Source organism: Paenibacillus sp. JNUCC 35 (assembly GCF_058269095.1).
On record NZ_CM177771.1, the window covers coordinates 4,307,710 to 4,365,380 of the forward strand.

Annotated in this window: 40 protein-coding genes and 3 rRNA genes (2 of these 43 only partly in view); 14 read left to right on the forward strand and 29 right to left on the reverse strand. The window is 52.2% G+C overall.

What is annotated here, in order from left to right; translation table 11 throughout:
* From AC2TF6_RS19440 to AC2TF6_RS19455, 4 genes are all read right to left on the reverse strand, one after another.
* On the reverse strand, positions 1-405 hold the start of the coding sequence (locus AC2TF6_RS19440; protein WP_491308113.1) for a BglG family transcription antiterminator. Its footprint begins 1,518 nt before the window's first position; 405 of the gene's 1,923 nt are visible here — the first part of the coding sequence; it begins with the start codon at positions 403-405; its stop codon lies beyond the left edge, outside the window.
* Positions 406-601: 196 nt separating this feature from the next.
* Positions 602-2,356 (reverse strand): phosphoenolpyruvate--protein phosphotransferase, encoded by a 1,755-nt coding sequence (ptsP, locus tag AC2TF6_RS19445; protein ID WP_491308114.1) that lies wholly within the window; start codon positions 2,354-2,356, stop codon positions 602-604.
* An 8-nt stretch (positions 2,357-2,364) separates the two neighbouring features.
* Positions 2,365-2,622 (reverse strand): HPr family phosphocarrier protein, encoded by a 258-nt coding sequence (locus tag AC2TF6_RS19450; RefSeq protein ID WP_009677256.1) that lies wholly within the window; start codon positions 2,620-2,622, stop codon positions 2,365-2,367.
* A 202-nt stretch (positions 2,623-2,824) separates the two neighbouring features.
* Positions 2,825-4,072, reverse strand: a complete 1,248-nt coding sequence (locus tag AC2TF6_RS19455; protein ID WP_491308115.1) for an MFS transporter — start codon at positions 4,070-4,072, stop codon at positions 2,825-2,827.
* A 216-nt stretch (positions 4,073-4,288) separates the two neighbouring features.
* Between AC2TF6_RS19455 and AC2TF6_RS19460 the strand changes: the two genes are divergently transcribed.
* The 5 genes from AC2TF6_RS19460 to AC2TF6_RS19480 all read left to right on the forward strand — a co-directional run bounded on the left by AC2TF6_RS19460 (position 4,289) and on the right by AC2TF6_RS19480 (position 10,875).
* Positions 4,289-4,576 (forward strand): S8 family serine peptidase, encoded by a 288-nt coding sequence (locus tag AC2TF6_RS19460; RefSeq protein ID WP_491308116.1) that lies wholly within the window; start codon positions 4,289-4,291, stop codon positions 4,574-4,576.
* Complete coding sequence (locus tag AC2TF6_RS19465; protein WP_491308117.1) at positions 4,555-4,806, forward strand: hypothetical protein; 252 nt, start codon at positions 4,555-4,557, stop codon at positions 4,804-4,806. The genes AC2TF6_RS19460 and AC2TF6_RS19465 overlap by 22 nt, the downstream gene beginning before the upstream one ends.
* A gap of 240 nt (positions 4,807-5,046) precedes the next feature.
* The gene (locus AC2TF6_RS19470; RefSeq protein WP_491308118.1) at positions 5,047-6,792 is read left to right on the forward strand and encodes an ABC transporter ATP-binding protein; all 1,746 of its coding nucleotides are present in this window, start codon (positions 5,047-5,049) and stop codon (positions 6,790-6,792) included.
* Positions 6,785-8,692 (forward strand): ABC transporter ATP-binding protein, encoded by a 1,908-nt coding sequence (locus tag AC2TF6_RS19475; RefSeq protein ID WP_491308119.1) that lies wholly within the window; start codon positions 6,785-6,787, stop codon positions 8,690-8,692. Before AC2TF6_RS19470 ends, AC2TF6_RS19475 begins: the two co-directional genes overlap by 8 nt.
* A 1,094-nt stretch (positions 8,693-9,786) precedes the next feature.
* Complete coding sequence (locus AC2TF6_RS19480) at positions 9,787-10,875, forward strand: lactonase family protein (protein WP_491308120.1); 1,089 nt, start codon at positions 9,787-9,789, stop codon at positions 10,873-10,875.
* A 357-nt stretch (positions 10,876-11,232) separates the two neighbouring features.
* Here AC2TF6_RS19480 and AC2TF6_RS19485 read toward each other — a convergent pair whose 3' ends face one another.
* The 7 genes from AC2TF6_RS19485 to AC2TF6_RS19515 form a co-directional block, all read right to left on the reverse strand.
* Complete coding sequence (locus AC2TF6_RS19485; RefSeq protein ID WP_491308121.1) at positions 11,233-13,437, reverse strand: MMPL family transporter; 2,205 nt, start codon at positions 13,435-13,437, stop codon at positions 11,233-11,235.
* Between the two features lie 108 nt (positions 13,438-13,545).
* Complete coding sequence (locus AC2TF6_RS19490; RefSeq protein ID WP_491308122.1) at positions 13,546-14,187, reverse strand: response regulator; 642 nt, start codon at positions 14,185-14,187, stop codon at positions 13,546-13,548.
* Entirely contained in the window at positions 14,177-15,409 is a 1,233-nt protein-coding gene (locus AC2TF6_RS19495; protein WP_491308123.1) for a sensor histidine kinase, read from the reverse strand. The genes AC2TF6_RS19490 and AC2TF6_RS19495 overlap by 11 nt, the downstream gene beginning before the upstream one ends.
* A 513-nt stretch (positions 15,410-15,922) precedes the next feature.
* Positions 15,923-17,125 (reverse strand): acyl-CoA dehydrogenase family protein, encoded by a 1,203-nt coding sequence (locus tag AC2TF6_RS19500; protein ID WP_491308124.1) that lies wholly within the window; start codon positions 17,123-17,125, stop codon positions 15,923-15,925.
* Positions 17,122-17,964, reverse strand: coding sequence for an ATP-binding cassette domain-containing protein (locus tag AC2TF6_RS19505; RefSeq protein WP_491308125.1), 843 nt, complete (start codon positions 17,962-17,964; stop codon positions 17,122-17,124). The genes AC2TF6_RS19500 and AC2TF6_RS19505 overlap by 4 nt, the downstream gene beginning before the upstream one ends.
* Before the next feature lie 25 nt (positions 17,965-17,989).
* Entirely contained in the window at positions 17,990-18,793 is an 804-nt protein-coding gene (locus tag AC2TF6_RS19510) for an ABC transporter permease subunit (protein ID WP_491308126.1), read from the reverse strand.
* Positions 18,794-18,824: 31 nt separating this feature from the next.
* Entirely contained in the window at positions 18,825-19,874 is a 1,050-nt protein-coding gene (locus tag AC2TF6_RS19515; protein WP_491308127.1) for a sulfonate ABC transporter substrate-binding protein, read from the reverse strand.
* Between the two features lie 282 nt (positions 19,875-20,156).
* Between AC2TF6_RS19515 and AC2TF6_RS19520 the strand changes: the two genes are divergently transcribed.
* From AC2TF6_RS19520 to AC2TF6_RS19530, 3 genes are all read left to right on the forward strand, one after another.
* Positions 20,157-20,789 carry a YhbD family protein gene (locus AC2TF6_RS19520; RefSeq protein ID WP_218229712.1) on the forward strand — a complete coding sequence of 211 codons (633 nt, stop codon included), beginning with the start codon at positions 20,157-20,159 and terminating at the stop codon, positions 20,787-20,789.
* Between the two features lie 2 nt (positions 20,790-20,791).
* Entirely contained in the window at positions 20,792-21,520 is a 729-nt protein-coding gene (locus AC2TF6_RS19525) for a polymer-forming cytoskeletal protein (RefSeq protein ID WP_491308128.1), read from the forward strand.
* A 73-nt stretch (positions 21,521-21,593) separates the two neighbouring features.
* On the forward strand, positions 21,594-22,523 hold the full coding sequence (locus tag AC2TF6_RS19530; RefSeq protein WP_491308129.1) for a helix-turn-helix domain-containing protein: 930 nt from the start codon (positions 21,594-21,596) through the stop codon (positions 22,521-22,523).
* Positions 22,524-22,644: 121 nt separating this feature from the next.
* Here the strand turns inward: AC2TF6_RS19530 and AC2TF6_RS19535 are convergent, their stop codons facing one another.
* From AC2TF6_RS19535 to AC2TF6_RS19555, 5 genes are all read right to left on the reverse strand, one after another.
* Entirely contained in the window at positions 22,645-23,331 is a 687-nt protein-coding gene (locus AC2TF6_RS19535) for a hypothetical protein (RefSeq protein ID WP_218229709.1), read from the reverse strand.
* Between the two features lie 89 nt (positions 23,332-23,420).
* A complete protein-coding gene (locus AC2TF6_RS19540; RefSeq protein WP_491308130.1) occupies positions 23,421-24,413 on the reverse strand; it encodes an aldose 1-epimerase in 993 nt (330 codons plus the stop codon).
* A 66-nt stretch (positions 24,414-24,479) separates the two neighbouring features.
* The gene (locus AC2TF6_RS19545) at positions 24,480-25,622 is read right to left on the reverse strand and encodes a metallophosphoesterase (protein ID WP_491308131.1); all 1,143 of its coding nucleotides are present in this window, start codon (positions 25,620-25,622) and stop codon (positions 24,480-24,482) included.
* A 360-nt stretch (positions 25,623-25,982) separates the two neighbouring features.
* A complete protein-coding gene (locus AC2TF6_RS19550) occupies positions 25,983-27,506 on the reverse strand; it encodes a glycosyl hydrolase family 18 protein (protein WP_491308132.1) in 1,524 nt (507 codons plus the stop codon).
* Between the two features lie 414 nt (positions 27,507-27,920).
* Entirely contained in the window at positions 27,921-28,520 is a 600-nt protein-coding gene (locus tag AC2TF6_RS19555; protein WP_016423967.1) for an NUDIX hydrolase, read from the reverse strand.
* Positions 28,521-28,709: 189 nt separating this feature from the next.
* Here AC2TF6_RS19555 and msrA point away from each other — a divergent pair, with 189 nt between their 5' ends.
* The 4 genes from msrA (at position 28,710) to AC2TF6_RS19575 (ending at position 32,814) form a co-directional block, all read left to right on the forward strand.
* Complete coding sequence (msrA, locus tag AC2TF6_RS19560) at positions 28,710-29,678, forward strand: peptide-methionine (S)-S-oxide reductase MsrA (RefSeq protein WP_009677273.1); 969 nt, start codon at positions 28,710-28,712, stop codon at positions 29,676-29,678.
* Between the two features lie 183 nt (positions 29,679-29,861).
* Positions 29,862-30,557, forward strand: coding sequence for a response regulator transcription factor (locus tag AC2TF6_RS19565; protein ID WP_326056772.1), 696 nt, complete (start codon positions 29,862-29,864; stop codon positions 30,555-30,557).
* On the forward strand, positions 30,547-31,683 hold the full coding sequence (locus tag AC2TF6_RS19570; RefSeq protein ID WP_491308133.1) for a sensor histidine kinase: 1,137 nt from the start codon (positions 30,547-30,549) through the stop codon (positions 31,681-31,683). Before AC2TF6_RS19565 ends, AC2TF6_RS19570 begins: the two co-directional genes overlap by 11 nt.
* Before the next feature lie 192 nt (positions 31,684-31,875).
* Positions 31,876-32,814 (forward strand): D-alanyl-D-alanine carboxypeptidase family protein, encoded by a 939-nt coding sequence (locus AC2TF6_RS19575; protein ID WP_491308134.1) that lies wholly within the window; start codon positions 31,876-31,878, stop codon positions 32,812-32,814.
* A gap of 164 nt (positions 32,815-32,978) precedes the next feature.
* On the opposite strand, the gene AC2TF6_RS19580 is transcribed toward AC2TF6_RS19575, so the two are convergent.
* From AC2TF6_RS19580 to AC2TF6_RS19610, 7 genes are all read right to left on the reverse strand, one after another.
* Positions 32,979-34,895, reverse strand: a complete 1,917-nt coding sequence (locus tag AC2TF6_RS19580; protein WP_491308135.1) for an arginine--tRNA ligase — start codon at positions 34,893-34,895, stop codon at positions 32,979-32,981.
* A gap of 1,185 nt (positions 34,896-36,080) precedes the next feature.
* Complete coding sequence (gene cyoD / locus AC2TF6_RS19585) at positions 36,081-36,425, reverse strand: cytochrome o ubiquinol oxidase subunit IV (RefSeq protein ID WP_009677253.1); 345 nt, start codon at positions 36,423-36,425, stop codon at positions 36,081-36,083.
* Position 36,426: 1 nt separating this feature from the next.
* Positions 36,427-37,026 carry a cytochrome o ubiquinol oxidase subunit III gene (cyoC, locus tag AC2TF6_RS19590; RefSeq protein ID WP_170318738.1) on the reverse strand — a complete coding sequence of 200 codons (600 nt, stop codon included), beginning with the start codon at positions 37,024-37,026 and terminating at the stop codon, positions 36,427-36,429.
* A gap of 30 nt (positions 37,027-37,056) precedes the next feature.
* On the reverse strand, positions 37,057-39,027 hold the full coding sequence (locus AC2TF6_RS19595; protein WP_491308136.1) for a cbb3-type cytochrome c oxidase subunit I: 1,971 nt from the start codon (positions 39,025-39,027) through the stop codon (positions 37,057-37,059).
* Between the two features lie 23 nt (positions 39,028-39,050).
* Complete coding sequence (gene cyoA / locus AC2TF6_RS19600) at positions 39,051-40,019, reverse strand: ubiquinol oxidase subunit II (RefSeq protein WP_491311689.1); 969 nt, start codon at positions 40,017-40,019, stop codon at positions 39,051-39,053.
* A gap of 495 nt (positions 40,020-40,514) precedes the next feature.
* A complete protein-coding gene (locus AC2TF6_RS19605) occupies positions 40,515-40,793 on the reverse strand; it encodes a hypothetical protein (protein WP_009677268.1) in 279 nt (92 codons plus the stop codon).
* A 412-nt stretch (positions 40,794-41,205) separates the two neighbouring features.
* Positions 41,206-42,345: a glycoside hydrolase family 88 protein gene (locus AC2TF6_RS19610; RefSeq protein WP_491308137.1), complete on the reverse strand. Its 1,140-nt coding sequence runs from the start codon at positions 42,343-42,345 to the stop codon at positions 41,206-41,208.
* A 117-nt stretch (positions 42,346-42,462) separates the two neighbouring features.
* Here AC2TF6_RS19610 and AC2TF6_RS19615 point away from each other — a divergent pair, with 117 nt between their 5' ends.
* Complete coding sequence (locus AC2TF6_RS19615; RefSeq protein ID WP_491308138.1) at positions 42,463-43,326, forward strand: helix-turn-helix domain-containing protein; 864 nt, start codon at positions 42,463-42,465, stop codon at positions 43,324-43,326.
* A gap of 211 nt (positions 43,327-43,537) precedes the next feature.
* Here AC2TF6_RS19615 and rrf read toward each other — a convergent pair.
* The 4 genes from rrf to AC2TF6_RS19635 all read right to left on the reverse strand — a co-directional run bounded on the left by rrf (position 43,538) and on the right by AC2TF6_RS19635 (position 52,327).
* A 5S ribosomal RNA gene (gene rrf, locus AC2TF6_RS19620) occupies positions 43,538-43,654 on the reverse strand.
* A gap of 134 nt (positions 43,655-43,788) precedes the next feature.
* A 23S ribosomal RNA gene (locus AC2TF6_RS19625) occupies positions 43,789-46,705 on the reverse strand.
* 251 nt (positions 46,706-46,956) lie between these two features.
* Positions 46,957-48,510: ribosomal RNA gene (locus AC2TF6_RS19630) — 16S ribosomal RNA — on the reverse strand.
* Together the 16S, 23S and 5S rRNA genes form the textbook arrangement of a ribosomal RNA operon.
* A 445-nt stretch (positions 48,511-48,955) precedes the next feature.
* Positions 48,956-52,327, reverse strand: coding sequence for an S-layer homology domain-containing protein (locus AC2TF6_RS19635; RefSeq protein WP_491308139.1), 3,372 nt, complete (start codon positions 52,325-52,327; stop codon positions 48,956-48,958).
* A 387-nt stretch (positions 52,328-52,714) separates the two neighbouring features.
* On the opposite strand from AC2TF6_RS19635, the gene AC2TF6_RS19640 reads away from it, so the two are divergent.
* Entirely contained in the window at positions 52,715-54,592 is a 1,878-nt protein-coding gene (locus tag AC2TF6_RS19640) for a leucine-rich repeat domain-containing protein (protein WP_491308140.1), read from the forward strand.
* A 322-nt stretch (positions 54,593-54,914) separates the two neighbouring features.
* Here the strand turns inward: AC2TF6_RS19640 and AC2TF6_RS19645 are convergent, their stop codons facing one another.
* A complete protein-coding gene (locus AC2TF6_RS19645) occupies positions 54,915-56,057 on the reverse strand; it encodes a response regulator (protein WP_491308141.1) in 1,143 nt (380 codons plus the stop codon).
* A 25-nt stretch (positions 56,058-56,082) separates the two neighbouring features.
* A protein-coding gene (locus AC2TF6_RS19650; protein WP_491311690.1) for an ATP-binding protein crosses the window boundary here: on the reverse strand, positions 56,083-57,671 show its 3' portion. The gene runs 1,432 nt beyond the window's last position; 1,589 of the gene's 3,021 nt are visible here — the last part of the coding sequence; the start codon falls outside the window, past its right edge; the stop codon is at positions 56,083-56,085.

Genomic DNA, 57,671 nt, shown 5'->3' on the forward strand with positions numbered 1-57,671 from the left:
AAGCAGCTGATCGGCCAAAGCCAAATCCGCCTGAACGGTGTTCCGGCTTACATCGTGCTTGGCGACGAGTTCGCCGATGGTGAGGTAGCCGTCCAGCAGCAGCAGATCGATCAGCATGTGCCTCATCCGTTCCTGCTGGTTCAGAAAGACGTGCTCGCCGACCGCATCCAGCTTCTCCAGCAGATGAATGCGTTCCGTATCGCTGCAGTCGATCCAAATCCCCCGGCTCGGCTTCGACAGCAGTTCAATCTGCTCCTGCTGCAGCCAAAGCCGGATGGATTCGAGATCGTATTTCACGGTTCGTTCGCTGACTTGAAACTCTTCCGCACATTCCTTGATGCGGAGCGGACTGTGGGAATAGACGATTTTTTTGAGCAGTGCACGAGATCGCGTTGTGAGCGTCATGATATCCCCTCCTGCATTTTCATGCTGTTAACGTCTATTGTACCACTACCCGCCCGCCGGTACGGAAGAAAAACAAGGCCTTTCCCGCCGCGGTACTGCATCCGCAGTTTCCGCTGATTTCACTCGTAAGCGAGCGTTCTTTCATTCGGAGGTATTTATAGACTTACCGGTATATCGGGCCGGCCCGCGCAAAAGTTTACAGCCACTCCGCCACGGCCGGAACCCGGCTTATGATGTGCCGACGAATTTCTTCGGCCGTATCCAGTTCCAGCGCTTCGTCCGCCAGACGGCTCAGCTCGCTCCGGTTCAGCTTGTGCATAAGCGCCCGAGCCGTGGCGACGGAGCCGCTTCCCATGCTGAACTCATCCAGCCCCATGCCCAGCAGCAGCGGAATCGCGATGACGCTGCCGGCCATTTCGCCGCACATGCCGACCCAGCGGCCTTTCTCGTGCGCCGCCCTGATCACGTGGCGGATCAGCCGGAGCACACCGGGATTGAACGGTTCGCTCAAATGCGCGATCGTTTCGTTCATCCGGTCGGCCGCCATCATGTACTGCACGAGATCGTTGGTTCCGATGCTGAAGAAGTCCGCTTCGCGCGCCAACTGATCGGCCGCCATGCCCGCCGCCGGCACCTCGATCATGATGCCTACCTCGATGTCCTGCGCGTACTTGACGCCTTCCGCGTCCAGCCCGGCTTTCGCATCGGCCAGGACCGCGTTCGCCTGACGGAGCTCTTCGATGTTCGAGATCATGGGATACATGATCTTCACATTGCCGTAAGCGCTCGCACGGAGTATCGCGCGCAGCTGCGTGAGGAACAGATCCTTCCGGTCCAGGCAGAGGCGGATAGCGCGATAGCCCAGGAACGGGTTCGCTTCCTTCGGCAGGCTCAGGTACGGAAGTTCTTTATCTCCGCCGATGTCCAGCGTCCGGATGACGACCGGCTGGCCGGCGAACATTTCGGCCACGATCTTGTAGGCCAGAAACTGCTCTTCCTCCGTCGGCATCGTATCGCGCCCCATGTACAGGAACTCCGTCCGGTACAGCCCGATGCCTTCGGCTCCGCCGTCTCTGGCGGCCTGGGCGTCCTGCGGGCTGCCGATGTTCGCCGCGAGCTCCACATGATGCCCGTCCGCGGTTTCGGTCGGGCGTCCGATGTAGGCGCCCAGCCGCGAGCGACGCTCTTCGTACCGGACCTGCTTGCTCCGGTACAGCTCCAGCAGCCCGGCATCGGGGTTGATGTGAACGGTGCCTTCGCCTCCGTCCACGATCACGTAGTCGCCGGGCTGTACCCGCGCCGCTCCCGCGCCCATGCCGACGACCGCCGGAATTTCCAGCGAGCGGGCCATGATCGCCGAGTGCGAGGTACGGCCGCCCACCGCCGTAACGAAGCCGGCGATGCGGCTGCGGTCGAGCCGCGCCGTATCCGACGGCGTCAAGTCATGGGCGAAGAGGACGACCGCTTCGCCGTCACCGCCGATATCGCCGGCGGATTCCCCACGCAGCAAGCGCTGAAGGCGGCCCGCCACATCGCGGATGTCCGAGGCGCGTTCGCGCATGTAGGCGTCGCTCATGTTCTCGAACAGCTCCACGAGCGCCTTCGCCGCGTCTTCCACGGCCGCTTCGGCGTTCAGCCGCTCCGAGCGGACGGCTTCAGCCGCCGCCCCGACGAAATCGTCGTCTTCAAGCAGCAGCATGTGCGTCTCGAAGATTTCGGCGTGAGCCTCGCCCAGTTTGAGAGCGGTTTCTTCTTTGAGGCACTGAAGCTCGTCAAGCGCCTCCCGTGTCTTCTCCTCCAGCCTTGCAACCTCGGCTGCGGTTTCCTCTTCCGCCAGCGTTCTGCGCTGTGCTTTCTCTGCCTGCGGCTGCCATAAATGCGCTTTCCCCATCGCATAGCCGGGAGCGGCCGCGATGCCCTTTACGCTTGCGGTTTTTCTCTCCTCTATCATCCGGTCACCTATTCAAGTACGGATTCGAGCATGGTTCCCAGCTCGTTTACCGCTTCTTCTTCCTGCTCGCCGGAAGCTTTGACCGTTACTTTATCGCCGTAACGCATTTCCAGGGAAAGCAGCCCGACGATGCTTTTCGCATTAACGCTCTTGTCGCCCTTGGCAATCGTAATGTCGCATGTAAACGCTTTTGCTTTTTTCATAAGTGCCCCTGCGGGACGCGAGTGAATACCTAACGGATTCTGTACGGAAAACTCTTTCTCCATTTGGGGTATCTCCTTCCGATTTAAAACGGTTTCTGTATGGCTTAAACATTTTGTAAAGGAAAGGTTCCTGTAAGCCCAAGATAACGCAACCGCTTCCAACTGAAAAGATCAAACCTTTTGCACCATCCTCGGTGCAAAAAGAAAACCGGATCTGGGAAGATAGTCCCAAATCCGGTTATTCCGGCCTAGTTTTACAGAGAATTCAGGCAGAAAAAGTAGGCGGTCGAGGCGGATTTCCTTCCTCCCGGAGAGGTTCCGCGCCCTCCCTTTTTTTCCGGCCGTCGGCCATCAGCCTGACCGCTTTCGCCTGTACGATCGGAATCGAAATCAGACTGACGAGCGTGACGCCGATGATGGAAATGTACAGCCAGCCCTCCAGTTTATCCAAAGACATAATGAATACGAGCAGCACAATCCGCATACCGACCAGCATGCTTTCCCGCCAGATGAGGAAGGCCGCTTTCCGGCCCGGAGCATAGTCCTCGATACATTGAAACTGCTGGGCGTTCCAGATCATCGCAAAGAAAAACATGCCGAACGCCGTAAGCACATTCGAGAGGATCAGCAGCGGTTTAAGGGGAAACATCGCGATCACAAACCCGGCCGACAGCAGAAGAACGCCGAGCCAGAGACAGAATTGATCGTTCCATTTGAACTTCCGGTACAGAATAAGCCCGAGAAAGGCCGACCCCGTGTAGAGCAGATTCAGCAGTGCGATCAGCAGCTTATCCTGGGTAACCGTGAACGTGAAGACGAGCGTAAACAGGTTTTGAAACTGAAGGAATACGCCTCCAGCCAATATCGAAAGAATCAGCCAGACGGAATGGCGGTCGCCGAAAACCCGCTTCCACTGAAGCTGCTGCCAGAAGCCAAGCCCGGGCGTCTCCGTTCTGGGCAAGGCGATACGGGGCATCGTAGCCGAGAAAACCAGCATAACGATCAGAAAGACAAACATCAGGACAAACGAGCTTTCATAACCGAACCAGCCGATAAACTGGGCCGAAATAATAGGAATAACCATGGACAGAATCGAAGCGATGAGGTTGTTCGCCGCAAAAAAGGAAGCGATTTCAGTTCCTTTCCCGGAAAAAGAAACGCTTAGATTTTGGGCGACCGTATAGAACCCCCACATGAGACCGACCGGAAATCCGATCAGGGCGATCCACAGAATCCGATTCTCCAGCGTAAGGAACGTCAGCATAATAAATGCGGCCGCACCTCCGAATGCGGACAAGGCGAGCAGCAGGCGGATCGTGCGGTGGTAGAGCAGCTTCGCCCCGAGAACGAACGAAAATCCCCATCCGAAAAACATCACCATGTTGAACCAGGAAATTTCAAAAATGCTGGTATTGGCCTGCCAGATATACAGGTTCACAAAAATCCCGATGTAAATAAAAATGATGGACGACACAAAATTCATGATCAGCATTTTTCGTATGTTCGTCGACAACGGATTCACCCTTCCGGCTTAAGCGTCCAATCGATCGGGAAAATTTTCCGATTCTCAAGCCCTTTCCGCATTATAAGCATAAGTTGTAAACGCGTCCATCATTAAATTTGTTAAATATACGCGATTATTTTTTATAAAGGGACAACCCCCCAATCCTCTCAATCTTGCGGTTCATAGCATAGAGAGATTTCTAATCGAATCCGGGAGGAATGATCCATGACGACTTTGATCACCGTACTCGCTTTTATTGCCGCCGCAGCCGTCGTTTTTTTGATTTTCCGTCAAAAAGAACTGCCGAAAGAACCCCATCGGCCCTGCCAACTGATCGTGAAGTTCAAGCCGGACACTCCGGAAGAATTTATTGCGAAGCTTCATAAAAAATACAAATGCAAGGTGCTGGAACAATGCAGCACGCTCGGTCACCAGGTTTTGTTCACGAAGCAGCCCCTTCGCAAAACGATCAAGCGCTATGAGAACACGAAGTGCTGGAGTATGCCGAATTAAACTATATGTATCAGGCGTTCGAGCCCGCGCCTTCCGGCGGCAAGAAACAAGGAAAATGGCAGTCCTCCTCGGATGTGAATGTATTCGCCATCCCTAACGATCCTTACTTCAGCCTCTATCAGTACGGTCCGCAAAAAATTTCGGCGCCTTCGGCATGGGATGTGGCGCAAAGCCGCCTTACAGGAAAGCCGCCATCTTACGGCGTTCCCCCCGCTTCAGAGATGCACTAGAGCCAAAGCTCCCATGACGGGGGTTTTTTATTGTTTGGCCTCTTTATTTCAGCCATTCTCAGTTCTTTAATTGGAGACGTTCTCCAAATCTTTCGATTTTCTCGGAAATAAATCGCTTACAGCCCGTTTTGTCCGCCATACGGTCTCATTTCCGCCAATATGGCGCTCTAGCTGCCTTGCCCGCTTTTTCCATTGGCCTTTACAATAAAGAAATGAGTTTATCCCTGAGGAGGTGGTGGCATGGGCAGTCAGAGGCTGCTTCGGAATTATGTGAAAGCGAACCTGGGACTGTATTCGGTCGGGGTCGCCTTTATTATCCTGTCTAACGTGGCGCAATCGTTTTTCCCCCGCGTTCTGGGAGAATTTACGGACGATCTGCAGCTGAAAATCGCCACATCCCATACGGTTGCCAGCTACGGCATGCAGCTTCTCGGAATCGGTGTGGCCTACGGAGTGCTTTTCGGCATCGGCCAGTATACGAACGCCCGGCTCGGACGCCGGTTCGAATACGCGACGAGGCAAAAGCTGTTCCGTCATTTCTCCACGCTCAGCGAGCATTATTTCTCCAGGCACGGTGTCGGCAAGCTTCTCAGTTACGTCATGAACGACGTCACGGCCGTCCGAGAGTCCATCTCGAACGGTGTCAACCAGACCACCAATGCCATCTTCTTTATTCTCTCCGCTTTTGTCATGATGTCCTTCAGTTCCATTCCTTTCGGCTTGATAGCGCTTAGTCTCGCGCCTATGGCTTTAATTCCCTTCATCGTCGTGTTCCTCGGGCCGCGTATCCGCTCCCGGTCTCTTGAAGTGCAGGAATCGCTCGCCACGATGACCGAATCGGCCGAGGAACAGTTCGGCGGCATCCGCGTGACCAAAACGTTCGCGGCCGAAGAAATCGCCTTCGAGCGTTTCGGCCGGAACGTCGACGCGATCCGGGAAAAGCAGCTTCGGCTCGTCCGGATGTCGTCGCTTTTCCAGTCCCTTCTTCCCCTGATGGGCTCGTTCTCAATGATCATTGCCATTCTCGCCGGAGGCTATATGACGCTGCACGGCCAAATTACGCTCGGCAGCTTCGTGTCCCTTACCTTTTACCTGCGGATGATGATGACTCCTCTGCAGCAGATCGGCAACGTGATCAATATGATGCAGCGTTCGCGCGCATCGCTGGAGCGGCTCAATCACCTGCTGGCCGTAAAACCGGATATCCGGGAGGAAGCAAAAGCCGAGCAGCTGGAAAACGGGGCGGGAGAACTGGACATCTGCGGATTGTCTTTCCGCTATCCCGGTTCGGACCGCCGCGCTCTGGAAGCCATCCACCTGAAAGTGGAGCCGGGCAGGACGCTCGGCATCATCGGACGCACGGGAAGCGGGAAAACAACGCTCGTCAAGCTGCTCCTGCGCATCTACGATCCGCCCGCGGGCACGATTTATATCGCAGGCCACGATATCCGCCGGGTTACGCTGGAAAGCCTGCGCTCGCAGATCGCCTATGTCCCGCAGGACGGCTTTCTGTTCAGCACGACGATCCGGGACAACATCGCCTTCTCGCGGAGGGATGCGGCGGACGACGAAATGCAGCAGGCCGCGCGCGAGGCGCAGATTTACAGCAGCATCACGGAGCTGCCGCGCGGTTTCGAAACGAAGCTCGGCGAACGCGGCATCACCTTGTCCGGCGGCCAGCGCCAGAGAGCGAGCCTGGCACGCGGCTTCATGAAACAGGCGCCCATCCTCATTCTCGATGACAGTGTAAGCGCCGTGGACGCCGTGACGGAAACGAACATCGTCCGCCAAATCCGTGCCGCCCACCGCGACAAAACAACGCTGATCATCGCGCACCGCATCAGTGCGGTCAAGCATGCGGACGAAATCGTCGTCCTTGATGAAGGCCGCATCGTGCAGCGGGGCACGCACAAGGAGCTGCTCGCCCGTCCGGGCTTGTATGCTTCCCTGTATCAGATTCAGGAGGAGGGGACCCGGCATGCCTGATCCGAAATCACCGGACGCAAACGCTCCAAGGGAGTCGGCTTCCGCCGGTTCGGCCGGGCAGAATTCTGCGGGGGCCGGGCAAACGGCGGATACCGCGAAAAGCAGCGAAGCCCCCGAACCGAAAGAAGGCCCGCGCCCGGGCAGACTCGCCGCATTCAAAGCGACACTGACGTATGCCAAGCCGCACAAGCTGACGTTCATCGGCATTTTTTTCTGCTCGCTGATCGCCATCATCGCCGAGCTGCTGCAGCCGTATCTGGTCAAAATCGCCATCGACGACCACCTCTTCGGCGGAAGCGGAGCCATACGGCCCCTTCTGGTCATCGGCCTGTTTTACCTGGGGCTGTCCGTCGTGAACTTTGCTTTTACCTACGTCCAGAACAACCTGCTCCAGTATGCCGGACAAAGCATCGTCGCGAGTATCCGCAAAAATTTGTTCGCTCATATTTCAAAGCTGTCGATGTCTTTCTTCGACCGTTATCCGATCGGAAGCCTGGTCACGCTCGAATCGAGCGATACCGAGACGATCAGCCAGTTTTTCACTCAGGTATTCCTCAGTCTCGTCCGGGACGGGATGACCCTGGTGCTTATCATCGTTTTCATGTTTCAATTGGACGCCACGCTCGCCTGGTACAGCATGCTTCTTCTGCCGGTCATCGCGCTGATCGCCGTCCTTTTCCGTTCCATGCTGCGAAAAGCTTACCAGGAGACGCGGGCGCAGCTCTCCCGTCTCATCGCTTACCTGGCTGAAAACCTCGCCGGGATGAGCCTGATTCAGACGTACAATCAGCAGGATGAACAGTTCGGACGTTTCAGCGACCGCAACGGGCAGTACTTGAAAGCCAACTTGAAAGAAATCCGCACGAACGTGCTGTTCAACCGGTCCTTCGATATTTTCGGCAACATATCCGTCGCTCTTCTCGTCTGGCTCGGCGGACTCGCTTTTCTCGGCGGCAGTATCGAATTTGGTGTGCTTTACGCCTTTATTACCTACATCCGCCAGTTTTTTCAGCCGATCAACCAGATTACCCAGCAGTGGAATACGCTGCAATCGACCTCCGTTTCGATGGAGCGGCTGTGGAACATTTTATCCACGGAACCCGATGTAAAAGAACCTGCCGGCGAAGCTATAACCGAAGTTGACTGGAAAAAAACAGCCGGAAAAATCGACTACAATCACGTGGATTTTTCTTATGTGGAGGGAAGCAAGGTTCTCCGGAATCTGGACCTACACATTAAACCGGGGGAAATGATCGGGTTTGTTGGAACGACAGGCGCGGGCAAAAGCTCGCTAATTTCCCTGCTTACCCGTTTTTATGATGTGAATGCCGGAAGTGTCACGATCGACGGCACCGATATCCGGCGCATTCCGCAGGATACGCTTCACCGGATGATCGGGCTCGTCCAGCAGGAGCCGTACCTGTACTCCGGTACGATCCTCGACAACGTGCGGCTGTTCCGGCAGGAAATCAGCCGCGAAGAGGTGACCGCCGCCTGCAGGGCGGTCGGCGCCCATCCGCTCATCACCCGGCTCAAGGACGGGTATGACACGAAGCTCTCGGAACGCGGCAGCGGCCTCTCGGCCGGCGAGAGACAGCTTCTGTCGTTTGCCCGCATTCTCGTGTTCAAACCGAGAATTCTCATTCTCGACGAAGCTACGGCCAACCTCGACTCCCATACGGAGCAGCTCGTGCAAAGGGCGCTCTCCGTCGTCTCCGAAGGCAGGACGGCCTTGCTCATCGCCCACCGGCTGTCCACGATTATGCACGCCGACCGGATCATTGTCATGAAGCACGGCGAGATCGTGGAGGAAGGCACCCACCGGCAGCTGCTCGCCAAGAAAGGCTGCTACGAGGAGCTGTACCGCCACTCGCAGGGCATGCAGGCGATCGGATCCTGACTGTCCGGCCCGCTTGTTAAAAAAAGACCCGCAGCCTCACGTTCGGTTACGAACATGAGACTGCGGGTCTTTTTGCCGGCGGCTTACTTGCGGCACGGATGTAATGCAAAATACGACTGTTACAGAATCCATATCAGGGCTACAAGGGAGGGAAAGCCAACCTCCGCGGAGCGCTGCTTGAGTACACTGCAAGATCTTTCGGCAGAAGTGGCCGCTCAAGTTTTCGGGAAATAATACCAATCACAACCGCATTGGGGATCACCATTTCATCCATATTTAGATGCATGGATGCCATCGCTTTTTCGAGAATTTTGCCATCCCCCTAAACAAGGAGAGCTTTCCCATATACAAACCAGTATATTCAAAAAAACGCCAAAGATATCAAGAGTTTATTTCCTATAATGAAATCGTCAATGCCCCTTCTAAAAAAATTTGGGATAAACTGCAAACACATCAAAAAACCACCTTTTACAGATGGTTTTTTTGTCACTCATTTTTCAGCTGTCGTTTCGTGTGTTATTTTCCATCAACCTCTGTTCTTGGGGTGGGCGTCATACCTGTGTAAGGCATCATCTGCTGACCTCCGTACGAGTATGGCATACCTGTGTAAGGCATCATCTGTTGACCTCCGTACGAGTACGGCATGCCTGTGTAGGGCATCATCTGCTGACCTCCGTACGAGTACGGCATGCCTGTGTAAGGCATCATTTGGTGGCCACCGCTCGAATACGGCATACCAGTGTGAGGCATCATCTGTTGACCTCCGTACGGATACGAAGTACCCGTGTAAGGCATTTGTTGAGGTGTATACATTTTTTCCTCCATTTTTAAATGAAATGGTCATATTTCCTTATTATAGTATGCAGCCTAGCTGAGGATGGTACATTCGCGGAGGAAAATAAATACGCGGTCGAAGTTTAAATTTTAAGATGGTTTTGAGGCTCCGATCCATTTATTCAAGGGTTAAAACGGATTTAAATGAATACTATTAATCAAAGCATTATCTAAATCTGAAAAATGAGTCATGTGTTCATTACCAAACCATAAAAGACCGGTTAGAACCAGTGAAAAGCTCGAAGGAGGAGAGTCATAAAATGCCGATTCGAACGAGTATGGTTTACATGATGACCAATTCGGAAGTAATGAACGAAGTCATTGCATTTTTTCGGGATACAAATGGAATCCTCACCTTTATGGGTTCCTACACAACATATGGAAGAGGCTCTGGTACAAGGGGAGTTTCCACTGCAACAGCAAACAGTGGCGTGGATCCCCTCGAGTCACAAGGCTCCCTAACTTTGTCCCGCGATGGCCGTTTCCTTCTTGCAGTTAACGCCGGCAGCAATGATATCAGCAGTTTTCTCATCACCGAAAGCGGAGCGCCTGTTCTCGTAGATGTGAAGCCATCAGGAGGTGCTCGTCCCAATAGTGTAGATGTGTATGGTAATCTTCTTTATGTTTCCAATGTAGGTAATGTCGCTAACAATATTTCATCCAATATCACTGGTTTTCGGATAGATGCTAACGGACGCCTTACTCCTATTCCAGGATCCACTCATTCTCTTAGTACTTTCAATGCACAGCCGGCGCAAGTTCTCTTCACTCCAGATGGAAGTAAAATCGTTGTATCCGAGTTTACTTCAAATCATCTAAGTGTGTTCCATGTGAATAATACGGGTACGGTTACAGGTCCAATCGTTCATATTTCTAATGGTATGGGGCCGTTCGGCTGTTATTTCTTATCTTCAGGACTCCTTTTGGTTACGGAATCCTCTTCTAGTGCGCTGTCATCCTATTCAATGAGCGACAACGGGCAACTTCATGTTATCAGTGGCTCTATATTGAACGGCCAAAAGACGGCTTGCTGGGTTGTAACAACGACGAATGAACGATTTGCATATACCACCAATACTTTGAGTGGCACAATATCGACCTACCGTATAGATGGCAGTGGTGCATTAACGGTTATCGGGAATATTACCAGTACACCAGTAGGTACACCTCCTGGCCTGCCAATAGATGCTGGAGTGAGCAAAGATGGACGTAATTTTTACACACTTAACGGTAATCAAGGCACCATCTCCGTATTTAACATCAGAGATGATGGTGGTTTAGTCGGATTGCAGGTTGCTGCATGGACTAAATATCCATATTTTGGATCGCAAGGTTTAGCTGTTCTTTAATTTTGCCGGATAAAGTCGATCCGTGAGGTCCGCAACAAAAAAAGATTCAAATTTAATCATTTTTTCTTCCTACTCGGTTAGGATTGTGTTCACAGATCACTTCCGCCATATTTTGATAGTTGGCTGCCGTCGTGTTTGATTGAACTATCGTTCACCGTTAGCATTCATGCTGCTTTATCGGCTTGGTTTCCGTTCATGTCTCCCCCTTCCCAGTAAAAAAAAGCCCGCCGAATAAGCGAGCTTCATTCGAATCGTTATGCAAGCCTCCCAGATTGTATCTACCTGTAATTATCAAATCGAATGCTTAAAAAACGAGCTAACACTTAGACGACCATCTCGATAGCATGATTCGGACTTCTATGAACGCATCATACGATCCTGCAAAATCTCATCAGTCTCTTGCTTGTTCACGATCGATTCGCCTTCGACGTCGATATTCGGCAAGATGCGGTTCAGCCATTTCGGCAAATACCAGGCGGAGCGGCCCATAAGCGTCATGACGGCCGGCACGATCGTCATCCGGACGATGAAGGCGTCGAACAGAATGCCGAAGGCAAGGGCAAGGCCCATCGATTTAATCATCGTGTCTTCCGCAAATATAAAGCTTGCGAATACCGAAATCATGATTAAACCTGCGGCGGTAACTACGCTTCCGCTGCTTTTCAAACCGAAGAGCACGGCTTTTTTCGCATCGCCCGAATGGATAAATTTCTCGCGCATCCGACTCACAAGGAATACCTCATAGTCCATCGCTAATCCGAACAAGATCGCTGCCACCAACAGCGGCAGGAAATTCAGTACCGGACCCGGCTCGGGGATTCCAAACAAACCGGCCATATGGCCGTCCTGAACGACGAAAACGACGAATCCGAGCGTTGCCGCAAGCGTAAGCAGATAGCCTAACAGGGCTTTGAGCGGTACAAGTATGGAACGAAAAACCATCACGAGAAGAATCAAGGCAAGGCCGACTACAAGAGAAGCGAATACTGGAAGTGCGTGGTTCAGCTTGTCCGTAATATCGATATTGACGGCCGTGCTTCCGGTCACCATCAGTTCGACCTGATTTTGCCGCATGGTCTCGTCCGAAAGCTTACGAATGTCGTACACCAGATCGGCTGTTTTGAGGTCATGCGGGCCGGTTCCCGGCAGCACCGTTATTATGGCGGTATCGCCGTCCGGACTCATAACGGGCTCCGTTGCCATTACAACATTGTCCAGTTTGCCCAGAGCTTCTCTTGCTGACGCAATGTCCGCTTTGGCATGATCGGCAGTCTTCGCTTGCATGACAACCACAAGCTGCGCTTGGTATCCGGGTCCAAAGCCTTCCGCGATCAAGTCGTAGCCGCGCCGCCCGGTCGTCTCTTCAGATTTCAAGCTATTGTCAGGAAGACCGGTTTGCAGGTGCAAGGCAGGAAGACTGATGAACGCCAGCACCAAGATGCCCGCAAGCGCCGTCGGCAACGGAAATTTTTGCACAAACCGGCCCCATGCATTCGACTCGGCATTCGCTGTCGCCTTCGGCTTTTTGAGCGGCATATCCGGTGCCGACTTGGGACGAATCCTCTCGCCAAGCATGCCTAGAACCGCAGGAACGATGAAGATCGCAACCAGAACGGCTGTGAAGACGGTTAAAGCTGCCGCGAGACCCATCATGGTAATAAAGGGAATATTGGTTACGGCCAAGCCCACAAGAGCAATAATAACGGTACAGCCGGCAAATACGACCGCGCTGCCTGCGGTTCCTGTGGCAATGGCAATCGATTCATGAACGGATCTGCCCTCGGACATATTTTGCCGGTGACGCGAAATAATGAACAGGCCATAGTCGATCCCGACCGCAAGGCCGAGCATAACGGCAAGCGTCAGGGAGACCGAAGACATATCGACGTAATTCGAAGCAACGATAATCCCCATGATTCCGATGCCTAGTCCGATCAACGCGGTAACAATCGTGAACCCTGCCGCCAGGATGGAACGGAACATGAAAATCAGAATAAGGAACGCGATTGCTATGCCAACGATTTCGGAAACCCCGCCAATTTCAAGCGATTCGAAGCTGACCGAGCCGCCGATTTCCGTTTGCACGCCGTGGGCCCGCGCTTGCTCAACGCTTGATAAGACCATCTCTTTGGACGCTTCCGATACATCCTCCGCCTGAGAACGATAGGTAACAGTAGCATACCCAATTTCTTTCGTTTGACTGATCGTTCCGGCATTGTAGGGACTTGCTACCGAGGCGACCGATTCGTCCTTGGAGATTCCATCCAACGTTTGCTTGACAATCTGACGCATCGACTCCGTTTCAAGCGTTTGTCCGTCGGGCGCTTTAAATATGATTTGTACGGTACCGTACTCGGCCGCCCCGTTTGTGTGGAATTTTTCGCCAATGACGGTAGCCGCCTGTTCGGATTTGGTGCCGGGGATCGACATGTCGCCGGTGAAAACCGCTCCCATCCTTAACCCGATTAGCGCTGTAATTAGCAAGACGGCCAAGCCGCCGATAAAAACGGACTTCGGTTTCCCGGCTGCCCACCGACCGATGCGATACAATAATTTTGCCATACTCCAATCTCCTCCCAATATTTCTTTCTGGTATGGAGATCATTATATCGGGCGGCGGCAGTTTCGAAATCGTCCGATCGGGCATGCCCGTTATGTACCTTTGGGCAATTAGATATATCCCTGCTCGACTGCGATCGCAACCGCCTGCGACCGCGAATCCACGCCTAATTTATTATAAATGTTGGTCAAATGCGCTTTGACGGTACGTTCCGATATGCCCATGTCCGAAGCGATTTCCTTGCTCCGAAGCCCTTGGACAACAGCTTGCAGCACTATTCTTTCTTTATCCGACAAAATCGCGGTTCCTGCCGACCGGACAGGCGTTTCTTTCGTCTGCTTGATGGCAAACACTCTCGCCGTGATCTCGGGCTGAAGCAGCGTCTCCCCCCGCATAGCGGAGTCGATCGTTCTGAACAAATGGTCTCTACCCGTATCCTTCAGCAAATATCCTTTGGCGCCTAACGCCAAACCGTTGATCATCAACTCGTCTTCATTGTAGGTGGTCAAGATCACGACGGGAATGTCGATCCCCCGCGCGTTCATTTGCTCCATCATCTCGAGTCCGCCCATCACCGGCATATTGAGATCCATCAGAATGACGTCCGGCGAAAGTTCTTCCAGCAAGCGGAGAGCGGCCGCTCCGTCCGCGGCTTCTCCAATCACCTCATAGTCGTCGCACGTTTCCAATATCAGCTTCAATCCCTCTCTGACCACATAATGGTCGTCGACAATCATGATTTTACAACTCATGCTTAGCCTCCTCTCTGTTCTCGGGCAGCTCTAATCGAACGATCGTTCCTTGCTGGCTTGCGCTTGAGATATCGAGTACGCCGCCGAGAATGCGAACCCGCTCTTTCATGCCGATCAAACCGTAATGCCCGAGTTGGCGGCCAATCGCAGCCGGATCGAATCCTTTTCCGTTATCGCGAATTTCGATGACGATTCGGTCTTCTGCACGACTGATGGAAATTCCGACACGTGAAGCTTCCGCATGACGGGCTATGTTCATCAGGCATTCCTTGACGATTTGCAGCACATGTTCGGTCATCAGTTTCGAAATATGCGGCAGTAGCTCGACATGAAGCTCAACCGGTATCCCCGTAGCCGACGAGAACCCGTCCGCTTCTTCCCGAACCGAATCGGAAAATTCGGTGGCGGTCGAGGAGCGAAGTCTTAGACCGTCGATGGCGCTTCGCGCTTCCGCAAGCGTTTTTCTCGCCGTTTCCCTGCATTGGCGCAAAATTTGTTGAGCCCGTTCGACATTGCTTTTTGACAAGTGAGCATCTATCGCTTCAATCTGCATAAGCACGCCGGCAAGTCCCTGTGCCAGTGTATCATGAAGGTCGCGCGCTATCCTTTGCCTTTCGTTGGCGAGCGTAAGCTCTTCCACTTTCTGATGGGCGGACTCTAGGTCCCGTAGGAAGTTTTGAGTATGGACGCGTCCAAATACCTCCCTTTGAAACATACGGGTATACGAAGTGACGATCAAATTCAAGAGAAGCAGCAGAGGACCAAAAACGACAAGCGCAGGAAGCTCGTTGACTTTCACGATGATAAAGAAAGCAAGAATGTGGTAATAAATACATGCGATAGCGACCTTGGTGTTCTGATGATAAATAACAGCGCTTTGCCCCATAAGAACCGGAAAAAGACCGAGGATCAGAATCGTCCAAGCGATGGGCATAAACCAGACGAACCACAAAACAAGCAGTCCTTGCAGAACGAGATAAACCCAAGGACGCTTCTTGGTGAAGGAATCGGAGTGCCAGTATAAGGAGCCGTGAAAAAGATACAAACCCGTAAAAAATAAACTAGGTATCCACTGAAAGCGGGTTGTCCATTGAATAAGCACAATGGAAAAGTAAACCAAAGCCAGCCAGACGACGGTTCGCTTCCGGGCATCGACCCAAGCGTTGGGCATTTCGACGGCCATGGACTTGGAACCATTTTGTGAGGGATGTTTATATTTCATTCTTTCACCCTTTCCGGTTACGCCCCGAATTATACCAGGAATTCGCCTGCACTGTCCTATCCGTGCGGGCATCCGCTTCATGGCCTCCATGATGAGGGTCGGTGTAAAGTAGGCATCCAGCGAGTTACTATCTAAAGACAGCCCTTTTCCAAATCTCCCTCCCAGAACGGAGCATGCGAGTTTCCAACGCACTCCGCTCGCCGGAGATTAACCGTCAGCCGACATCAGCTTTTGTTACTTTCTTACCGTCATATTAACCAGATTACTCCACCGAAATCAGCAATCTAAGTGAAAAAAGATCATGGCTGTAGGTCGCCATGATCTTTTTTCACTTAATCATTCAGCCCGTGTATACTGTAAAAACGTTGGTTAAATGCAGGGGCCGCAGTTTCCATGTAGACGTTAGTCACGTACAGCATGTATTAGACTTGTGATAAGGCATGGAATTGGAATACGTGCTAGAGGTGCCACGCTTGACCAATTGATATTCTTCATGGCTTTAGCGCCCTTCGCTTACGCCTCCGCCGTTCCCTCTGACGGTTGCAGCAGTTCGCGCTCCACCCGGTCGGCCAGCTGCTTCAGCGTGACGTCGTCCATCGGGGGATTGTGCAGTCCGAACCGCACATCCCGGTACAGCCGCTGAAGCGGGTGAGTCATCGCCAAGCTGTGCGCGCCCGCGATCCGCATCGATTTGTCGACGACGGTAAGCGCCGTCCGCACGGCGAACGTCTTGACGGCGCTCAAGTCCGCGGCGAAAGCCCCCGGATTTGCGGGGGCCGTCTCCCAGCGCTGCGCGACCGCGTAGAGGAAATGCCTCGCCGCGGAAAGCTCCAGCTCGATCTCCCCGATCAACTGCCGGATATGGGGCAGCTCCAGAATCGGGTGGGGAAGCGAGTTCGGCCGGTAAGCCGCCGCGAAAGAGACCGCTTCCCGCCTCGCCGCGAGAGCGATCCCGAGGTAGCAGGCGGGAATGTGCAGCAGATACGGATGAGCCGCCGGCCCGGGTCTGCTCGGTTCGCTGCGGGTGTGCTTTACCCTCGCCTCCGGCGGGACAAGCACATCCTCCAGCACCAGGTCGTGACTGGCCGTTCCGCGCATGCCGACCATATCCCAAGTCGGCTCGATGCGGACGCCTTCCGTTGTGACGGGAAAAACAAACTCGCCGTGACTTCCGTCCGGCTCCAGGGACGCGGTCACAATGACGAGGTCAAGGGCGGGAGCAAGCGTCGTAAACGTCTTGCGTCCGTTGAGGAGGTAGCCGCCCTTTACTTCCGCCGCCGTTGTAGCCGGACGGCCTCCGCGCGACGGGCTCCCCGTCCCTTTTTCCGTAGCCGCGCGGTTAATCAGAAGGTTGCGGGAGGCGATGTCTCTGCACAGGGCCTCGTATTTGTCCCGCCAGGCAGGCTGATTCGCCAGTTCCAGAACGATGCCCAGATGCCAGCCGATTCCGAGTGCTGTCGCCGCATCTCCCTGGGCCAGCCTTTCCTGCAGCAGAACAAACTCGTACAGGGATGCTCCGGCTCCTCCGTATTCGGCCGGGACGGTCAGCGAAGGGTACCGGGCTTCCTTCAACGCGTCGATAGCTCCGTAGGAGAAGCCGTTCTCCTCATCCGCCCTGGCCGCTTCGTCACGCAAAGTGTCGGCCAGCCGGCCGATCCCCTCGAGACGCTCCCGCTCTTCCGCTGTTCGGGCGAAGCTGAACGGAGATGGATTCATCGGCCGTTCCCCCCGCCTGTCTGCATAATCCGCTCCAGAACCCGCTTCTCGAGTCGGGCGAATTCCGGATTCGCCTGATCCCTCGGCCACGGAGCCGGGTTATCGGCGTCCAGCGCGATCTTCCCGTCCTCGATCAGAAGAATCCGGTCCGCCAGACGGACCGCTTCGCTTACGTCGTGCGTGACGAGCAGGGTCGTGAAGCCGTGCCGCTGCCAGAGCGTGCCGATCAGCTGCTGCATCTCCAGCCGGGTCAGCGCATCCAGGGCGCTCAGCGGCTCATCCAGCAGCAGCAGCTTCGGCTGGCGGACAAGCGCCCGCGCCAAGGCGACCCGCTGCTTCTGGCCTCCGGACAGGACGCCCGGCCAGTCGCCGGCGCGGTCCGTCAGGCCAACCTGCCCGAGTACGTGCAGGGCGCGCGGGCGCCAGTTCCCGCTTAAACCGATGCCGACGTTGTCCAGCACGGTTTTCCACGGGAGCAGGCGGGCCTCCTGGAACATGACCGTGATATCCCGGCCGATGCCGGATACGGGCCTGCCGTCGATCTCGATCCGGCCCTCGGCAGGTTTCTCAAGCCCGGCCAGCAGTCTGAGCAGCGTGCTTTTTCCGCTGCCGCTTCTGCCTGCAACGGCAATAAACTGACCCGGACGGATCGTCAGATCCAGCTCGTGAAGCACCTTTTTGCCTCCGAACGATTTATGAACGCCCTGCAGCCGGACAGACGCTCCGAACAGGCGCTCCCCGCTTTGCCCGGCGTCCTCGCCCGAAACCGCCCTTCTTTTATCACCTGCCAGGGCTTCCGTATATAAAGCCTCCTCGGCCAACTGACTCCACCCGCTCAATTGCGGCACCTCCGTTTACGTTGTTCTAGGCTTTCCGGTAGCTTACATTCCACTTGAGCACAGTATGCTCCAGCCATTTGGCGATCACATCCGCCAGCTTGCCCAGCAGCGCGTACAGCAGAATACTTAAAATGATGATGTCCGCCTGCATAAACTCACGGGCATTTAAAGCCAAATACCCGATTCCTTTATCCGTTGCGATCGTCTCGGCTACGATCAGCGTCAGCCACATAATTCCGAGCCCGTATCGGATCCCCACAAAAACGGAAGGAAGCGCCCCCGGCAAAATAACATGGCGGAAAAGCTGCCAGGAGGTGAGTCCGTAGACGCCCCCCATTTCTAAATACCCCCGGTCGATGGATCGTATTCCGTGAAATGTATTTACGTAGACCGGGAAAAGCACGCCGAGAGAAACCAGGAACACCTTCGCTCCTTCGTCGATTCCCATCCATAATATCACAAGGGGTACCAGCGCAAGATGCGGAATATTTCGGATCATCTGGATCGACGTATCGAACATCCGGTAGGACGTCACAAACAATCCGTTGACGGCCCCCAGCAGCAGCCCGATTCCCCCGCCGATGACAAAACCCGCTGCCGCACGCCCCAGACTGACGCCTAGATGATACGTAAGCTGGCCCGAGGAAAGAAGCTTCCAACCCGACCTCGCCACCTCAAGAGGAGGCGGGAACAACCGCTGGGAAACGGGCCCGTAGACGGCGGCCATATGCCAGCCCGCCAGAAAAAGCACCGGAAGCAGCCAGGGAAGCAGCGCGGCCGCCCATGTATCTCTTCGTCTCGTATCCGCTTGTCGAACGCTTACCGACATTTCGTCATCTCCCTCAAGTTAGGATCCGCCGTCATTTTCCGATTGCCCACGCCTGCTGGGTCGGCATCAGCGGAGCTACATGGATCTTGTCCCCGATCAGTCCGATCCGGTGGAACGTATCGGCCAGTTTTTGCTGCGGCTCAATGATTTCCGGTGACAAATTTTCGACGCCGTACGTTCGGCGGTTCACGGCCCGTTCGATTGCCTTTTGGTCGATGCCGAGCGCTTCCGTCAGCTGCTTGACGACTTCCGGCTTGTTCGTATTGGCCCATTTGTCGGAGACGTCGATTTCTTCCAGAATCGTTTTGATCAGCCCGGCATTTCCTTTCGCGAACGTTTCATTGGCGTAATAAAAGGTCCGGTTCGGTGAATATCCCGTTCCGTCCGTCAGCGTCACCGGCGACAGATCGTTCTCGACCGAGGCGAAAAAAGGGTCCCAAGAGCCGAGCGCGTCCACCTGCTTCGTTTCGAACAGAGCTCTCCCTTCGGATGCGTCTTTGACGAACACGAATTTGACATCGTCCAGTTTGAGACCGGCCTTTTCCAGCGCCAGAACAGCGAGGTAATGATGATTCCCGCCCTTCGCCACCGCGATCTTCTTGCCTTTTAAATCCGCGACGGTTTTTACCGGCGAACCCGCATGAACCACAATTCCCATGCCTTCCGGGTTGGGAAGATCGCAGCCCACGTAGACAAACGGTTTGCCTCCGGCCTGCGCGAATACGCCCGAGCCGTCCGCCGCATGCCCGAAATCGATGCTTCCCGCCGTTAACGCCTCCAGCAGAAAATTTCCGCCCGCAAAAACTTTCCATTCCACGGTGATGTTCTTCTCTTTCAGCCGTTTCTCCAGATTGCCGTGTTCTTTCAAAATATTAAGCGTATTCCCTTTCTGGTAGCCGATTCGGACCACCTTGGAGTCTCCCGTTACGACGGATTTTGCCTCATTCGGCGTTGTTGCCGCGGCCCCTTTGTCCCCGCCCGAAGAACATGCGGGCAGAACGACCGCAGCCGTCAGCATAAGGGCCGCCAGCCGTGCCTTTGTACGTGCGGAACGCTTCAGCCATCCGGATATTATTGTCATTTTCGTCTCTCTCCCCCTTATGTTCTTCCGCTCATCCCAAAAAAAGAAGACGCACTTTCCCCTGAAGGGAAAAAAGCGCGTCTCCGTTCGAACGGTAGACTCTTTTGTTTTAATAATTCCGATTGGATTAGTGTGTTATCGGAGTTTCAAGTAGCTTAGCACACGTTTTTTTGAAGTGTCAACGTCTTTTTTATGACTTAATTGATAAGAAAAGTCTTACGCATGTAGGACGATTTACAGTGTAACAGTGTTATGTTACAATCTTTTTCAAGAGGTGTTGAGATGACGCAGGAATTGATTTCGAAAAAAGATCTGCTCGAATTGACCGGCATATCCTACGGCCAGCTTTATCGCTGGAAACGAAAAAACCTTATACCGGAAGCGTGGTTCATCCGAAAATCTACCTTCACGGGGCAGGAAACGTTTTTTCCCAAGAAAGAGATTCTCGTCCGCATCGACAACATTTTGCATCAGAAAGACGATTTGTCGCTGGATGAGCTGGCCGATCGCTTCTCTCCCCGCCCTTCCGACCTGAGCATGACGAAAGAAGAACTTATCCTTCATAACATTGTTTCGAAGGTTGCGCTGGACTATTTCGTCCGGCTCAGCGGAGACGCCGAGGTGTGGACATTCGAGCGTATTTTCGCCGTCTATGTTCTTCACACGCTGCTCGAAACCGGGGAAATCAGCTTGGAGGAAGGAAGCGGCCTTATCCAGCTTATGACAGACCAGTACCCGAACATGAGCGACAGCGACGGGGAACTCCTTTTTATCCGCAAAATGGGTGTGTCCACCTGTTTTCTAAAGCAGGGCACCGGAGAGATTTATCTGGAAAAGGGTGTGAAAGTGGCGGCGCGCCTGCAGCTTTCCTCATCCGTTGAAGCGTTAAAAACAAAAATTTGGCGGGAGGCCTGACCATGGAAGCACAGCCTATTATAACGAATGACTTGTCGATCTCGGGATCGGGTTCGGCAGACGGCGGACGTTACCGGAACGCGAGAATTAACGGAAACGGCCGGATAGACGGCGATCTGGAATGCCGAAGCTATAAATCGGCGGGGCACAGCCATGTGTACGGGAACTTGGCCGCCCGGGAAGTGATCATACGCGGAAGCGGCTCCGTATCCGGAAATGTCCGTTCCGAATTGCTGAGTGTCAGCGGAAACGGGGAATTTCGGGGCGACGTGGCTGCCCGGCAAGTCAAAGTTAACGGATCGGCCGGCATCGGCGGCTCCTTGACCGCAGACACGGCGGTCATTCGCGGTTCCGTACAGATCAACGGAGACTGCGAAGCGGAAAAGTTCGAAGCCTACGGCGGTTTTGAAGTCGGCGGCCTGCTGAATGCGGGCATCATCGACATTCGCCTGTTCGGACCGTGCCGGGCCCGTGAAATCGGCGGAGAATCCATCCAGGTGAACAAAAACGGTTTCCTGAACTCGCTGGTTTCTCTTTTCGGTTCCAAACGCACCTCCCTGGAAGCCGGAACCATCGAAGGGGACGTCATCTACCTGGAGCATACATCTGCCTCCGTCGTACGCGGTAGAGACGTGAAGATCGGTCCCGGCTGTGAAATCGGCCGTGTGGAGTACACGAACACCCTGTACGTAGATAACCATTCGACCGTTGCCGAACGGCAGCAGTTGTAAAACGCAAGAACGATCAAGTCCCGTCCGGCTCTCCATGGTAAGCTGATAGCGGAAAGGCAGGCGATACCCGGCGATGGTGCAAGCAGTCGTATATTCGGAAACGGTCAACCGGACCCTTTCTTACATCGAAGCTCATCTGAAGGAGGAGCTGAATCTGGAAATCCTCGCCGAGCGGGCGGCATTTTCCATGTATCATTTTCACCGGATCTTCCAGGCCCAGGTAGGCATGCCTCCCGCCGACTATATCCGCAGACGCCGACTGTCCAGCGCGGCATGCAGCCTGCTCGGAACCGAGCGGAGGATCCTCGACATCGCGCTTGAATACCGCTTCGATTCCCAGGAATCGTTTACCCGCTCTTTCAAGCGCATGTTCCTCATGACGCCGGGCCAATACCGTTCCTACTACCGAACGCTTACGATGCAGAAGGAGAGTGAAGCCGAAATGGCCGAACAGACGGAACCAATCAACGATTTACAAGGAGAACCCCGGGGATGGATGCTTACCGGCACCCATTCGGGAGATTACGAGGTGGGCATAGACCGGCTGGTGGTCCACCACGGCAAATCGTCCGGTTATCTGCGCGCGCTTGCGGAACGGGCTTCCGGCTTTGCGACCATGATGCAGATGTTCAAAGCGGACGCTTACGCGGGACATCGGTTCCGGCTGAGCGGATTCGTCAAAACCGAGCAAGTCAAGGACTGGTGCGGCTTGTGGCTGCGCGTAGACGGCAAGGATCACGACGTGCTCGGGTTTGACAACATGAGCGGCAGACCCATCCGCGGAACGACGGGCTGGAGCCGATACAGCCTGGTGCTGGATGTGCCCAAAGAGAGTGTGGCCATCGCCTTTGGCGTTCTGCTGAACGGCAGCGGCCGGGTCTGGATCGACAGCCTCCAGTTCGATATCGTCAGTCTCCAGGTGCCTGTGACGAATCTGGAGGAGGCTGCCGAGCTCCCCGACGCTCCGGTAAACCTGAACTTCGAAGAGGAGCCCGATTTGTAGCGCATGGCAACGAAAAAAGACGATTCCCGGATGGGAATCGTCTTTTTGTCAATCACCGGCCGGTACGGCACGATAAGCGGCACCGTTACTCGGCAAGCGGGCATCGGACAGTCGGAATCGGTTACGTGTGCTCCGCCTGCTGCTGATGCTCTTCATGGATTTTATAAAGCGCCTGAACAAGCGGATCGGCCGGATCGCGGTTCAGCAAGTGAAGCGTCATCAGAAACTGGAGCGGAAGGGCAAACGTATTGTTGCCTTCTTTAATGGACGGGAAGCCCACTTCCAGGACAGGACCGGCTTCCGGATGCATCTCCAGATCGACGTAGATCTGTTCTTCCGGAAATTCGCTTCTTACGCTCTCCGCGCAGTGAGGCACGATATATTTGTCCAGCAGCTCTTTCGCTTCTTCTTCGCTTTGAGGAGCGGCCGGAAGCGGACGATTGTCGGAGCTGCGAATCAAGTCCACGAAGAAGGAAGACATCCATAGACCCGGATTCTCCTTGTTCTGGAACGTATGCACGAGCTCGTTGAGGAAAAATCCGCAGGAATAGCTGTTATCGTTTTGACGGACCGTGTAGGCGAACAAAGGACCGAAGACGGGGTGCTGGCCCACCTGTCCTTCCACTTCGTAGTCGGAAAACTGCTCTTTCAATACCTGCTCGGCATGCTTGTACCAGGCAAAAATAATTTCGTTCTGCTGCTGTTGCTCCTGCTGTTCTTTGGCTGCCTGTTCTTCGGGAGACAGCTGCTCTTCTTCTGTCGCTTGAGCTTCGATAGGCTGATCGCCGGATTCGTTAGGTGTGGTCATATATACTCCTCCTTGCCTCCCATCTTATCATGTTCTGGAGATGATGGGAAAGCGCCGTCTTCTTTTGCCGCTTCGGTTAAAAGCGTCCGTTATTTCACATAAAGCCTTCCGGTCTCTTCCCAGATTTCTCCGGGTTCCAGCCCGAACAAGCCGATTTCCTCTGCCGGCAGCGGACTGTTCGGCGCGTTCACGAGATTCACTTGCGGCTCCGGGCAGAAAAAACCTTCCTCCCCGAAGTGGTTCCAGATCATCCACTGCTTGTAGGACGTACCGACATCGTAAACGAGGGTGACGTTGCGCTTCGTGTCGGTCAGCTCCATACGGTTGCGCCCATCCTGGGCCGACACCGTATAATGGTTGTCCAGCGGTTCGTAGAAAGGATAAACCCCTTCGTCCCGGAGCTGCTCTTCTTCCCGCGTCAAGGGCTGCTGCCTGCCAGTAGGAAGCATGCGGCCGTTCATCTCCCAGCGCTTGCCGATCGTCAGCTTCACCCTGTAATCCTTCGCCGAAGCATCCGGCGCGAAAGGGGCGTTAACCGACGTGTGAAAAGCAAGCAGACAAGGCATCCGTTCTCCGCCTTCGTTGCGGATAAACAGATGCTGGGCCAAGCCGTCCGCGCTGAGCGAATAACGCAGGCGGATCGTAAAGCGGAACGGCAGAAACTTGTACACCTCATGGGCTTCATCCACCCGGACGGACACGCTTACGAAGCTTTCGCTTTCCGTCGTCCCGTATTCGTCGACTTGCCATGGAATCTTATGTAGAAATCCGTGCAAATGGTTGCCCGTTGCCTCTTCGTTAATCGGAAACCGGAGCACTTTGCCGTTCCACGGGAACTTGCCGTCTTCGTAACGGTTCGGCGGAAAAAGCACGGGAATGCCGTGGATTCCCGGATTCGCCTTGAAGGATTCCAGCTCTTCCTCAGCCGGTTCGTGCAGAAACCGGTAGCCGTTGTCCGTATCCCGAAAAGCGATAAGGTTGCCTCCGTAATCCGGGAGCATGACGGCTTCATAGGCGCCCCATTCCAGCCGGACGGCTTTCATTCCCTGATAGTTACTCTCATACGCACGGTTGTGTGTCATGCTTCTCTCTCCCCTCGTCAGTTCCAGCGCGGCCTTTTACCAGACTATTATACCATGAAAACTCTTTCATTCCGCTTCCTCAAAATCGAGAATAAGCTCGATAACTTCCGAACGGCTGGCGATCCGTATGGGGGGTCCCCATGTGCCGAAACCGGACGATACGACGACATGCATCTTCTCCTTCAGCATGTAGCCCCAATCCAGCTCGAACAACCTTCCCGTGATCCAGTGATTCGGCGCGAACTGCCCGCGATGCGTGTGACCGCACAGAAGCACATCCGCTCCGGCAGCGGCTGCCTTGTCAAAATGATAGGGCTGGTGGTCCATGAGAAGAATCGGCTTCGACGGATCCAGCCCGGACAGCAGCCGGTCCACTGCCATACGGCCGCCGGTTTCGAACGACTCCGCCGTCTTGTCTTTGCGTCCCGCGATATAGAAAGCGTCCTCTACGGAAACCGTCTCGTCCCGCAGCACGCGGATACCGATCGACTCCATTTGGCGGATGTGCTCTTCGATATGGCCGCCGTAATATTCGTGGTTTCCCAGCACCGCATATACGCCGTATTTCGCCTGAAGCTGCTTCATGACCTCCGACATTCCGTTGCGGATATACGGTTCGATGCTGTCGTCGATAAGGTCGCCGGGAAGCAGAATAAGATCGGGCTTCATCGCGTCGACCGCCTTAACCAGACGGGTCAAGTGCCGTTTTCCTACAATATTGCCCAAGTGAATGTCGGATGCAACGGCTACCCGGAGTTGACGCAAACGGCCGGCCCGTTTATCGACCCGCGCCCGGTACGTCCGGACGATGGGCGTCCAGGCATTCCAGTATCCTTTGGCAAGCAGGACAATCAGAATCACGAGCACGACGCTTCCCGTACCTCCGAAATATACGGCGGGAGGAAATCCCGCAAGTTTCAAGAGCCAGGCGGCCAAGTCTCCCAGCGGAAGGAGAATCACGGCAAATTCCAGCACGGCGAAATAATAAGATCCGATGACCTTCAGCAGCCTGCCCGGGGGACCCGGAACTACGGGAGAGCGGCCCAGCATGTACGCGAGAGCCAGTACCGCCAGCAAAGTCCAGTATATTCCGGCCGGCGCGGAAATTCCCCAGAAGTCGAGAAAGCGCTCGCCATGCCATCCGATGTAAATAGTAAGCCCCGCATAAACGAGCAGAGCCAAAACAAGCATAACAAGACGCGATTTCACTAGAGTCCGACTCCTTTATTTAACAGGTAAACAGATGAGATGTCCGCATTATACCACGGGGAGACCGCACGGAACCAATCCGGCTCCATCCGCTGAACATACCCGTAAAGAAGGAGGTCTTCACCAAAAAAAGAGGAAGATTAAGGCCGCGGAACGACGAGCATTTCTCTCCATAAAAATACACTCCCTAGAATACACCCGTTGACCCCGAAGGTTCCCGTGCGGTTCTAAAGAGTGTATTCAGCTAAAACCTAGGTCCCGTTCCGTATACCGGACCGCCCGCCGGCAGCCGAATCCCCCTATTCGCTCAGCAATCCGAGCGTAGTCATAGAACGGGATCGCCGCCGGCCGACCGACTCCTTATCGGTCCAGCGATTCCGCCAGCCGCGGCAGCAGCTTGCCGTCCGGGTCGCCGTTCAGCTCCCAGAACATGGCTCCGCCGAGGCCTTTTTCCTTGATAAATTCGGCTCTGTAACCGACCGATTCCTCGTCCTCGTAGGAGACGAACTGGCCGGTTTGCTTGTTGTAGAGGTAAGGAACCTTGGCGCGGTCGTTCCAGTAGCGCTGGAATCCTTCCGGCTTTTCAGTCCAATCCACGACGTCCCCGCCTTTGCAGGCCTGGTACAGACCGTTGTTTACGGCTTCGCAGCCGCCCCAGGAACGGCCGTAGAACGGAATGCCCAGCACCAGCTTTTTGGCCGGTACCCCCGCATTCAGGTGCCCATTCACAGCCGCTTCCACATAGAAACGGTGGGCGTTCGGATCCGGATCGGCCGGATCGTAGTACAAGGCGGCGTTGTTGTTGCTCGTCGGCTCCCAGCTTCCGTGCAGATCGTACGTCATGATGTTCACGAAATCAATGGCCTCGGCCACTTTATCGAGCTCCGTATCCCTCACGTAGTTCGGATTTGCGCCCGATGCGATCGTGAGCAAATAATGACGGCCGTCTTCACGTCCGGCGGCTTCCAGCTTTTCACGGATGGTGTGCAGCAGCAGGGTAAAATTCGTGCGGTCCTCCGGACGGCGCACATTCGTTTCCAGGCCTCCCGTCACCGGATACTCCCAGTCGAGATCGACTCCGTCGAAGCCGTTCTCCCGGATAAAGCGGACGGTGCTGTCGGCAAATTTGGTACGCGAAGCCTCCGTAAGAGCCGCGTCCGAGAACCGGCCCGACCAGGTCCAGCCGCCGACACTGACCAGCGTCTGCAAATGAGGATTCGCCTGCTTTAATTTCGCAAGCTCTTTGAAATCGCTTACAAATTTAGCGCAATCTTCTCCTTTGCACGCTCCCGGGTAGGCTTCTTCCTGCTCCTTAGGCGAACTCAGCGCCACCTCCCCGTCCACGATATTGGCGAACGCGTAGTTGATATGCGTCAGCTTCGACGCGTCGATCTCGGAAGCCTTCAATTTTCCCCAAGAGGTGAAATAGCCGACGACTTTATAAGCAGGGCTAATGATCGCCATCCGTCTGGCCTGATCCCACTCCACCAGGCTCCGCGACGCCTCCGATACGAAACGGAGAGGAACGTACAGCGCGTCTCCTTGTTTGGCGGGAGCGGCTTGAAGGTTAGCGAGCTGGTTGTTCACTCGCGCTTCCTTGGAGCCCAGCTTCATCTCGATAAAGACGCCCGCCTTGGACAGCGTAAAAGTCCCGTCCTCTTTCAGGGGACTAAGCTTTAGTTGAAGCTGTTTGGCTAGCTCTTCGGCGGGTACGGTCAGGGCATCCCCCTGCAGAACAGGCTTCTGCTGCTGTACGGCGACACGAGTGCCGTAAGCGATACTGATATCACCGGCAGAGGACGCGCCCATGGCGGGAACGGCTCCCAGCGCAAGCCCCAGCGTTAATGCGGTCAATAAAGAGGGTTTCCATTTTTTCAAGAACATGACCTCCTATACATGATGGCGGAAGATTCGGAAAGCGTTCCGTTAGGCGGAAGTCATTAAGCGGAATGTGAAAGCAAGTCTCGCAGGAAGAGTTTTACAGCAGGAGTCTTATGTCGGAGGACTTAAAAAAGAGGGCTTAAACCCGGAGCCGAAAATCATCACGTCCGCCTTTTTAGAAAACGCTTCCAAATCTTTCTATGGCAATAAGATAGCACAGGAAACTTCCATCTGTACAAGGAATTTTTAATACGGTTTTCGGCGCTTTTGGAGAATAATTTTACCAATTGAAATCAAGGATTCGAATGCTGCCCGACCGGCTCTTTTCATGCCGATTTTTTTCCCTAAAAAAAATGCAGCTTCCGGCAATCGCTGCCTTGGCTGCATGCTTTGTATCCTCTCCGCTGTTTAACCGTGTTAGACGCGGAATAGTCCGTACCCGTCCAGCGGAACCACCGGATCCGTGTCGATAACCAGCCCTCCGCCCCGCCCGTTCCAGGCCACATCGGCCAGCCAGCGAGTAAAAGGAGCCACGTTCATCGTCTCCATTTCTTCCAGGCTGTAAAATCCTGCGGCGTCCACCTCGTGATCGTCCGGTACGGGTTCCCCGCTTACGTAATCCATCGCGAAAGCGATATAAATGTTATGAATGCTTTTCGGCATGTCCCGGAACGCCACTACCTTCTTAACGGAAGCCTCGATGCCCGTCTCCTCCAGCACTTCCCGCGCAATCGTCTCGTGAATCAGCTCAAGCTGTTCGATAAAGCCGCCCGGGTTGGTCCATCTCCCCTTGCCCGGCTCCTGCGCCCTGCGGACGAGCAAAAGCTTATCTTCCCGCATCACGAGAGCCCCCACGCCCGCACTGTAGCTGCCCCAGTGGACAAAGCTGCAGGCCGGACAAGCCCGGCGAAGCGTTCCGTCCATATCCCGCGTTTCAAGCGGAGTTCCGCACGTCATACAATAATTCGCTTCCATCGAGGTCACCTGTTTCGTTTCAGAATGGACTGCATACGTCATGCAAGGGCCATTATACTCCTTTCGCGGCTTTCGTGAAAGAGTGGACCGGCCGTAAAGCGGACGCGGCAAACGACAGGAAGCCGTGACCCGGCGGCGGGATTTCTTTTTTCGGGCGGGGAGATGGTATAATGGAAAGGTCAGGAATCTAACCGACATTACAGAACTTTCAAATAAAGGAGCTGGAGAACCATGAGTTTGGAAAACAAGTCATCCGAGCTGGCAACATTTGCAGGCGGCTGCTTCTGGTGCATGGTCAAGCCGTTCGACGAGCAGCCTGGAATTCTCAAGGTCGAATCCGGCTATACGGGCGGTCACCTGGAGAATCCGACGTACGAGCAGGTTTGCTCCGATACGACCGGCCATTACGAAGCGGTCCAGATCACGTTCGACCCTGCCGTGTTCTCCTACGAGCGCCTGCTTCAGGTATTCTGGCAGCAGATCGACCCGACGGACGCGGGCGGCCAATTTAACGACCGCGGACAGTCGTATCAAACCGCCATTTTCTACCATAGCGAGGAACAGAAGGCGGCGGCGGAGAAATCCAAGTCGGATCTGGCCCGCAGCGGGCGGTTCGACAAACCGATCGCCACGGAAATTTTACCGGCCAAGCCGTTTTACCCGGCAGAAGAGTATCACCAAGGGTACTATAAAAAAAATCCGCTGCGCTATAAAGCGTACTCGGTAGGATCAGGGAGGGCGGCATTTTTGAAAAACACTTGGAAAGACCACGCGAAAGATCAGGATCTCAAAAAGCGTCTCACGCCCATGCAGTACGAAGTGACGCAGAACAGCGGCACCGAGCCGCCGTTCCGCAATGAATTCTGGGATCACAAAGAAGAAGGGCTGTACGTCGATATCGTATCCGGCGAGCCGCTTTTCAGCTCCCTGGACAAATTCGATTCGTCCTGCGGATGGCCTTCCTTTACGCAGCCGCTGCAGGGCGAGCAAGTAACGGAGCATGTGGATCTGACCCACAATATGGTCCGCACGGAAGTCCGCAGCAAAGAAGCGGATTCCCATCTGGGACATGTCTTCGAAGACGGCCCGGGCCCGAACGGGCTCCGTTACTGCATCAACTCGGCCGCTCTGCGCTTCATTCCGAAAAACAAACTGGAAGAAGAAGGCTACGGCGATTACCTGAAACTGTTTTCGAAATAAGAACCGGAGCCGTTTTCTCTTTGGGGACCGGCCTTTATTTAAGCCGCGGGGGCATCCCCGCTTTTTTTATTGAAAGAATTTCTTAACCTTTTTGTAAAAAGATCCTAAGCAACAAATGATACAATGGAACCATTATGAATGACGGCCCTCCGCAAACGGGCAAAACAAAGGATGAAAACGGACATGGACAAGCATATTCTGATCGTCGACGACGACGATAAAATCGCGCAGCTCATCGAAATTTATTTACAAAACGAAGGCTATACCGTCTACAAAGCCGACAACGGCCTGACGGCTCTGGAAATTATGGCGGAGCAGACGGTTCACCTCGTCATTCTCGATATTATGATGCCGGGCATGGACGGCCTTCAAGTTTGCATGAAAATACGCGAAAAGCAAATGACCCCCATCTTGATGATCAGCGCCAAGGACGGGGATCTCGATAAAATTACCGGACTGATGACCGGAGCGGACGATTACGTCGTGAAACCCTTCAATCCGCTGGAGCTGATCGCCCGTGTGAAGTCCTTGTTGAGACGGGCGTATTTCCAGGCACAGGCATCCGTTCCCGCCGAAGAGCACACGACCCGGATCGGTTCCCTGCTGATCGACAAGCAGACGCATACCGTTACGGCCAACGGACGCCTCGTCAAGCTGACGCCGATCGAATTCGGCATTCTGTCCCTGCTGGCGACTCATCCGGGACGCGTTTTCAGCTCGGAAGAAATTTTCGAGAAAATCTGGAAAGAAAAATATTTCGAATCCACGAACTCCGTCACGGTTCATATCAGCCGCCTCCGCGACAAGCTGGAGAAGGAAATGGAAGGCGAGAAACTTATCCACACGATATGGGGGGTCGGCTACAAGCTTGAAAACTAATTGGAGCAGAGCCCTGCTGTACAGCCTCGGTTCATCCCTGCTCGTGCTGCTTCTTATTTTTCTCCTGGGCCGCACGCTCTTCTATTCCTATCTTTCCGAGCGGATCAGCCTGGAAAATATTTTGATCTGGATCAACTACCGGATCGGTTATCCCGAAGCTTATATCCAGGCCGGACTGATCATCTTCCTTCTCTTTTTTATTTATTTTTACCGGCTGGAGCAGCGTCACCGGGACAAGCGCACGCTCGCGCAGATTATCGAGAATATGCAAAAAATCACCGACGGCGATTTTAATCACCGCGTTCCGGCGGGGGGCTCCGGCGAGCTCGGTCAGCTTGCCGTACACGTTAACCGGCTTGTGGACCGCCTGAAGCTCTCCCTGGAGGAAGAACGCCAGGCCGAACAGGCCAAGAACGACCTGATCACGAACGTATCGCACGATCTCCGGACACCGCTCACTTCCATTACCGGTTACTTGGGCCTGGTGGATCAGGACAGGTACCGGGACGAAGTGGAGCTCCGCCACTATATCGGGATGGCGTACGAGGAATCCCAGCGGCTGAACCAGCTCGTTCAGGATTTGTTCGAGTATACGCGGCTCCGGAACAAAGAAATGAAGCTGCAGCTCGTCAAGATCGATCTGGTCGAAATGCTGCATCAGATTTTCTCCGCTTTTCAGCTGCAGCTCAAGGAGGCGGACATGGACACGCGGATGACGTTCGAGCAGCCCCGCCTCTATGTGCTTGCGGACGGCAACAAACTGCGCCGGGTGTTCGAAAATCTGATCACCAATGCCATCAAGTACGGGTATGACGGAGCTTATCTCGACGTCACGGGACGGATTGAAGGCAGCGAAATTGTCCTGTCCTTAACCAATTACGGAGAATCGATTCCCGCGCCCGATCTTCCGAAGATTTTCGAGCGGTTCTACCGCGTAGAGAAGTCCCGTACGAAGCATCTCGGGGGCTCCGGAATCGGCCTGGCCATCGCCAAGCAGATTATCGATCTCCACGGCGGAACGATCGAGGCTTACAGCGATCCGGAGGAGACGGTATTCACGGTCCGCCTGCGGACGCTGAATCCCGACAGTCCTCCCCCTTCTTCCGTCCGCTCCGGTTCCTTTTAGACGCGATCTCCCTCGGGGGGATCGCTTTTTTTATCCCCGGAATAACGGCTGTTCGCGGGACTCTCAAAATCTGTCTAAAATCACAGAGAATCGTAATTATTTCGTAAGGTTTTCTTATCGGTTTATTAAACGTTAGGGTCCAATATAGAAGGAGAGCAGTTACCGCCTCAAACCGGAAAGGAGCACCACCCTATGAAACTAAAATCAACCCTGCTGGGACTCACGGCCGCCGTCGTCGCCTTGACCCTTGTCTCGGATCCCTTACATGTCATCAAACCTCGCGCGGCTTCCGCCTTATCGACACTGCGCTCTGGTCTTCTGGGCGAAAGCGGCAGCCCTTTAACTTCTTCCGTCGAGGGAGAAGCCGCCGTACTCATGGACGCGGATACCGGCAAAGTCCTTTTCGAGAAACAAAAGGACTCGCGCCTTTATCCCGCCAGCACCACCAAAGTCGTCAGCGCCATGGTCGCCCTCGAGAAAGGCGGCGCCAAGGACCGCATTACGGTCGGCGACGAAATCCGGCTGAAAACGACGGGTGAAAGCACCGCCGGACTGTGGGAAGGCCAGCGCCTTTCACTGGAAGATCTTATCGCCGCGATGATGCTTCCTTCCGGCAACGACGCGGCCAGAACCGTCGCCCGCTACATAGCGGAGAAGGATAGCGGCCGGAAGCTCTCCGCGGAAGAGGGCATCGCCTATTTCGCCGGTCTGATGAACGAGAAGGCCGCCGCGGTCGGCGCCAAGCGCTCCCACTTTACCAACCCGCACGGGCTTCATGACCCCAAGCATTACACGACTGCGGGCGATATGGCATTGCTTGCCCGTGAAGCCATGAAGAACAAAGTGTTCCGCAGCATTGTCGATCAGCCCCGGCATACGGTCGCTTCGGCCGGACATTCGCAAACCTTCGTCAACCGGAACCAGCTTCTTCAAGAGGGCGGCGCCTACTACTTCAAAGGCGTTAACGGCGTCAAAACAGGCTTCACCGACGAAGCCGGCTATTGTCTCGTCTCATCGGCGGACCTCGACGGGAAGAACCTGATTACCGTCGTGCTCCGGTCAAGCTCAGGCGGCGTCTATACCGACACCCATGCGCTGTTAAAGCTTGCCGTGAACAAAGAAGCCGCCTAGGCTAGGCTAGGCTAGGCCAGGACAGACCAGACCGGACCGGACCGGGCCGGGTTAAGCGGCAACGGACCGTCCTAAGCTTGCCGCGCTCTCCTTGCCCGTGCGGCACGCCCCCCTTTCACGAAGCCTTCCGGTCAAGGTACGGCATACCGCGCTCGCCGGAAGAATTACATCCGTTCCGGAGCCGGCAGTCCGAGCACATCGAGCGCCTTCCCCAACGTTTCACGGAATTTCCAAGTCAGCCAGACCCGCAGCTCCACCCGGTCGGCCGGACCCTTCAGTATCGGGCAAGCTCCGTAGAAATTGTTGAACAGCAGCGACAGCTCGAAAGCATAGCTGCAGATCAGATTCGGAGCCAGCTGCCGGACGGCGGCATCCATGGTCTCGGTCCAGTACGCGATCTGCTTCAGCAGCTGACGCTCCGGGGGCTCCAGCGCCCCGCCGTCAATGGAAGGCACCGGAGGCTCCATGAGCGCTTTGCCGCTTCCCATCCGCCCTGCGCCTGCCTTTTCCAGCACACTTCCGGCACGGGCGTAAGCGTACAGCAGATATACGCCGGAATTTCCGCTTACTTCCGTCGCCTGGCGCAGATCGAAAACAACTTCCGTCTGAAGATGATATTTCAGCAGGTAATACCGGATTGCGGCGGCCGCAATCTCCCGGCTGGAAAGCCCCTCCTGCCGGGAGCGCTTGGATTCGATGCTCTCCTCCATGACCTGCAGGAGCTCGGCCACCTTGATGCCTACACCCTGGCGGCCCGACATGGCATATGAGCCTTTACCTGCGGAAGTGTCGACTCCCAGGCTTTCGGCCGTTTCGGGGCTCAGCGACACGACTCCGTAGCTGACGTGCAGCAGCCTGGCCGCCTGCTCCTTGTATCCGAGCGCCTCCAGCGCCAGCTTGACCATCGTCTGCGGATATTCCTGCCGGTAATCGATCACATTGATCACCGTCTCTCCGCGGCCGTACGGCATCGCACATCCTTGCGAATCGGTGGACCAGACGCCTTCCGCGAACGGCATATACGTAAAATCTTGGGACAACAATCCGAACTTCCACAGATGGTACGCGATATCTTTCGCCGTATAAGTTAGTATCCCGTTCGACCGGACGAGCACTTTGTCCGCCTGATGCGCTTCCGGGTCAGGATTTGAGGCCCCCTCCGCTTCACCGCTGCGCTCTCCTCCGTGACGCAGCACCCAGCATCCGGCAAGCTTGCCTTCCTCCACTTTATAAAAGGCCTCGGTAGCCTGGAGATGCTCAAAAGCGGCTTCCCACAGCCCCTCGGCTACAATCCGGCTTTCCCACACGAGCACGTCATAGCCGATGCCGAACGCCTTCATCTCGTGAAGCTGTTCGCGCACAATCTTTTCCGCCGTCAAACGCCCGATCCAGGCCGTAGAAGAGGTTCCTTCCTCCAGCTCGTGCAGAACCTTCGTTCTCTCTTCCTGCAGGCCAGGTTCCTCTTTATACATCCTGTTCACCTTTGCATACGTATCCCAGCAAAAATCACCGAAACGGACATGCTTTCCCTCCGTCTTCGTATGAAGGATACCCACCACCGTATCAGCCAACTGATTGCCCAGATCATCAATGTAATTGTGGATTTCGACTTCACGGCCGGCTCTCGATAATAGGCGCGCCAGCGTATCCCCAATGCAGGAATTACGTAAATGTCCGATATGCGCCGATTTGTTCGGATTGATCGACGTATGCTCGATCACCACCTTTCCCTTCCCGCCATCCCCCGCATAAGCCGAGTATTCCCGGTGGCGGTTCATCCAGGCGCTCCAATCGATAGCAAAATTCAAAAAGCCCGGCGGAGCAGCCTCCACTTTCGAAAAAATCCCTTCTGCAATGCCGGCCTGCTCCAGCTCACTTTTTAGCTTTTCCGCAATCTCCATGGGTGGTTTTCTTAACGTTTTGGCCAAGAGCATGGCCACATTCGTACTATACTCCCCATGCTCGGGATGGGCCGGCTTATCCACCAGCACTTTAATTCCTGGCGGCCACGGCGTACCGGTTTCGTCCAGCAGCTTCCGGACCTGTCTTTCGATTTCATCGCTTAATTGTGTGGAAATCATAGTATCGCCTCCGATTTTTTTGGTGAAACGCAAAAAGCTCCCGTCTCTATGAAGAGACGAGAGCTCGTAAGATCCCGCGGTACCACTCTAAGTGCCCGGCTGCCGCATACCCTATGCGAAAAACCGGACCTCTTTTGACCGATAACGGCGCTCAGCCGGATCTCCCTATTTTCCGTTCAGAAGACCATCTCCCGGGCCCGCGGCCAATCAGACATCCGTACCGGCTCCCACCTCTTCCGGCTCGCTGCGACTATCCGTCTGAATGCCATTCCCGTTCTTAAATGTTCAGATCATTCGTTGGTTGAATAATTAGATTTATTTATACAGGATCGTTCGATCCTTGTCAAGGTGTCAACATTCGGGTACAACAAAATTCTACCTTTGCGATTACTGCCCAAAAGCCAACTCCCACAATTGCTCCATAACAGGGGGATTGAACTCTTGGGGATACAATAAAATTGAAAGGAATAACGTTATCAGGATGGCGACGGTTACCGAAACAGCCCGATTTACGTATCTTGTTCTTTTTATGATGCCAATCGCGATCACTGTACTGTTTAAAACATAATAACGGGAAGACTAACAATTCTGCCAAGCCCCGTGTAAGGAAAGAATTCGATTAACCCTGTAATCAAAAGCATGGAAGGAGCGAGGGCCAAAACACACTGATCCAGAACCGAAAATCTGAATAGAGCAGCCTTGTTCAATCGGGGAAAGAATTTATAGAACATATGACTACAGTTGAGGCATTTATTATCATAAGGAACTACGAACGGAATCAAGGAAATCAGGGCCCCATAAGAAACCTCTCCCGTGAAAAATACAAAGGTAAGAAAAAAGTAAACAGAGAGCAGCAGTCTCGTTAAAATAGAAGAAGTTAGCTTTATTCGGTCACTGTTACAATTAGGACAATGCTTCACACGAATCTCCATCCTTACCCGCCAACTTAAGTTTCGTTAATGAAAAGTACAAAGAAGCTCATAGGTGTACTATTCTTTTTTTGTCGATTCGTTTCCTCTTTTATCCGTGAACATATACCAATCTAATTAATAGCCGGACAGATGGAAGTCTGTATATGTTGCCTTCTACTTCCCTCATGCTCATTTACGAAATAAACATTTTCTTACGGGCGCCCATAAAAAAAGAGCTTCCCCGCATAAACGGGAAAGCTCTTTCGGACCTCGCTCAGTGAGCGACGGTATTGTAAGTCATAATCCAGATGGAACCTGCTACGATCGTCGTCAGAATTACGAGACCGAGAATCAAAGTCAGCAGGTTGTATCGAGGGCCCTTCTCGTCCGTCAAGTGCATGAAGAACAGAAGCTGCACGGCGAACTGGAGAACGGCGGTAATGAGCAGGACCAGAATGGCCGCCTTGCCCGTTACCATTTTGTTCAGGATCACGACCAGCGGAATAATCGTCAGCACGATCGACAGAAGGAAACCGATGACGTAAGACTTCAGAGAACCATGCGATTCATGGTGTTCATGATCATGCGCTCCGCCCGAATGGGTCGTATGTTGTGCCATCTTACATCACCCCCATCAAGTACACGAACGTGAAGACGAAGATCCAGACCACGTCCAGAAAGTGCCAGTACAAGCTGATGATGTTCACTTTGCGGCGTGTTACGGAGTTGATGCCGTGACGGCTTAGCTGAATCATCAAAGCAATCATCCATACCAGACCGACGGATACGTGGATTCCGTGCGTTCCGACCAGGGTGAAGAACCCGGACAAGAAACCGCTCGTGGAGATCGTCGCGCCTTCATGAACCATTTTTACAAACTCGGTTACTTCCAGCGTGATAAAGGAAGCGCCCAGTAGCGCCGTTACGGCCAGCCAGCCGATCAGGCCTTTACGGTTGCCTTTGTTCATCGCCAGCACGGCCAGACCGCTTGTAAAGCTGGACGTGAGGAGGATGAACGTCTCCGCGATAATACCCGGCATTTCGAACAGTTCTGCCGGAGTCGGACCGCCGTTCGTGTTGCCGTGAAGAACGATGTACGTAGCGAACAGCGTACCGAATAGGATAACGTCGGTGATCAGGAAGATCCAGAAGCCGAACATCCGCAGCGATTCGAGGTCATGATGGCCATCATCATGGCTGTGATCGTGCTGGTGAGACATTGCTTTATTAGGACTGCTTGCTTGTGCCAATTAGACCGACCCCCTTGCCGCGGCTTCCGTGCGTTCAATCTCATCCACCGGAATATAGTAATCTGTATCATAGTTGAAAGAATGCGCGAGCATACACAACGCCACTCCGATCATGCCCGGGATGGCGAAGAACATCCAACCGAACACGAATCCGAAGCCCGCGATGAACCAGCAGAGCGATTTGATGAACGGAATCGCCGAGTTTTTCGGCATGTGAATCGGTTCAAGTTTCGCCTTAGGCGCCGGTTTGCCGCCCTGCTCCAGACGCTGCTTCTCTTCCCAGTAAGGATCCTGCACGCTTGCCGTAGGAATCGTCGCAAAGTTATAAAGCGGAGCCGGCGAAGGAATGGACCATTCCAGCGTACGTCCGTCCCACGGATCGCCTGTAGTGTCGCGCTCCATGAATTTGATGCTGTGTGCGATTTGCCACACTTGGAAAATGAAACCGATCCCCATCAGGAAGCCCCCGATAGTGGAAGTCAGATTCAAGCCGTACCAGCCCGAATCCCAACCATACGTGCTGAGACGCCGTGTCATGCCGTCCAGGCCGAGGAAATACTGCGGCATGAAGCAGACATAGAAACCGATATTCCAAAGCCAGAATGCCCATTTACCGAGCTTCTCATTCAGCTTGAAGCCGAAAATCTTCGGCCACCAGTAGTAAAGACCGGCGAAGTATCCGAATGCGACACCGCCGATGAGCACTTGGTGGAAGTGGGCAATCAGGAAGTAACTGTTGTGGAACTGGAAGTCAGCCGGCGCTACGGAGAGCAGCACCCCAGTCATCCCTCCCACGATGAAGCACGGAATAAATCCGATCGTCCACAGCATCGGCGTGTCGAACCTGATTTTGCCTCGGTACATGGTGAACAGCCAGTTAAACACCTTCACGCCCGTCGGAATGGCGATAATCATCGTCGTTATGGCAAAGAAGGCATTGACATTGGCCCCCGAACCCATCGTGAAGAAGTGATGCGCCCAGGTAAAGAACGAGAGAACGCTAATAATCATCATGGCGAACACCATGGATTTGTACCCGAACAATTTTTTCTTCGCGAAAGTCGAGACGACTTCGGAGAAAATACCGAATGCAGGCAGGACAACGATGTAAACCTCAGGGTGACCCCACATCCAGATGAGGTTGATGTACATCATCGGGTTGCCCCCGCCGTCCAGCGTGAAGAAGTGCGCGCCCATGAAACGGTCCAGGAACAGCAGGGCCAGCGTTACGGTCAGAATCGGGAAGGCGAAAATGATCGCGATACAGCTGGAAAGCACGGACCAGGAAAACATCGGCATTTTCATGAGCTTCATGCCCGGCGCGCGCATTTTCAGAATGGTCACGATAAAGTTAATACCGGTCATCAAACTCCCGATACCGGAAATTTGAATCCCCCAGATGTAGAAGTTCTGCCCGACCCCCGGACTGTGTGAAAGCTCCGACAGCGGCGGATAGGCCAGCCAGCCCGCATCAGGCGAGCCTCCGATAACGAAAGACATATTGAACAGCATCGCGCCGAAGAAGAACAGCCAGAAGCTGAGCGCATTCAGGAACGGGAACGCAACGTCGCGCGCTCCGATTTGAAGCGGTACAGCGATATTGAACAAGCCGAACATAAGCGGCATCGCCATAAACAAAATCATGATTACGCCGTGCGTGGTGAAAATTTGGTTATAGTGCTCCGGCTGCAGGAACTCCATATCCGGCATCGCCAGCTGCGTCCGCATAAGCAGCGCATCGACGCCGCCGCGGAACAGCATCAGAATCGAAGCGATGATATACATGATGCCGACACGCTTATGGTCGACGGTAGTCAGCCATTCGCGCCAGAGCCATGTCCATTTTTTAAAATAAGTAAGTACAAAGATGATGGCGATGGTCGCCAGAGCGATACTCACGTCAGCGCCGTAGATCAGCGGATCGCCGGTTACGAAGAACGTGGACGCGAAATCTTTGATTTTATCCAACATGATGGATGTTCCCCCTTTCCTCTCTATTCATGGCCCGTATGAGCGGCGGAAGCTTCTTGCTTCACTGCGCCCGAGCCTTCCGTTGAACTGTTTCCGGCGGCTTTGTCGGAAGTGCCCGACTCGGTACCGGCGGATGGTTTGGCGGGTGCAGGTGCACCAAAGCCTCCATGGTTATGGGATGGGGAGTATCTCGTTACGATCTTCTCAAACAACCCTTCCGGGAATTTGGAGAAGGATTGAACCTCGGATACGCCAGGCTCCGCAAGCTTCTTGTAGCCGTCCAGCGTAAGCTCCGGCGAGCTTCCTTTGATTTCTTTGACCCAGGAATCGAAGTCGGCTTGAGTCGTTGCTTTCGCGACGAATCTCATCTTACCGAAATCTTTACCGCTGAAGTTAGCGCCTGACCCCATATATTCACCAGGCTCGTCGGCCATCAGGCTCAGCTTCATGGCCATCCCGGACATGGTGTAAATCTGTCCGCCAAGCTGCGGAATCCAGAAAGAGTTCATCGGTGCGTCCGAAGTCAGTTCGAAACGGACCGGCACATCTTCCGGAAACTGAACATAGTTAACTGTCGCGATACCTTGCTCCGGATAATTGAAAAGCCATTTCCAGTCCAACGATGTAACTTGGATCGTGATCGGCTTAACCTCTTTCTCGGCCGCAAGCGGTTTGGAAGGCTCCAACGCATGCGTGTAACGAACCGTTATGATACCCAGTGCCAAAATAATCAGAATCGGGATCCCCCACCAAATGGTTTCGAGCTTGGTGCTGTGCTCCCAGTTTGGCGTATATTTCGCCTTTCTGTCCGGCTTGTCACGGTAGCGCCATACGATTACAAAGGTAATCACGAGTACGGGTACGATGATGACCAGGCAGAGCAGAGTCGAAATCACGATCAAATCCATCTGCTGCTGACCGACGGGACCTTTCGGATCCAATACGATCGGACTTTTACAGCCTGCGGAAACGACCGTCATCAAGACCAGCATGAATACTGCGCTAAAACGCCGGAACAAGTTCCCCTTCTTCAATTCTCCTCATCTCCTGACTAACGCCTCCGCCATCAGAAGATGCGGAGATCGTTCGTTCTTACATGTATGTGATAAACATAACAGAAACGGAATCGAACATCTGCCCTGTTAACAAAGGTGTCATCGAACCGTTGAAATTCCGTAATAGAAAGTTCAACGTTTCGACGTTTTTTTGTAATGAATAGGCAGAAAACCTTGTCAGACCAACGTTTTCACCAAAACTTGGATGAAACCTCTCACCCATCCGACTCTAATTGTGAACGTAAATTCTGTCCGATTGTGTCGATTTCCAGACACACCTTAAGCTTCATTACCCGAAACGGCCGTCTTCTAACAACCTGTCCCGGTTAAATATGCGCTCTTTCTCTCACACGTTCATACTCCATACTCCAAGACAATAGAAAAAGCCCTCCACCCTTTCGGGGTCCGGAGGACTTCTCATTCAATGCTGCGTCATTCGGTTACTTCGCCGTTCTCCTGCTGTTCGAATTTACGCTCGTGCACCAGATGAATCGCTGTGCCGATTGTATAAATGAACACGCTTCCGACCATAAAGCCGATGCCGACCATCAACGTCAGGTTCTTGTCGCTAAAGTGGAATACGTTCCACAAGCTCATAATAATGCCGATTACAAGCGAGCTCCATGCCATCATGTTCATAAAAGTAAATAAGCGACCAACTTCGCGTTCGTTTTTTTGTCTTTGCGGTACCGTTAATGTTTTAGTTGTCATTGATATCACTTCCCTTTCGTGCAGTAAGGGTCTATTTGTGTCTATTATAGCACAATCTTTAAAATTTGTTCAAACAATTTTCAAATTTTGATCAATAATTGGACACTTTTTATTACCCGAAATGAGAAGGAGGTAAACATTAGGTAAACAGCCTCCCATTATCTTAGCTGCACAGTTGCCTGCAAAGACTCCTTTCCCCGTTAATCCGCGAATTTCCGCAAATTGGCTCTTATGAACTTGCGGCAGCTCCTACTTTCGATGGTCGTATGACTGTGCCAGGGAGCATACTCCCTAACCACCCTTGTATGATTCCATTTATGAAAAGACGTTATCCGTTCTTAAAAAGACTGACACTCTGAGACTGTATGTGTATTTCTCTGTTTTTCCGGATGTCCTTCGCTTCCTTGCTTCTTTAAAAAATGCTTCCCTGCCAGCCGTTCAGCTTTGCGGCCGCCTCGACAAAGAAGTAATCGCCGTAGATCAACCCCACGTCGACGTTCTGGCCGGCAGGCTTATTTCCCGTGCCTTCCCGAAGGATCGCTTCGGTCTCGTCATCAAAAGACGCGTACGATCCTGCCAAAGCTGCCATGATCCTCACCGCGGCCCGCTCATACAGCTCTCTTTCAGGGGGAGCCACATGCTTTGCGATTTCAAGCAGACCGGACGCCGCGCAAGCTGCCGCCGACGTATCTCTGGGCTCCCCTTCCGAATTCCCGGTACGGAAATCCCAGTGGGGCACGGCATCCTCCGGCAGGGAAGCCAGAAAATAGTGGGCGACTCTTTTCGCCGCATGCAGGTAACGTATATCACCGGTGTACCGGTAAACGTTCGCCATCCCGTAAAGAGCCCACGCCTGACCGCGGCTCCATCCCGATTCCGGCGAATGTCCCTGGCCTCCCAGCGCTTCCAGAAAAGCCCCCGTCTCCGGATCAAAGCTGACAATGTGCCTGACCGATCCGTCTTCCCGGATAAAATGCTCCAGCACGGTATCCGCATGAGCCGCCGCTATATGGCGAAAGCGGGGATCCTGGATTTCTTCCGCCGCCCAGAAAAGCAGGGATAGATTCATGCAGGAGTCAATGATGGCCCAGCCGGTTTTGTCCTGATTCCAGGCGCGTAGAAAGCGCCCGGCCAGATTAAACCGCCCCGCCAGAAAATTCGCCGCCTGAATCCCCCTTCGGCGTGCATCCGCATCTCCCGTAAGCTTGTATTTGATCACGGCAGTCGGAAGAAACTGAAATCCTACATCATGATGAAGGTTCGAATTGCTTACCATACACTGTTCCAGATTCGCATCCCAGTCCCAGGCTCTCGCCCGGAATGAAGGATCACCCGTCATTTCATGCATAATCCACAACATCCCTGGCCAGAACCCCGATGTCCACCAATCGATCCTCATATCATCGTATACCCCGTCAAAAGCAACATGAGGCGATTTATTCCCCATTTTTTGTGCCATCACGTTTACTTTCTTATACAAACTGCCCCATAATTCTTCCTTATTCACCGTTATCCCTGCCTTCCCGGCAATCCGTCCGGCATTCCACTCCACCGCTGCAGACTCCGTTTGTGTCGTTATTCTTCTATCGTAGCAAACTCCGTCCGGACTTGTTTTGGGGATATTATGATATAATGTTGTCATATTACGAATTCATTGAGGTCGCTCGCCATGAGACTAGATAATTATGCCGATCTTGGACGGCATCCCGTGCAGCTTTCCCTCTGTCTGAATCGTTCGGAAAGCTTTCGCGATATTTTCCATGCCCATCAGGGAATCGAAATTTTATATGTCCACCGCGGCAACGGGAGGGTCATGATCGGGCAGGAACTGTTCGAGATGAAACCCGGCACACTCCTTTTTTTCAAACCCTTCCAGCTTCATACAATTCGGATGACCATTACCGAACAACAACCATACATCCGTTCCATGCTTCTGTTCGATCCGGCCGTGTTGCTCCGGTATACCGAGCCTTACCCGTCGTTAAACAGTTTCTTGCTGCAAATCTGGAAACATCCTTTCGGTGATCAGTGGGTGGACGTCACGGATACGGATGCCATGGATAAACTCTTTCATTTTTATAAGGGTGAACCCCAAGTAAACCGGAACACTCCAGCCCAGTCCGAAAAAGTTCTGCTGGATACGCTCTCCCTCCTCCACCGGATTCAAGCCCTTTTTGATAAACAATCAGCCGTAGGCAGAGTAGGCTCCGCACTCCGCTTTTCTCCGTCTGTGGTTGCCATCCTAGCATGGATCGAAGGCAACTATGCCTCGGAATTCCGTTTAACCGATTTGGCCAGGCATGTGCACCTCACTCCCAACCATGTTTCCTACCTGTTCCACAGGGAGACCGGGAGCACCTTGACTAACTATTTGACTGCTAAACGGCTGCAACAGGCCTCTTTTCTTCTCAAAACGACGAACTTATCCGTCCGCGAAATCGGCCACCGAATCGGATTTTCTAACTTCTCTTACTTCTGTCAACTGTTCAAAAAGCACAACGGTCTTTCGCCCGCAAAATATCGCACGAGTTAAGCACAAAAAAGGCAGAACGTCTTCAGACGTCCTGCCTTTTTTATGCCTAAGCTGCTGTTACAGTTTCAAACCATCGAAACTTATAGAACAGAAGCAGTGTTCCGATGTAATGCCATTAATATAGCTTCTAGTAGAATTCAAAACGCCGGTAAATTCGTCCACATACAAAAAGAGTCCTCTTGAACGGTTACGTTCAAAAGGACTCTCATTTGCTTGGCAACGTCCTACTCTCCCAGGACCCTTCGGTCCAAGTACCATCGGCGCTGGAAGGCTTAACGGTCGTGTTCGGGATGGGTACGCGTGGTTCCCTTCCGCCATCGTCACCAAACAGGTGTCTATTCAGACACATCAGGGTTGCTCCCTGAAAACTAGCAGCGAAACGTGCAGTCGATCCATCCAAGATCTTGTGGTGCATATGTGTTATATGCTTTCGATGCGGTCTTTCCTGTCGGAAAAAGCCTTGTGGTCAAGCCCTCGACCGATTAGTATTGGTCAGCTCCACACATTGCTGTGCTTCCACCTCCAACCTATCTACCTCGTCGTCTTCAAGGGGTCTTACTAATTGGGAAATCTCATCTTGAGGGGGGCTTCACGCTTAGATGCTTTCAGCGCTTATCCCTTCCGTACATAGCTACCCAGCTATGCCTCTGGCGAGACAACTGGTACACCAGCGGTACGTCCATCCCGGTCCTCTCGTACTAAGGACAGCTCCTCTCAAATTTCCTGCGCCCGCGACAGATAGGGACCGAACTGTCTCACGACGTTCTGAACCCAGCTCGCGTACCGCTTTAATGGGCGAACAGCCCAACCCTTGGGACCTACTTCAGCCCCAGGATGCGATGAGCCGACATCGAGGTGCCAAACCTCCCCGTCGATGTGGACTCTTGGGGGAGATAAGCCTGTTATCCCCAGGGTAGCTTTTATCCGTTGAGCGATGGCCCTTCCATGCGGTACCACCGGATCACTAAGCCCGACTTTCGTCCCTGCTCGACCTGTATGTCTCGCAGTCAAGCTCCCTTATGCCTTTGCACTCTTCGAATGATTTCCAACCATTCTGAGGGAACCTTGGGGCGCCTCCGTTACTCTTTAGGAGGCGACCGCCCCAGTCAAACTGCCCACCTGACACGGTCCCTCTACCGGTTAACGGTAGTAGGTTAGAACTCCGATACGATCAGGGTGGTATCCCAACGGCGCCTCCACCCAAGCTGGCGCTCAGGCTTCAAAGGCTCCCACCTATCCTGTACAGATCGTACCAAAGTCCAATATCAAGCTGCAGTAAAGCTCCATGGGGTCTTTCCGTCTTGTCGCGGGTAACCTGCATCTTCACAGGTATTAAAATTTCACCGGATCTCTCGTTGAGACAGCGCCCAAGTCGTTACGCCATTCGTGCGGGTCAGAATTTACCTGACAAGGAATTTCGCTACCTTAGGACCGTTATAGTTACGGCCGCCGTTTACTGGGGCTTCGGTTCACAGCTTCGGATTGCTCCTAACCGCTCCCCTTAACCTTCCAGCACCGGGCAGGCGTCAGCCCATATACTTCGCCTTGCGGCTTCGCATAGACCTGTGTTTTTGCTAAACAGTCGCTTGGGCCTTTTCACTGCGGCCCCCTCGTGCTATTCACACTACCGGGGCACCCCTTCTCCCGAAGTTACGGGGTCATTTTGCCGAGTTCCTTAACGAGAGTTCTTCCGCGCGCCTTAGAATTCTCTTCTCGCCCACCTGTGTCGGTTTGCGGTACGGGCACCTTCGCCTGGCTAGAAGCTTTTCTCGGCAGTGTGAGATCAAGACCTTCGCTACTGTAATTTTCGCTCCCCATCACAGCCCAGCCTTACGATGTGCGGATTTGCCTACACATCAGCCTCACTGCTTGGACGGACATCCATCAGTCCGCGTCCCTACCCTGCTGCGTCACTCCATTGCTCATAACGGCTTACGGTGGTACAGGAATTTCAACCTGTTGTCCTTCGACTACGCCTTTCGGCCTCGCCTTAGGTCCCGACTTACCCTGAGCGGACGAACCTTCCTCAGGAACCCTTAGGCTTTCGGCGGATCAGATTCTCACTGATCTTTTCGTTACTCATACCGGCATTCTCACTTCTGTACAGTCCAGCAGTCCTCACGATCTACCTTCACTCCGTACAGAACGCTCCCCTACCCATGCACGCAAGGTGCAAGTCATAGCTTCGGTGGTGTGTTTAGCCCCGTTACATTTTCGGCGCAGAGTCACTCGACCAGTGAGCTATTACGCACTCTTTAAATGGTGGCTGCTTCTAAGCCAACATCCTGGTTGTCTGTGCAACTCCACATCCTTTCCCACTTAACACACACTTGGGGACCTTAGCTGATGATCTGGGCTGTTTCCCTCTTGACAATGGATCTTAGCACTCACTGTCTGACTCCCGGGGTAATGTCTGTGGCATTCAGAGTTTGACTGGACTTGGTAACCCTTGGCGGGCCCCGCACCCAATCAGTGCTTTACCTCCACGACACATCCCCCGAGGCTAGCCCTAAAGCTATTTCGGGGAGAACCAGCTATCTCCGAGTTCGATTGGAATTTCTCCGCTACCCCCACCTCATCCCCGAATTTTTCAACATTCGTGGGTTCGGGCCTCCAGTGCGTGTTACCGCACCTTCACCCTGGACAGGGGTAGATCACACGGTTTCGGGTCTACGCCTGCATACTATAGTCGCCCTATTCAGACTCGCTTTCGCTGCGGCTCCGCCTCTTCAGCTTAACCTCGCATGCAAACGTAACTCGCCGGTTCATTCTACAAAAGGCACGCCATCACCCATTAACGGGCTCTGACTTCTTGTAGGCACACGGTTTCAGGTTCTTTTTCACTCCCCTCCCGGGGTGCTTTTCACCTTTCCCTCACGGTACTGCTTCACTATCGGTCGCTAGGGAGTATTTAGCCTTGGCAGATGGTCCTGCCGGATTCCGACGGGGTTTCACGTGTCCCGCCGTACTCAGGATCCGTCTAGGCATACGTTCACTTTCGGCTACAGGGCTGTTACCTTTTCCAGCGGACCTTTCCAGATCACTTCACCTAATGAACTTTTGCCACATTGACGTCCTACAACCCCAAGGAGCAAGCTCCTTGGTTTGGGCTAATCCGCGTTCGCTCGCCGCTACTGACGGAATCACTATTGTTTTCTTTTCCTCCAGGTACTTAGATGTTTCAGTTCCCTGGGTGTGCCTCCAATGCAGCTATGTATTCACTGCATGGTAACTGCGCATTACCACAGCTGGGTTCCCCCATTCGGACATCCCCGGATCTAAGCCTGCTTACGGCTCCCCGAGGCATTTCGTCGTTCGCCACGTCCTTCTTCGGCTCCTAGCGCCTAGGCATCCTCCGTGTGCCCTTATTAGCTTGACCAAACGCTCCGTTATATCCTGACTCGTGCTATTAAGCTGCGCTTAACAAATCACTTCTCAGCATATAACCTCACTTTACATCAAACCATCAAGGTTTTGGATGATTCTAGTTACATGTTTCGCTATCTAGTTTTCAAGGATCAACGTTTGAAAAGAGAAGGAAATTCTCCTTTCAAAACTGACAACGAGTGATTGAAGATTGAAGGCATTGCCTTCTTGACTGGGTCCGTTTCAGGACCCGAGTCTCCATAGAAAGGAGGTGATCCAGCCGCACCTTCCGATACGGCTACCTTGTTACGACTTCACCCCAATCATCTACCCCACCTTCGGCGGCTGGCCCCTTGCGGTTACCTCACCGACTTCGGGTGTTGTAAACTCTCGTGGTGTGACGGGCGGTGTGTACAAGACCCGGGAACGTATTCACCGCGGCATGCTGATCCGCGATTACTAGCAATTCCGACTTCATGCAGGCGAGTTGCAGCCTGCAATCCGAACTGAGACCGGCTTTTCTAGGATTGGCTCCAGATCGCTCCTTCGCTTCCCGTTGTACCGGCCATTGTAGTACGTGTGTAGCCCAGGTCATAAGGGGCATGATGATTTGACGTCATCCCCGCCTTCCTCCGGTTTGTCACCGGCAGTCAACTTAGAGTGCCCAGCTTCACCTGCTGGCAACTAAGTTCAAGGGTTGCGCTCGTTGCGGGACTTAACCCAACATCTCACGACACGAGCTGACGACAACCATGCACCACCTGTCACCTCTGTCCCGAAGGAAAGGCTTATCTCTAAGCCGGTCAGAGGGATGTCAAGACCTGGTAAGGTTCTTCGCGTTGCTTCGAATTAAACCACATACTCCACTGCTTGTGCGGGTCCCCGTCAATTCCTTTGAGTTTCACTCTTGCGAGCGTACTCCCCAGGCGGCATGCTTACTGTGTTAACTTCGGCACCAAGGGTATCGAAACCCCTAACACCTAGCATGCATCGTTTACGGCGTGGACTACCAGGGTATCTAATCCTGTTTGCTCCCCACGCTTTCGCGCCTCAGCGTCAGTTACAGGCCAGAAAGTCGCCTTCGCCACTGGTGTTCCTCCACATCTCTACGCATTTCACCGCTACACGTGGAATTCCACTTTCCTCTCCTGCACTCCAGTCTCCCAGTTTCCGGTGCGAACCGAGGTTGAGCCTCGGGATTAAACACCAGACTTAAAAAACCGCCTGCGCGCGCTTTACGCCCAATAATTCCGGACAACGCTTGCCCCCTACGTATTACCGCGGCTGCTGGCACGTAGTTAGCCGGGGCTTTCTTCTCAGGTACCGTCACCCAAAGAGCAGTTACTCTCCTTGGCGTTCTTCCCTGGCAACAGAGCTTTACGATCCGAAAACCTTCATCACTCACGCGGCGTTGCTCCGTCAGACTTGCGTCCATTGCGGAAGATTCCCTACTGCTGCCTCCCGTAGGAGTCTGGGCCGTGTCTCAGTCCCAGTGTGGCCGTTCACCCTCTCAGGTCGGCTACGCATCGTCGCCTTGGTGAGCCGTTACCTCACCAACTAGCTAATGCGCCGCAGGCCCATCCGTAAGCCACAGATTGCTCCGTGTTTCACGATCTCCCCATGCGGAGAAACCGATTATCCGGTCTTAGCTACCGTTTCCGGTAGTTATCCCGATCTTACAGGCAGGTTGCCTACGTGTTACTCACCCGTCCGCCGCTAACTCTCAGAGAAGCAAGCTTCTCATCAAGTCCGCTCGACTTGCATGTATTAGGCACGCCGCCAGCGTTCGTCCTGAGCCAGGATCAAACTCTCCGATAAAGTTGTGCCGGCCAAAGGCCAGCGGTTTATCTCAAGCTGATTAAGCTCAAAAATTCGTTGCTGACGAGAATTTCTTCTCATTTAATGTCTCAATTGCTTGAGACGCTTCAATCACTCGTTGTTCAGTTTTCAAAGGACAATCTCGTAAGGCCTTGCGACCTTCGTCGTTAGCGCTTGTCTCAGCGACAACTTTTATACTATAACACAGTCGCGCTCAGTTATGCAAGCTTTTTTTAAATTTCTTTTTTCGCGGCGTGTTTCGTTGTTGCCGGCAAGAAGTAACTTTACCAGCATCCAGCGCCTTTTGCAACAACCATTTTGTGGAAGATGAGATTGCTGCGTTAGCGTTTTTCTGATACAGCGTTGCACAAATTCATTCACTTGAGAAAAAAGGCTTCCTTAACACCACCTAAATGGCGTAAGAAAGCCTTGAACAACCTGAACCTTATTTAAAGACAATGCTAAAAGGAAACACTTCCGCACTCTTTTGTTTATATCTTACTCCGCTGATCACATAAGTGCCGGATTTGGCATATACGGATGGATTGATGTCTATCTTGAGGTAGGTTTTACCCTGATAGATTTGAACGGAAGCATTAAATGATTGTCCTTCCATTCCGATAATCTTCGCGGTGGACAGATCCAAATCAGATTGCGTTACAGCAGTTCCGGGGGCACCTTCATCAAACCCCTCTTTGAACTCAACCAGTATAGAATCAAAGTTTGGATAAGGCTGAGAGAGAGAATATTCGTTTTTCCCCGTTGTTTTAAACGCATCGTATACGTCGGATGTTACAGAGTTATAAGGCTGCAGGCTGCTTACCGATAGATTTGAAGGCATCTGGATGGTTTGCTCTGCACTCATTCCGGAACAGCCGACTTCATTACACGCTTCAACACTGAACGTATATGTTTCCCCTGCTTTCAATGATTCTAACAGAAGTTGGGTGCCTGCATAATTGGCAACGCTTATAGTTCTGTTTTGATAAATGTTGAATGTTACACTCGAGCCAAGCGAATAGGAAGGTGTCCACGAAAGTAAAATTTTGTCCGTGAAATAGACTGGAGTTATTTTTACATTGGTTACAGGAGCTGGGCTCGTGAAAATATTTATACCCGCTGCCTGAAAGGTTTGACCGGGTGCTAAGCTGAACTGGGCAGTATTTGCGGTCGAGTAACCTGGTTTAGTCGCCGAAAGGGTGTAGCTGACATTAGGAGCAACATTGGTAAATTTGAAATATCCACGGCTGTCCGTTTTCGTTATTAAGCCAGTGCCTGTCAAAGAAACTTCTGCATCTTCTGCGGGTTTTGTCATACCTTCAAGGACAAAACCTTCTATTTCACCGGGTACATTCACGCCGGGTACCGGCACTTTTTGACCACTGCCCGGTATGGTGCACCATTCGGCGGAGCATTCATTCGCCGTGCTCCCTGTAAAGGTAATATCGGTTGGCGCGCTCTTATACGTAAGATTGTAATTGCTGCCAACTTTCTGCGAATCTACATTAAGAAGGACCAAGTTTGGATACTGAGGGTACTGAGTTGCTTTAAGAACTTGCAGCCCATTGTTAAATTGATACCAGGAAGCTTCTTGAGCCACTACAGCCGCGTCGAATTCAACAACCAGTAAATCCGGCTTAAGACCAGTAATAGTTTTCACTGCTGCGTTATGCTGTTTTACCGTCATTTTGAAGCTCTTGGTCGCCGTAAAAGCTTTGTTAAAGAGCGTGGCGGTAAGCATAATCTCCTTATCGCCCGCACCGGAAGCAGGCCTGGTTAAATATAAACTCCACGGAGATAATACATTCATATCACTGGATGACCAGATAATAAAGGTGTTTTTTCCATTGTTGTCGGGCAAGGTTGGACGTTCTGTAACATGATCCGCCGAATCGCCCATCACATACCCGATTGTTAAAGCAGTCAAGGCTTCGTTAAGTTCATATACGGTGTCACGATTGAAATAAAAAGAATAGGTATTAGTGAAATCTTGATCCTGAGCCCCATATTGTTTGGCTATCTGGATAGTTCTGTCCGCTTCCAATACTTTGGCCAAAATCTCAGAAAAATCGTCCGACGCGGCTAAATAATCTTTCAAGGCTTTATTCGCGTTTGCAATTGCCTTTTCTTTAACTTCGTTTACTACGGCAGGATCAAGCTTAAACGAGCCACCGCCGACCAGCTTGATTTTAGCAATAGACTCGGAATCACCGGTTAGCGTCACGGACTGACTCGAACTTATTTCGGACAAAATCGCTGCAGGGGCAATGTCGACGATTGTATCGGCGGCTGCAACGGTTAACCTCGTAAGCATTGTAGGCTGATTATTGCCTGCTGTAGGAGACTCAATGAAAATAGTCATTCCTGGAGAAATTACAGTTATTTCGCTGTCGATCTTCCCTTTAAAACTGACCTTTTTGCCGGAGGCATCCAGCTTGATTTTGCCGAATCCGCTTTGTGCGGAAGAACCCTCTAACACAGCTTGAGTTGTCACTTCGGTATCGGTTATTTGGGTACCGTTGCCGGCTTCTACTCTCACGGGAAGCCCGTTGTTGTTCACTGCGTTTATTTGCAAATTCTTTACGACCGCATTCCGCAGCTTAATGGAGCTTACGCTCCCCGACCGCACTTCCATCTGCTCTGCATCAATATTGTTCAAGCTTACTTCGCCAGTAGGACCCGGGTCCAGAATTAGAGTCTGGACATTTGTTTTACCGTTTGCGGGACCGTATGTGCCGGATGCTTGAACGGTAATAGCCGTTTGCGGTTTTCCGCTGGCAAGCAATTGCTCGACTGTCGGCGTTACGCCGCCGGGAACTCCGCCCCCTCCGAAACCGCCACCGCCACCACCAAACACGGGAGACGTGCCCTCAACGGACTTGCCGCTGGGCTTGCCTTTGTACGTTAATACGTATTTCGTTCCGGAATTTTGCGATGTTGTCGTGAGCACGACAATTGTTTTACTCCCTGACTTGAAATCCGCCGCTGTAACGAGAAGATCATGATCGAACTTGAAATCTTCCTTGTTCAGCTCCGTCAATGCGGAAGAGAATGTAACTTCGATTGTTGTGCTGCTTTGCGAAACCAAAGACTGGATCTGCTGCTCCGGTTGAGTCACTTCGGGCTTGGTAGCCAGGATTTCTTCGGCTTTGCTTAAATAGGCTTTATTATTGGTTTTGAATTCATAAGCCAAACGGGCTACAGCCTGACGGTCCGAACTGCTTTTCGGCTTGAAGAGAAGCCCTCCCTCACCGTTATCGATCCCGTTGACAAACCCGATCTCATAAGCCAAAGATATGGACGGCTTGGCCCAGTCGGACGCCAGGTCCAAATCTGTCAGCTTGGTTGTCGGACTTTTTACGGAAACAGTCTCCGCGAGCCCGAATGCCCGCACAAAAAAGACAACCAGTTCTTCACGCGTTACTTTGGCATCCGGCGAAAAAGTGCTGTCCGTCGTGCCCTGTGTAATGCCCGACGCTACAAGTGAGCCGACATAGCCGCTGTACCAGCTCGAAGCGGCTACATCATGGAAAGCAGCCGACTTGGCTGGTTCTTCCTTCAATCCCAGAGCCAGTACAAGAATTTTTGCGAATTCGGCGCGCGTTATAGGATTTTCAGGTTTAAAAGTTCCGTCCGGGTATCCCGAAAGGATTCCGTCCGAGATGAGACCCGCTATTTCTTTTTGGGCGTAAGAGCGATCCAGGTCTGTTAACGTTTCTGTGGATGCCGCCTGTACAAAGTTCGGTAACAGCATACCCAGAACCAGAACACTTAATGAAAACAAATTCATAAAACGGCGTAATCTTGCGAGCTTCATTTTGCGGGTTCCCTCCGTCAGTCTAATAAGTTTGTTGTATACGCCGTTTCTTGTTGTCCGTAGTTCTTTGGGTCTAAACGCATATAACGACCTTATTATACTAGGTCGATAGTATGAAATATAGAGGGATAAGGAAACTTTGGAAAGTTGGCGTTATTCTCGGATTCTCCTCCAATCATGGTCCATAAAACGTTTCTTTGTATCCAACTGCAAACTCCGATCCTTTATATCTTAAGATGCCAACTCGCTTCGCATAGAATGAACTCATTACCTAATGAATGAACTAAATTTGTTTCACTCTTTAAAGATTATTTAATTTTCTTTGCAGAAGGAGATATACCTGCACAACTAGAAATTATGTTACCGAGTGAACTGGGTTGTATTTAGTTGGAAATTTTGCAGCAAGTAAAAGAACATGGTGTTTTAAATACTGGAGGGAATTATTTGAAAAAAGCTGGGTTTGTCACTTTCACATTTAGTATGGCATTTTTATTGGTTTTATTTTTACCTATAAAAACTTCTGCAGAATCCCCTGAAATAAAGATTGAGGATTCAGCGCTTGAAAAAGTCATTAGAAATGAACTCAATAAAAATGAAGGACCCCTAACGGTTGGGGACATGGAAAGCCTCAAAAAAATAGGTCCTGCGGATTGGCAGGGCATTACGACGCTAAATGGCTTAGAATACGCCAAAAATTTGGTGGAAATCAAATTAACACAGAATAAAATTCAAAACATCCATGCTTTAAGCGGATTAACCGAATTGAAAACGATTAACTTGTGGCAAAATCAAATCAGTGACATTCACGCCCTTAGTAATCTCCGCTCTTTAGTTAATCTGAATATTAGTCAAAACCATATTTCCGACATAAGCCCTCTTAGAAATCTTAGCAACTTAAAAGTACTTAACCTATCTGAAAATCAGATACAAAATATTAATCCTTTAGAGAATCTTGAAAACTTATCCGCCTTTGACGCTTATAAGAATCAAATTCAGGATATCTCCCCCATGCGCAACTTCAAAAATGTATCTTCTACTAATTTACAAGAAAATCAAATTTCAGATATTTCGCCTTTAAGCAATCTGTCCAAACTTGATTTCGTTGGTCTTAAATACAACTGGGTTAAAGACATTAACCCTCTAAAAAGCTTAACGCATTTGACCGGCCTCGAATTGACTGGAAATCCGGTTCAAGATTTAAGTGTTCTTAAACATTTTCCTAAGCTTACTTTGTTAAGTATCGGTTCTCTTCATATTTCCAATATAAGCTTTCTTGAAAATCACCCGGATCTGCAATGGCTGCAGCTTGAAAACAATCAAATAACCGATATAAGCAGCCTTCAGAAACTTGGCAAGCTACAGGATCTTGATCTTTCCAATAATCAGATTTCAGATATTAAACCTATTGTTCAATTACCAAATTTGTGGTTGTTATCGCTTAATGGCAACTCCATATCCGATCCGGAATCTTTGGGGAACTTACCTGAATTACGTTCTCTTTATTTAGGATCAAACGGAATTGCTTCGCTTCAATTTCTAAAGAGCCTGCCTCCACTCGTCTTGCTCTCTCTGGACGGAAACTTAATTAGTGATCTACGTGGAATAGAAGCTCAGAATGGTATCTACCAACTTGATTTAAGTAATAACCGACTTACTGATCTTAGTCCGATTAAATCGCTGAAAATGTTAGATGTCTTATATCTGGATGGCAATGCTCTTTCGGATATATCCGCACTATCTCAATTAACTCCAAGAAAGATTTCATTGGTCAATAATCAAATCCGAGATATAAGTCCTCTGGATAATCAAACGAATCTTTGGGAAATTTATTTAGCCAATAACCCATTAAATGAAGGATCCGTCAGCAAACTCAAAGTCAGGGCATTAAATGGAGCGGCTGTATCTTACGGTGAGCGGATTTATGTAAAGATCAATGATGAAGTTCAAAATTATACGGAAGACGAATCTCCGCAAAACATATCTGGTTCTATCCATGTTCCTATGAGAAAAATCTTTGAAGCACTAGGCGCTAATGTAATCTGGGATAGTAACACGGAAACCGTGACGGCTCAAAAATCAGACATCTCTTTACAATTAAAAATCGGCTCGAATAAAGCCATAGTAAACGGCAAAGAAGTATTCTTGGAATCTGCCGTAACGGTCGTTAACGGATCTGCTTTTGTACCTGCAAGAATGGTAAGTGAGACATTTGGAGCAAAAGTAAACTGGGACTCACCTACAAAAACAGTTGATATCAGACAATAGTCTGATCAAGGGACTCACCTGGTATTATCCCCTTCTAGTGGACAAGAGAAAAAAGACATCGATATGATGTACTTATTCTTGTTGAACGGAGGGGATTTTTTATTGGCTAAAAGAGGGCAAACCTTTAGGCAGTACTCCTTGGAGTCAAAGATGACGGACTTCCGCCTGGTGGAAGAAGAACACATGAGTATTCGGGAAGTGGCCAAATGTTTGGATATTCGTCATTCCTCCCAAGTCCAGAACTGGAAACACACTTCCCTATTTTGGTTATCCGCGAATGACTGTAGCTTTAAGTGGAGGTATTGTGGTGTGTCTCGAACATTCAAAATTCGCGTAATTTCAAGTGCGAAATGTGGGTTTTAGTTAGCTCCGATGGTTGAATTCCCAATTCGGCAAGCTGTTGTTCCAGGATCCTGTACACCCTCAACACATGATCATGTTTACCATTCAACAAGTAAGCTTGTATTGCCAGTCGATAAGCTTCTTCGTCATAGGGAGAGAGGAGCATGGCCCTTTCCGCCATGTCAATGGCTTTACTCCCTTCACACTGTGACAAATAATACCCTGCCAATTCTAACATCCAAACCAAAGTAATTTGCTCCAGTTGTCGGGATAGTTCCTCGGCCCATACGTAATCCTCATTTGCCAAAAGATGACCTTTGAATTGCCTCACAGCAAACTCAAGTTCGCTCCATAAGTTGTCAGCACCTCTCTGCCAGCGTTGATGAAGGGCCTGGTACTGTTGCACATCTGTACGTATGCTGAGGAGATCGAGCTCGTAGCATTCCTTATCGTACGAAATCATCTGTTCGAATCCAATTTGTCTTAAATGCTTTCGCAATAGACTGATGCAAGTATGCAAATAAATTTTAGCCTTTTCGTACGGTTCATTCGGCCATAGCATCTCAATAATGCGATCGCGGTGAATAGAAGCGCCGCTGTGAAGCAGCAACAAAATGAACAGTTCCTTTTCTTTTGCCGTCCGCCACGGTAAAGCAGCTCCCGAAGGGGCAACAATATGAAACCTGCCTAGCAATTCAACCTCAAGAACCTCTTTCCGTTCCGAACCGGGTTCCTCCCTTAATGCATGGGACGTACTCCATCGTGTTTCCTTATTTATTCTCTCGAGGGCTTTTAATAAGCGACCCATTTCAACAGGCTTCAGCAAATAATCAATTGCGGCAAGCTCAAATGCAGTTATGGCGTATTGGTCATATGCCGTAACAAAGATAATAGCCGCATTCGGATCGAGATTTTGAATTTTTTCCGCCAACTCCAATCCCGACATCCCCGGCATCTCTATATCCAGAAACCAAACCTGTGGACGCACCCGAGCAAGGGCTTGCAAACTCTCAATTCCATTTCCGGAACGGCCAATCACCTCTACTTTTCCCGTACGCTGAAGGAACATTTCTAACATATTTAATGCATGTAACTCATCGTCCACTAGATAAGCTTTAAGCATAGAGCTTCCCCCTTTCTTTACTCACTTATTGCGTTTGAAATGGAAAGCGCAATTCCACTCGTGTGCCTAGTCCTGGAACACTTTGGATTTGTAAGGCCTGTCCATTGAGATGCTTTAAACGACGAGCCATATTATACAAGCCGATTCCCTGCTCCGAACCTCCACGTTGAAGCAATACATTCACCTGCTCCTTCGTCATTCCGACTCCGTCGTCTTCCACCACGGCCACAATTTCATTCTCCACGCGGTGAATGGTTAGTCGAACCGTCCCGCCGTCAATCTTCTTAGATACCCCATGACGAATGGCATTCTCTACAATCGGCTCGATCAGTAAAGGCAGGACCCTTGCGTTATACAAACTCTCATCCACGTCAAAATGAACTTGCAGCCGCTGGCCGAAGCGTTCCCGCTCAATTTCCACATAAGACATAACCAGCTCCATCTCTTTGCCTAAAGGAATTGTATCTTCTGTATGATCCAAGTGGAACAAGATTCGCAAGTAATGGCTAAATGTCCCTAGCAACTCACCCGCCTTCGGACCATCCGTGTAACAAAGAGACATGATGGTACCTAGGGCATTGTAAAGAAAATGCGGCTTAATTTGCGAACGCAAGAATGCCATCTCGTTATCAGCAGCCTCTTTGATCAATCGCTTCATCCCTAGCAAGGTATGGATACGCACAAGAATTCCTCCCCCTTCCAGGGGACGGGTAATAAAATCATTGCAACCTGCAGCCAAACAAGCCTCAATATCAGCAGGCGTGTTTCTGGAAATAATAAGCAGAACAGGGAGCTCTGCTGGACTATATTCTTTGCGGATACTTTTGCACAGTTCAAAGCCCATACCTGCAGATAACCTCGTGTCCACAATTACAAGATCCGGTAACGGGGAACGAGCTAAGGCTTTTTCGGCCTCTTTGTCCGTTGAAGCAAAGCTAACTCCAAAACCCTCTAATGTCAGCAAGCTGCCCAAATGCTCCACATCTACCAAATCGCCTGTAGCAAGTAACACGGAAGCAACCGGCTTCTTTCGGTCAACATCTGGATTAGAAGCTATCTCCTGTAAGTCTCTCGGAGCTGCAGCATTCGGAACATCAAGGGGATCAGCCGCCGGAAGCGTAATGCGCATTTTCCCTGACGCTTGGTCTATGACAAATGTCCCACCCATTAAACTCAGCAAATCGTGCGCAATAGACAAACCTACTGCAGACGTTCCCTTACTCCATGGCCATAACGGGGCTTCGGAAGCATCCAATTCATGTGTGATTAACGAGGACTCTCTCATAATCTCAATTTCTACTTCATCATTTCGCCGAAGGCATTGTAGCAACAACTCTCCTTCGCTCTGAACATCAATGGCATGATAGACTACATTATACAAAACCTGAAGCATTCGAGTTTCGTCTGCAACCACAAACCTCGCCGACGGCTCCATCCGAGTCGAGAAACTGCCGCCTTTGCCTATGGCCAGATTCCCAAAAACCTCCCTTAACACAGATAAGCAAGTCGCCAAGTCTACAACGCTTTTTGTGATTTTCAAGCTGCCATCCTCAAATCGTGAGGCATCTATCAGATCTTGTACCATATGGGACATCCGATAAGCCGTATTTCGAA

Coding starts and splice junctions, on each gene's coding strand:
- ptsP (WP_491308114.1), bottom strand. CDS start 2,356: ATGATAGAGGAGAGAAAAACCGCAAGCGTAAAGGGCATCGCGGCCGCT.
- AC2TF6_RS19450 (WP_009677256.1), bottom strand. CDS start 2,622: ATGGAGAAAGAGTTTTCCGTACAGAATCCGTTAGGTATTCACTCGCGT.
- AC2TF6_RS19460 (WP_491308116.1), top strand. CDS start 4,289: ATGACGACTTTGATCACCGTACTCGCTTTTATTGCCGCCGCAGCCGTC.
- AC2TF6_RS19470 (WP_491308118.1), top strand. CDS start 5,047: ATGGGCAGTCAGAGGCTGCTTCGGAATTATGTGAAAGCGAACCTGGGA.
- AC2TF6_RS19475 (WP_491308119.1), top strand. CDS start 6,785: ATGCCTGATCCGAAATCACCGGACGCAAACGCTCCAAGGGAGTCGGCT.
- AC2TF6_RS19480 (WP_491308120.1), top strand. CDS start 9,787: ATGCCGATTCGAACGAGTATGGTTTACATGATGACCAATTCGGAAGTA.
- AC2TF6_RS19485 (WP_491308121.1), bottom strand. CDS start 13,437: ATGGCAAAATTATTGTATCGCATCGGTCGGTGGGCAGCCGGGAAACCG.
- AC2TF6_RS19490 (WP_491308122.1), bottom strand. CDS start 14,187: ATGAGTTGTAAAATCATGATTGTCGACGACCATTATGTGGTCAGAGAG.
- AC2TF6_RS19495 (WP_491308123.1), bottom strand. CDS start 15,409: ATGAAATATAAACATCCCTCACAAAATGGTTCCAAGTCCATGGCCGTC.
- AC2TF6_RS19500 (WP_491308124.1), bottom strand. CDS start 17,125: ATGAATCCATCTCCGTTCAGCTTCGCCCGAACAGCGGAAGAGCGGGAG.
- AC2TF6_RS19510 (WP_491308126.1), bottom strand. CDS start 18,793: ATGTCGGTAAGCGTTCGACAAGCGGATACGAGACGAAGAGATACATGG.
- AC2TF6_RS19515 (WP_491308127.1), bottom strand. CDS start 19,874: ATGACAATAATATCCGGATGGCTGAAGCGTTCCGCACGTACAAAGGCA.
- AC2TF6_RS19520 (WP_218229712.1), top strand. CDS start 20,157: ATGACGCAGGAATTGATTTCGAAAAAAGATCTGCTCGAATTGACCGGC.
- AC2TF6_RS19525 (WP_491308128.1), top strand. CDS start 20,792: ATGGAAGCACAGCCTATTATAACGAATGACTTGTCGATCTCGGGATCG.
- AC2TF6_RS19530 (WP_491308129.1), top strand. CDS start 21,594: ATGGTGCAAGCAGTCGTATATTCGGAAACGGTCAACCGGACCCTTTCT.
- AC2TF6_RS19535 (WP_218229709.1), bottom strand. CDS start 23,331: ATGACCACACCTAACGAATCCGGCGATCAGCCTATCGAAGCTCAAGCG.
- AC2TF6_RS19540 (WP_491308130.1), bottom strand. CDS start 24,413: ATGACACACAACCGTGCGTATGAGAGTAACTATCAGGGAATGAAAGCC.
- AC2TF6_RS19550 (WP_491308132.1), bottom strand. CDS start 27,506: ATGTTCTTGAAAAAATGGAAACCCTCTTTATTGACCGCATTAACGCTG.
- AC2TF6_RS19555 (WP_016423967.1), bottom strand. CDS start 28,520: ATGACGTATGCAGTCCATTCTGAAACGAAACAGGTGACCTCGATGGAA.
- msrA (WP_009677273.1), top strand. CDS start 28,710: ATGAGTTTGGAAAACAAGTCATCCGAGCTGGCAACATTTGCAGGCGGC.
- AC2TF6_RS19565 (WP_326056772.1), top strand. CDS start 29,862: ATGGACAAGCATATTCTGATCGTCGACGACGACGATAAAATCGCGCAG.
- AC2TF6_RS19575 (WP_491308134.1), top strand. CDS start 31,876: ATGAAACTAAAATCAACCCTGCTGGGACTCACGGCCGCCGTCGTCGCC.
- AC2TF6_RS19580 (WP_491308135.1), bottom strand. CDS start 34,895: ATGATTTCCACACAATTAAGCGATGAAATCGAAAGACAGGTCCGGAAG.
- cyoD (WP_009677253.1), bottom strand. CDS start 36,425: ATGGCACAACATACGACCCATTCGGGCGGAGCGCATGATCATGAACAC.
- cyoC (WP_170318738.1), bottom strand. CDS start 37,026: ATGTCTCACCAGCACGATCACAGCCATGATGATGGCCATCATGACCTC.
- AC2TF6_RS19595 (WP_491308136.1), bottom strand. CDS start 39,027: ATGTTGGATAAAATCAAAGATTTCGCGTCCACGTTCTTCGTAACCGGC.
- cyoA (WP_491311689.1), bottom strand. CDS start 40,019: ATGCTGGTCTTGATGACGGTCGTTTCCGCAGGCTGTAAAAGTCCGATC.
- AC2TF6_RS19605 (WP_009677268.1), bottom strand. CDS start 40,793: ATGACAACTAAAACATTAACGGTACCGCAAAGACAAAAAAACGAACGC.
- AC2TF6_RS19615 (WP_491308138.1), top strand. CDS start 42,463: ATGAGACTAGATAATTATGCCGATCTTGGACGGCATCCCGTGCAGCTT.
- AC2TF6_RS19635 (WP_491308139.1), bottom strand. CDS start 52,327: ATGAAGCTCGCAAGATTACGCCGTTTTATGAATTTGTTTTCATTAAGT.
- AC2TF6_RS19645 (WP_491308141.1), bottom strand. CDS start 56,057: ATGCTTAAAGCTTATCTAGTGGACGATGAGTTACATGCATTAAATATG.